47 protein-coding genes and 1 tRNA gene (1 of these 48 running past the window's edge) are annotated in these 57,671 nt (G+C 40.9%); 30 read left to right on the top strand and 18 right to left on the bottom strand.

The features are described from left to right. On the bottom strand, positions 1-272 hold a 272-nt coding region (locus tag Q0058_RS11005), incomplete at its 3' end, for a hypothetical protein (RefSeq protein ID WP_298223868.1). A gap of 59 nt (positions 273-331) precedes the next feature. Then, complete coding sequence (locus Q0058_RS11010) at positions 332-5,320, bottom strand: PKD domain-containing protein (protein ID WP_298223869.1); 4,989 nt, start codon at positions 5,318-5,320, stop codon at positions 332-334. 408 nt (positions 5,321-5,728) lie between these two features. Between Q0058_RS11010 and Q0058_RS11015 the strand changes: the two genes are divergently transcribed. The 6 genes from Q0058_RS11015 to Q0058_RS11040 all read left to right on the top strand — a co-directional run bounded on the left by Q0058_RS11015 (position 5,729) and on the right by Q0058_RS11040 (position 11,316). After that, on the top strand, positions 5,729-6,001 hold the full coding sequence (locus Q0058_RS11015) for a hypothetical protein (protein WP_298223872.1): 273 nt from the start codon (positions 5,729-5,731) through the stop codon (positions 5,999-6,001). A gap of 88 nt (positions 6,002-6,089) precedes the next feature. Beyond that, positions 6,090-7,280 (top strand): serine hydrolase domain-containing protein, encoded by a 1,191-nt coding sequence (locus tag Q0058_RS11020; protein WP_298223874.1) that lies wholly within the window; start codon positions 6,090-6,092, stop codon positions 7,278-7,280. Positions 7,281-7,444: 164 nt separating this feature from the next. After that, entirely contained in the window at positions 7,445-7,957 is a 513-nt protein-coding gene (locus Q0058_RS11025; protein ID WP_298223876.1) for a GNAT family N-acetyltransferase, read from the top strand. Positions 7,958-8,047: 90 nt separating this feature from the next. Continuing rightward, entirely contained in the window at positions 8,048-9,163 is a 1,116-nt protein-coding gene (locus Q0058_RS11030) for a serine hydrolase (RefSeq protein WP_298223878.1), read from the top strand. A 161-nt stretch (positions 9,164-9,324) separates the two neighbouring features. Then, positions 9,325-9,744, top strand: a complete 420-nt coding sequence (locus Q0058_RS11035; protein WP_298223880.1) for a hypothetical protein — start codon at positions 9,325-9,327, stop codon at positions 9,742-9,744. Positions 9,745-9,786: 42 nt separating this feature from the next. Beyond that, on the top strand, positions 9,787-11,316 hold the full coding sequence (locus Q0058_RS11040) for a T9SS type A sorting domain-containing protein (protein ID WP_298223882.1): 1,530 nt from the start codon (positions 9,787-9,789) through the stop codon (positions 11,314-11,316). Positions 11,317-11,504: 188 nt separating this feature from the next. On the opposite strand, the gene Q0058_RS11045 is transcribed toward Q0058_RS11040, so the two are convergent. From Q0058_RS11045 to Q0058_RS11055, 3 genes are all read right to left on the bottom strand, one after another. Further along, the gene (locus tag Q0058_RS11045; protein ID WP_298223884.1) at positions 11,505-14,315 is read right to left on the bottom strand and encodes a T9SS type A sorting domain-containing protein; all 2,811 of its coding nucleotides are present in this window, start codon (positions 14,313-14,315) and stop codon (positions 11,505-11,507) included. An 88-nt stretch (positions 14,316-14,403) separates the two neighbouring features. Continuing rightward, positions 14,404-16,716 (bottom strand): T9SS type A sorting domain-containing protein, encoded by a 2,313-nt coding sequence (locus tag Q0058_RS11050; protein ID WP_298223887.1) that lies wholly within the window; start codon positions 16,714-16,716, stop codon positions 14,404-14,406. Positions 16,717-16,866: 150 nt separating this feature from the next. After that, entirely contained in the window at positions 16,867-17,055 is a 189-nt protein-coding gene (locus Q0058_RS11055) for a hypothetical protein (RefSeq protein ID WP_298223889.1), read from the bottom strand. 93 nt (positions 17,056-17,148) lie between these two features. On the opposite strand from Q0058_RS11055, the gene Q0058_RS11060 reads away from it, so the two are divergent. Together Q0058_RS11060 and Q0058_RS11065 are read left to right on the top strand one after the other, a co-directional pair. Beyond that, the gene (locus Q0058_RS11060; protein WP_298224111.1) at positions 17,149-19,071 is read left to right on the top strand and encodes an ATP-binding protein; all 1,923 of its coding nucleotides are present in this window, start codon (positions 17,149-17,151) and stop codon (positions 19,069-19,071) included. Beyond that, entirely contained in the window at positions 19,068-19,667 is a 600-nt protein-coding gene (locus tag Q0058_RS11065; protein ID WP_298223891.1) for a response regulator transcription factor, read from the top strand. Before Q0058_RS11060 ends, Q0058_RS11065 begins: the two co-directional genes overlap by 4 nt. Before the next feature lie 236 nt (positions 19,668-19,903). On the opposite strand, the gene Q0058_RS11070 is transcribed toward Q0058_RS11065, so the two are convergent. The 3 genes from Q0058_RS11070 to Q0058_RS11080 all read right to left on the bottom strand — a co-directional run bounded on the left by Q0058_RS11070 (position 19,904) and on the right by Q0058_RS11080 (position 23,760). Continuing rightward, positions 19,904-22,282, bottom strand: a complete 2,379-nt coding sequence (locus Q0058_RS11070) for a TonB-dependent receptor (RefSeq protein ID WP_298223893.1) — start codon at positions 22,280-22,282, stop codon at positions 19,904-19,906. A gap of 18 nt (positions 22,283-22,300) precedes the next feature. After that, entirely contained in the window at positions 22,301-23,068 is a 768-nt protein-coding gene (locus Q0058_RS11075) for a hypothetical protein (RefSeq protein ID WP_298223895.1), read from the bottom strand. Between the two features lie 74 nt (positions 23,069-23,142). Continuing rightward, positions 23,143-23,760 carry a TetR/AcrR family transcriptional regulator gene (locus tag Q0058_RS11080; RefSeq protein WP_298223896.1) on the bottom strand — a complete coding sequence of 206 codons (618 nt, stop codon included), beginning with the start codon at positions 23,758-23,760 and terminating at the stop codon, positions 23,143-23,145. A 251-nt stretch (positions 23,761-24,011) separates the two neighbouring features. Between Q0058_RS11080 and Q0058_RS11085 the strand changes: the two genes are divergently transcribed. The 4 genes from Q0058_RS11085 to Q0058_RS11100 all read left to right on the top strand — a co-directional run bounded on the left by Q0058_RS11085 (position 24,012) and on the right by Q0058_RS11100 (position 28,271). Beyond that, on the top strand, positions 24,012-25,151 hold the full coding sequence (locus Q0058_RS11085) for an AraC family transcriptional regulator (protein WP_298223898.1): 1,140 nt from the start codon (positions 24,012-24,014) through the stop codon (positions 25,149-25,151). Between the two features lie 92 nt (positions 25,152-25,243). Beyond that, positions 25,244-26,140 carry an alpha/beta fold hydrolase gene (locus tag Q0058_RS11090; protein ID WP_298223900.1) on the top strand — a complete coding sequence of 299 codons (897 nt, stop codon included), beginning with the start codon at positions 25,244-25,246 and terminating at the stop codon, positions 26,138-26,140. 22 nt (positions 26,141-26,162) lie between these two features. Then, positions 26,163-26,771, top strand: coding sequence for an outer membrane beta-barrel protein (locus Q0058_RS11095; RefSeq protein ID WP_298223902.1), 609 nt, complete (start codon positions 26,163-26,165; stop codon positions 26,769-26,771). Between the two features lie 144 nt (positions 26,772-26,915). Beyond that, positions 26,916-28,271 (top strand): T9SS type A sorting domain-containing protein, encoded by a 1,356-nt coding sequence (locus Q0058_RS11100; RefSeq protein WP_298223904.1) that lies wholly within the window; start codon positions 26,916-26,918, stop codon positions 28,269-28,271. Between the two features lie 48 nt (positions 28,272-28,319). On the opposite strand, the gene Q0058_RS11105 is transcribed toward Q0058_RS11100, so the two are convergent. Together Q0058_RS11105 and Q0058_RS11110 are read right to left on the bottom strand one after the other, a co-directional pair. After that, positions 28,320-29,936 (bottom strand): phospholipase D-like domain-containing protein, encoded by a 1,617-nt coding sequence (locus Q0058_RS11105; RefSeq protein ID WP_298223906.1) that lies wholly within the window; start codon positions 29,934-29,936, stop codon positions 28,320-28,322. Between the two features lie 82 nt (positions 29,937-30,018). Beyond that, positions 30,019-31,977, bottom strand: coding sequence for an endonuclease (locus Q0058_RS11110; RefSeq protein WP_298223908.1), 1,959 nt, complete (start codon positions 31,975-31,977; stop codon positions 30,019-30,021). A gap of 211 nt (positions 31,978-32,188) precedes the next feature. Between Q0058_RS11110 and Q0058_RS11115 the strand changes: the two genes are divergently transcribed. Next, positions 32,189-32,629 (top strand): KTSC domain-containing protein, encoded by a 441-nt coding sequence (locus Q0058_RS11115; protein ID WP_298223910.1) that lies wholly within the window; start codon positions 32,189-32,191, stop codon positions 32,627-32,629. A gap of 94 nt (positions 32,630-32,723) precedes the next feature. Here the strand turns inward: Q0058_RS11115 and Q0058_RS11120 are convergent, their stop codons facing one another. Together Q0058_RS11120 and Q0058_RS11125 are read right to left on the bottom strand one after the other, a co-directional pair. Continuing rightward, positions 32,724-34,187, bottom strand: coding sequence for a magnesium chelatase (locus Q0058_RS11120; protein ID WP_298223912.1), 1,464 nt, complete (start codon positions 34,185-34,187; stop codon positions 32,724-32,726). A gap of 10 nt (positions 34,188-34,197) precedes the next feature. Further along, positions 34,198-35,316, bottom strand: a complete 1,119-nt coding sequence (locus tag Q0058_RS11125; protein ID WP_298223915.1) for a VWA domain-containing protein — start codon at positions 35,314-35,316, stop codon at positions 34,198-34,200. Positions 35,317-35,452: 136 nt separating this feature from the next. Here Q0058_RS11125 and Q0058_RS11130 point away from each other — a divergent pair, with 136 nt between their 5' ends. The 10 genes from Q0058_RS11130 (at position 35,453) to Q0058_RS11175 (ending at position 46,194) form a co-directional block, all read left to right on the top strand. Beyond that, positions 35,453-36,238 carry a sulfite exporter TauE/SafE family protein gene (locus tag Q0058_RS11130; RefSeq protein ID WP_298223917.1) on the top strand — a complete coding sequence of 262 codons (786 nt, stop codon included), beginning with the start codon at positions 35,453-35,455 and terminating at the stop codon, positions 36,236-36,238. 74 nt (positions 36,239-36,312) lie between these two features. Further along, positions 36,313-37,728 carry an MBL fold metallo-hydrolase gene (locus Q0058_RS11135; RefSeq protein ID WP_298223919.1) on the top strand — a complete coding sequence of 472 codons (1,416 nt, stop codon included), beginning with the start codon at positions 36,313-36,315 and terminating at the stop codon, positions 37,726-37,728. 18 nt (positions 37,729-37,746) lie between these two features. Continuing rightward, entirely contained in the window at positions 37,747-38,070 is a 324-nt protein-coding gene (locus Q0058_RS11140) for a rhodanese-like domain-containing protein (protein WP_298223921.1), read from the top strand. 5 nt (positions 38,071-38,075) lie between these two features. Then, positions 38,076-38,282 carry a DUF2892 domain-containing protein gene (locus Q0058_RS11145; RefSeq protein WP_298223923.1) on the top strand — a complete coding sequence of 69 codons (207 nt, stop codon included), beginning with the start codon at positions 38,076-38,078 and terminating at the stop codon, positions 38,280-38,282. A gap of 95 nt (positions 38,283-38,377) precedes the next feature. Next, positions 38,378-38,557, top strand: a complete 180-nt coding sequence (locus Q0058_RS11150) for a hypothetical protein (RefSeq protein WP_298223926.1) — start codon at positions 38,378-38,380, stop codon at positions 38,555-38,557. A 102-nt stretch (positions 38,558-38,659) separates the two neighbouring features. Further along, on the top strand, positions 38,660-40,072 hold the full coding sequence (locus tag Q0058_RS11155; RefSeq protein ID WP_298223928.1) for an MBL fold metallo-hydrolase: 1,413 nt from the start codon (positions 38,660-38,662) through the stop codon (positions 40,070-40,072). A gap of 97 nt (positions 40,073-40,169) precedes the next feature. Further along, on the top strand, positions 40,170-41,309 hold the full coding sequence (locus tag Q0058_RS11160) for a TlpA disulfide reductase family protein (RefSeq protein ID WP_298223930.1): 1,140 nt from the start codon (positions 40,170-40,172) through the stop codon (positions 41,307-41,309). A 162-nt stretch (positions 41,310-41,471) separates the two neighbouring features. Next, positions 41,472-41,552, top strand: a tRNA-Tyr gene (locus Q0058_RS11165). Positions 41,553-41,883: 331 nt separating this feature from the next. Further along, complete coding sequence (locus Q0058_RS11170; RefSeq protein WP_298223932.1) at positions 41,884-44,385, top strand: PIG-L family deacetylase; 2,502 nt, start codon at positions 41,884-41,886, stop codon at positions 44,383-44,385. 111 nt (positions 44,386-44,496) lie between these two features. Next, positions 44,497-46,194: a sodium:solute symporter gene (locus Q0058_RS11175; protein ID WP_298223934.1), complete on the top strand. Its 1,698-nt coding sequence runs from the start codon at positions 44,497-44,499 to the stop codon at positions 46,192-46,194. A gap of 34 nt (positions 46,195-46,228) precedes the next feature. Here Q0058_RS11175 and Q0058_RS11180 read toward each other — a convergent pair whose 3' ends face one another. Continuing rightward, positions 46,229-47,074, bottom strand: a complete 846-nt coding sequence (locus Q0058_RS11180) for a DUF2911 domain-containing protein (RefSeq protein ID WP_298223936.1) — start codon at positions 47,072-47,074, stop codon at positions 46,229-46,231. A gap of 142 nt (positions 47,075-47,216) precedes the next feature. Here Q0058_RS11180 and Q0058_RS11185 point away from each other — a divergent pair, with 142 nt between their 5' ends. Genes Q0058_RS11185 through Q0058_RS11195 form a run of 3 tightly spaced genes read left to right on the top strand, consistent with a single transcriptional unit; the run spans position 47,217 to position 49,682 of the window. Beyond that, the gene (locus tag Q0058_RS11185) at positions 47,217-47,681 is read left to right on the top strand and encodes an SRPBCC family protein (RefSeq protein WP_298223939.1); all 465 of its coding nucleotides are present in this window, start codon (positions 47,217-47,219) and stop codon (positions 47,679-47,681) included. Between the two features lies 1 nt (position 47,682). Continuing rightward, complete coding sequence (locus Q0058_RS11190) at positions 47,683-48,381, top strand: SDR family oxidoreductase (protein WP_298223941.1); 699 nt, start codon at positions 47,683-47,685, stop codon at positions 48,379-48,381. Between the two features lie 14 nt (positions 48,382-48,395). Beyond that, positions 48,396-49,682, top strand: a complete 1,287-nt coding sequence (locus tag Q0058_RS11195; RefSeq protein WP_298223943.1) for a deoxyribodipyrimidine photo-lyase — start codon at positions 48,396-48,398, stop codon at positions 49,680-49,682. Here the strand turns inward: Q0058_RS11195 and Q0058_RS11200 are convergent. Genes Q0058_RS11200 through Q0058_RS11215 form a run of 4 tightly spaced genes read right to left on the bottom strand, consistent with a single transcriptional unit; the run spans position 49,679 to position 52,374 of the window. Next, positions 49,679-50,338, bottom strand: coding sequence for an HAD family phosphatase (locus tag Q0058_RS11200; RefSeq protein ID WP_298223945.1), 660 nt, complete (start codon positions 50,336-50,338; stop codon positions 49,679-49,681). The genes Q0058_RS11195 and Q0058_RS11200 overlap by 4 nt on opposite strands. Positions 50,339-50,358: 20 nt before the next feature. After that, positions 50,359-51,075: a tRNA threonylcarbamoyladenosine dehydratase gene (locus Q0058_RS11205; RefSeq protein WP_298223947.1), complete on the bottom strand. Its 717-nt coding sequence runs from the start codon at positions 51,073-51,075 to the stop codon at positions 50,359-50,361. 37 nt (positions 51,076-51,112) lie between these two features. Beyond that, positions 51,113-51,772 (bottom strand): TatD family hydrolase, encoded by a 660-nt coding sequence (locus Q0058_RS11210; protein ID WP_298223949.1) that lies wholly within the window; start codon positions 51,770-51,772, stop codon positions 51,113-51,115. Beyond that, a complete protein-coding gene (locus tag Q0058_RS11215) occupies positions 51,772-52,374 on the bottom strand; it encodes a DUF1684 domain-containing protein (protein ID WP_298223951.1) in 603 nt (200 codons plus the stop codon). The genes Q0058_RS11210 and Q0058_RS11215 overlap by 1 nt, the downstream gene beginning before the upstream one ends. Before the next feature lie 91 nt (positions 52,375-52,465). Here Q0058_RS11215 and Q0058_RS11220 point away from each other — a divergent pair, with 91 nt between their 5' ends. Further along, the gene (locus Q0058_RS11220) at positions 52,466-53,686 is read left to right on the top strand and encodes an MFS transporter (RefSeq protein WP_298223953.1); all 1,221 of its coding nucleotides are present in this window, start codon (positions 52,466-52,468) and stop codon (positions 53,684-53,686) included. Here Q0058_RS11220 and Q0058_RS11225 read toward each other — a convergent pair. Then, positions 53,681-54,232: a hypothetical protein gene (locus Q0058_RS11225; RefSeq protein WP_298223955.1), complete on the bottom strand. Its 552-nt coding sequence runs from the start codon at positions 54,230-54,232 to the stop codon at positions 53,681-53,683. The two genes, Q0058_RS11220 and Q0058_RS11225, sit on opposite strands and share 6 nt — an antisense overlap. Before the next feature lie 39 nt (positions 54,233-54,271). On the opposite strand from Q0058_RS11225, the gene Q0058_RS11230 reads away from it, so the two are divergent. The 3 genes from Q0058_RS11230 to Q0058_RS11240 form a co-directional block, all read left to right on the top strand. After that, positions 54,272-54,493: a hypothetical protein gene (locus tag Q0058_RS11230; RefSeq protein ID WP_298223956.1), complete on the top strand. Its 222-nt coding sequence runs from the start codon at positions 54,272-54,274 to the stop codon at positions 54,491-54,493. A gap of 313 nt (positions 54,494-54,806) precedes the next feature. After that, positions 54,807-56,291, top strand: a complete 1,485-nt coding sequence (locus Q0058_RS11235) for a class A beta-lactamase-related serine hydrolase (RefSeq protein ID WP_298223958.1) — start codon at positions 54,807-54,809, stop codon at positions 56,289-56,291. A 12-nt stretch (positions 56,292-56,303) separates the two neighbouring features. Next, positions 56,304-57,671 carry the 5' portion of a serine hydrolase domain-containing protein gene (locus tag Q0058_RS11240; RefSeq protein WP_298223960.1) on the top strand. 72 nt of this gene lie beyond the right edge of the window, so only the first 1,368 of its 1,440 coding nucleotides appear in the window; its start codon is at positions 56,304-56,306; the stop codon falls past the right edge of the window.

A 57,671-nucleotide genomic window follows, 5' to 3' on the forward strand; every position in this document is an offset into this window, starting at 1 on the left:
AAACCGGCAATAATCCAATCATTAAGCCCAAAAGTACTGTAAGTACCCTTTGGGTTGCCCTCCACCTGAAGGCTGATCCTACCCACTTCGGAGGCTATGTATGAGTCACCTGACGCCGACGTATACATAGAATAAACCTCTTCATATCCGGAACCCAAAGCATCTGTTCCGCCGCCACTGGCGGCCCACTGCCATGACTGCGCGTTGGTTGACAAGCAGAGCATCCCTGCCAAAACCAACCATAGTATCCTTGTGTTTTTATCGGTTCTCATGAGTGTTTGTATTTGGCGCCTGTCAGTACAGGTGCCATTTCTTCTCTCAAATTTAAACTTTAATTCTTAACCACCAATATTTTTTGCTGTACCAATTTCCCGCCGCGTTTCATCACGACGATGTATGTACCGGCACCATAACCGGCCGTAGCTAAACTCCAGACCCCCTGGGATACTGCAGGCATTATAGCCTCCAACTTTCGCCCGTAAAGGTCGTACACCAATAATTCATTGCTTTCGTTCGCGTTTTGCGCACCAAAATCATAAGAAACTTCCGCCGTGGCCGTGGCAGGGTTTGGGTAGAGTCTCAAGTCTGCTCCTGTTTTTTCGTTATGGCCCAATACGGTTTCCCTGCTTTCGCCCAGAAACTGTATCTCTTGATCCCCAATGCATAATTTCCCCTGGTTGGACCTCAGTGTTATCATGGTGGAAGCTCCCGTATAACTTGGATCCGGGATCAGGCTGAAGGTAAAATTACCCCCTGTATCCGGAGGAACTATGACGGTTCCGGGTACGATTACACCCACTGCTGTTGGCGCAGTTACGTTGACGCTCTGCGGCGTTGTGTCTGTATTGTCAATATGCAGCTGGATCGTATAGTGAAAGAAGGGTTCGTTGGAACTGCCTGTCGCCAGAAGTGTATTTCCAATTTTGCAATCTTTACAATCCACTGCCGATACTATCATATCACCACTTGTGAGGTCACAGCGCTGTGTTTTCAGTTGCAGGTTGTAGACATTGCTTGTGTCTGTCAAATGATGGTTATCAACATTTGTGGAAGCTGACTGCGCGACCATATCATTTTCCAGCCAATGCCATTGGTTGAAACTTACTATATCCGGACCAATCAGGTAAGCATCCGTGAGTGGCAAACACCTTTCATAACAACCTGTAGGGAAAACCCACATGAAATTCTCGAGGTTTTTTTCTACATTGACCTGTCCTGAAACCCTGCAACCTCCCGGCGCCGTGTAAGTCATCTCGTAAACCCCGCCCTGATTCTCCATCACCATCGGGCCGTCCTGCCCGTCACTCCAATTGTATACGCCGCCCGAAGGCTCTGCCAACGCCCATAATTTAACCTCAAACGGACTGCAATTCCTGACCGTGCCGTAAAGGTCTGTGATTACAGGCGGGGTGTCCACGATGACATCACGGAAGAACGTAGAACCACAGTTTGTGCCGTCAGGCAAAGTGAAACCTACCACGAGCAGGAACGTATAATGCCCTTCCGCCGTCAGCGTAGCCGTCATTTCATTGGTGTTGCTTAGTTCTGTATTGGTGTCGTTGTAATCGTACCAGCTATAAGTATATCCTGCGCCGGCACCTGCAGGCACGTACAGTTTAAAGGGCTGGTTCAGACACGCGTACGACGGCCCTTCAATGGAAGTGAACGGATCACGCATGATGGCCACCGGCATACTCTGGGGCAATTGGACAGTACATCCGTCAGCATTGCCGACAATTACGGAGTAGCCTCCTGATTCTGTCGCGGTGAAACCATCGTCGGGTCCGGTAATTGCCCCCGGAATTGGCACATTGTCTAATAGCCATTGCACTGATGTAACTCCCGTAAAACCAGCATTTTGACTAAAGTATAATATGTTAGGTCTTCCTGGACACGTTACCAACGGTGGCTCGATGGTGCCTTGCTGATCGTTCCGGTTCACTATAATAGTATGGTTATCATTACGACTGCACCCGTATTGGTCTGTTACTGTCAAAATTGGAACCTTTATTCCATAGGAAAATTCTTTTTCCGGGTTTTGTTGATAATTGTATGAATTATCGCCAAAATTCCATTCAAAAGTGGTATTTGGCTGGTCGACCGCTGTAAAAACCTCAGCGGTATGCTGGCATATCGGTGTTTGTACGCTAAAATTTGGGTTCGGCACGTTCCTCAGGTCGAAGTTCAGCACCTGGGTGCAGTATTCGTATGGGCTGGCACCGATGGTCAGTTCGAAAACATAAGTCTGTCCTGCAGCAAGCAGCAAGGTTCTTTCACTGACGATATCAGTGCTCAATCGGGGTTGTATTACGTTGTTGATTTTGTAGACCCAACTGTTTCCTGATGGCACCTGCCCATTGTAATAGAGGGAGTTGTCGAACAGTCTTACGCTGTATTGGTTGCCAGTAGCCGTACATTGCACGTCTACTCCTACTTTAGGAATGTAAGGGATCAGGATGGAAGCTGATTTTGTGACCTGGCAGTCGGGATATGTGAGCACATAGCTGACGATCTTGTTGCCCGGCGTGGTATATTCGAAGGTTGCGTTCGCGGGTGTTGTTGCGACTGGCGTCTCGGAACTGCTATACCCTGCTGCCATTGGGGTAGTTCCAACATAAGTTCCTGTGGCTACCACCGTTTTGCAATTTCTGGTCAGTGTCAGATTCATAACCGGGTTTTCGGAGCAGGTACCGCAGCCATCAATCGCCATCTGATCTGTGGATGATTGGCAGCTACCATTGGATATGACAGCATAGTAGTGCCCGGAGGTCGTCGCATTGAATACCAAAGGATTGGTGTTTGGATTCGTTACGACGTTCCCGTTGTGGTACCAAGTGACGGAAACTATCGGACCATTATCGACTAAGTTTACCGTGATGGGCACGTTGGGGCTAGACTGACCGCATATATCATAGGAATCCGGTGTAAGGAATGCCTTAGGAAGCGGCAACACCGAAACTGTTGCTGTCGCTGTGATGAATGAATGACAGGCGTTTGGGCTATCGACTTTCACTTTGACCGTGTAAGTTGTCGGTGCGGCAATTTCTGCCGCATAGGCATAATTTACCGAAGCAGTCGTACTTACTGGCCCTGTAATCGTTTGCCCATCGCCAAAATCCCAGGTCACGGTACCGCTGGTCAAGGTTGGTGTGGGGTTGATACTAAAGTTCTGCGATGTGCCCTTACAAAAACCGGTCGACGGCACATTGATTGTAATGGAAGGATCTGCAATCGTAACGTTTAAGGTCTTCTCCTTCGGGATGTTGCATTTTGTCACCGCCACTTTCAGGGTGGCATTTTGAAGGGAAGGGAACTGATTCCAGAGAATTCGTACTGTGCGGCTTCCATTGGCTACAACACTCCCTGCGTTGGCCGGCTCTATCGTCCATTGGTATAGTTCCCCTGCGGCCTCCGCCACTTCATAGTTCTGATAGGTACTGCCGCAGACGTAGTTCAGTCCATCAATCTGAGGCATGTTGAAAGGTACCAATTGCAAAGGTATCTCCAGGTTTTCTGATGGACATGCCGGTCCGGAGTTGCTCTCGCGACGCACTGAAATTGCATAGGTACCAGCAATGGGGTAGTTGAAAATCACCTGCACTTCATTGCCATAATTGTTTCCTACTATCGTACCAACTCCCGGAGCTACCGACCACACCAAAACGGTTCCGGGTATGTCATTGACCATACTAAAAACAGAGGGTCTGCCCGGACAAACCAATCGCGAGTCAAGCATTGCCGCATCGAGCGGGGCGGTGTTGCTGATGACCGTGACGTAATGGTATTCTGAAGAACAGCTACCGGGGGCATCCGCTGAGACTCCATATTGACCCGTAGCTGCAAAGACCGATGCCAGTGGTGAAAAACTCACGCCGGTATAAGAAGTCACAGGTCCGTTGGGCATTTTTCTGACAGTCCAAGTGGCTGACAGGCCGCTTGCCAGCGTGAAGGTACTGGTAGTGCCCATGCAGAGCTTTGTCGGGCCTAAGATTTCGAGGCCGCCCTTGATTTCAATATTCTTTGTAGCCCTGCCGCCACATTTTAGGAAGGTATTTTGGTAGACCACCTCTAAAGTGATGAATCCTGCAGTTCCGTCGGAGTCAATAATAATTTCGTTTCGTTGGTCTGTATAAATAATATTGACCCCAGGGGTGGTACCCACAATCTGCCACTCGAATTCTGTGGTCGGCCACTGGGGCATCGTATAACGCTCCTGAGATTTTCCGCAAATCGTGGTTGCCCCGTCTATTTTAATTGAAGGTCTGATGATAGGGATGCGCAGCGTGGTTGGAGCAAAACAATCCGCACCACATTGGTTTGGTGTTGCTGATATGTAACCGAATCCGTCGTCATTAAGTTCCCCGACGGGCCGGGTCCAATCGACTTTAACATCCGAGTGATTCGCAGCACCCAGAATCGTACCGCCCACGACCGTCCAATCGTATCCGCAACCCGGCTGAGGATCTACTACAGAATAGGTTGACTGTTGCCCGGGACACACGACACCAGGACACGAAATTTTTATTCCTCTTGCGCCTACATTCACATAGCGGGTCGTTGTTTTGGAGCATCCGCAACTATTGGTGACGGTAAGCGACACCGGAAAGCGTCCTGCTTCAAGGTAAGTATGTGTAGGGTTTTGTTCTGTAGAGGTACAGGTTGTGGGATGCAGCACGCCATCGCCAAAATTCCACTGAAAATCAATTATGGGCGTTCCGCCGTTGGTTAAGGAGCCATCTAAAAACTGAATCGGAACGTTTTTGCACACTTCCATATCGGCTTTGAGATCCGTATTATCCCAATTCGAAAAATTAAACGGTGCTTTTGCAAACCTTGCTCTTGGTCCATCTAAAATTTCAACGCAAAGCTCCTGAATAACGATATCACCATTGGTCGTATGTATGATCCCGGAGATTGAGCCTGTTCCAATCGTACCCCTGTTCCAGGATACTTGGCAAGTCTGTGTCCCAGAATTGATTTTTGTACCTCCATTCACCACCCAATCCGTGCTAATCCAGGAGCTGTCATATTGGTTCACCGTATAGGTTACCAGACTGCCTCCGCAAACCCGCAGGCATTCTCCACTTGCAATCAGTTCGAAATAATCTTTCCTGTCGGAATTGCCAGAAACCTGACAGCCTACGTTGTTGTCCCAAGTAAGGTAAACATTGCCTGTTTGCGCCCATACAGGAAGATTAAAAGCACATAATACCAATAGAAGTATGTATATGCGATTTCGTGTCAGCTGCTGATTGCTTTTAGATTGTTCTTTTGCACGAATTTCGTGACGATCAGTTTGTCGGGTGGGATTGTCTCTCATCAGTATGTTTGTTTTGGTTTATAAATGAAATATCTTGTTGGTTAAAGAATCTATTGTGCGGCACATTTTAGGGCTTCCAACTTACCAATCCTTTTCATTCTGACCTCGGCATCACTGAGTTGATATCTGTTCTCGAGGGTTACGCCTTGAGTACTCCCCCCTAATTTATACTGGTCTTCAAAATCATCGGCGCTCTATCGTTGAATTTAATAGTAATTACTGCTAAAAATGCGTAATTATACTACAAGAATATTCTTATAATAAAACAGTTGTTTAAATTTGTACGACCTCTTGATAAGTTAGCGGTCATTCTAGGAAACCTCTGCAGAAAAAGAAAATACCATGAAACTGAAAATTTATATTCCACTAACTAGCATTTTGTTACTATGTTCCTCTTGTAACAAAAAGTTGAAAGTGAAAGTAACTGAAAATAACGATATCAAAATTGAACGATACACAATAAGTACCATTACAAGTGGTCATAGATTTTGTGATATCACTAATAAGCGTTGGAGCAAAACTGACCGAATTTACGAAGCTGATTGGGGAGCAGGAATTGATAGTCTTTATATAAAAAATGATTCCATTATCATCATGGCTGACATTGAAAATGCTGTGATTTACGATTTGGCCGCTAAAAAATTTGGTTACCAAATCGTTTTAATTGACACGCATAAATAAAAACCATATCTTAGTGGAGAAAACCCGTTACGTTTCACCGCAACCGCGTCTGCTACAGCAACGTTAAGCACCATTAAAACCAACCATCATGTCTTTAAAAAACTGCTATTTTACCCTCTTTTCAATATTCTATTTCGCTGCTGTTGGTTTTGGGCAAAATATAGTACGACTTGACAAAACAGAAATTTCAGCAATCAGCTTAGATCAAAAAATTGATGCGTTAATGAAAATTGCCAAGGTACAAGGATTAGCGGTCACCGTTTTCAATAACAACAAACCGGTCTATAAAAAGTCTTTCGGTTATAAAAATCTGCGCACCAAAGAACTTATAAACAATGAAACCAATTTTTATGGTGCTTCATTAAGCAAACCCGTCTTTGCGGTGATGGTCATGCAGCTTGTTGAAAAAGGCATCCTTGATTTAGACAAACCTTTACAAGACTATTTACCAAAGCCTATTTATAGCTATAAACCAACTAAAAAATGGCATGATAACTATCAGGATTTAAAAGAGGATTCAAGCTATGTCAAAATAACGGCAAGAATGTGCTTAGACCATACCTCAGGTTTTCCAAATTGGCGGTGGGACGAACCCGATCAGAAATTAAGGGTTAAAGCAATACCGGGTTCCCGCTACAGCTATTCTGGCGAAGGACTTGTTTATTTGCAAGTGGTATTGGAGCATCTGTTGGATAAACCATTGGAACAAATGATGCAGGAAAATGTTTTCAGACCTTTAAAAATGAATCATTCTTCCTATACATGGCAACCCGAATTTGAAAAAGATTACTGTCTTGGGCATAACACCACCGGAGAACCCTATGAAAAAGATAAAGATAACGATGCGAGAGCCGCAAGCACTTTAGAAACAACCTTGAACGATTATACGCTTTTTACTGAAGCCGTTTTGAAAAATAAGTTATTGAAAAAAGCGACCACCAAAACCATGTTTACCCAACAAATTAAAATCAGATCAATAGCGCAGTTTGGCCCGTTGCGATTGAAAGATTCTAATGCCAATGACAGTATTGATTTGGGCTATGGGCTTGGTTGGGTATTACTGCAATCTCCTTATGGCACTGGCGCCTTTAAAGAAGGGCATGGCGACGGTTTTCAACACTATTCCATTATTTTTCCCCAGACCGGAACAGGCATTATCATCATGAGCAATAGTGATAATGCCGAAAGCATTTTTAAAGCCTTATTAGAAACCGCTATCGGTGATATTTACACGCCTTGGAAATGGGAAAATTATATTCCTTACGACCTAAAAGAATAAATAGTAACGCGGCATAAAAGCTGTCAAGCACTATCGCTAAGCATTCCTTTCTGGACGTTTTCTTCACAAAAACCAATAGCTTAGCGGGAAATATACGGCCGCTTTGGAGCAACTTCGTCTGGTAGCGAAACGTGATGCGATAGCCTTTAAAAATCCTGCAAAAAATGAAACGAATTCTGGAAACCGACCGACTGTTTTTGAGAGAATTTAATCTGGAAGATTCTAAGCATTTTTATGCGTTAAACCTAAATCCAAATGTGATCCGATATACCGGCGATACCGCTTTCAAAAATATTGAGGAAGCAGAAAATTTCCTCAAACAATATAAAGAGTATCAAACCAATGGCTACGGACGTTGGGCTGTAGTTGATAAATTTAATGATGAATTCCTCGGTTGGTGTGGCCTCAAATACGCAGCAGCAATCAACGAAACGGACATTGGGTTCCGGTTTTTTGAACAATACTGGAACAAAGGATTGGCCACTGAAAGTGCAAGGGCATGTTTGAAGTACGGATTTGAAACCCTAAACTTAAAAACTATTGTAGGAAGGGCAATGGCGGAAAATACGGCATCTATTAAAGTGTTGGAAAAAATTGGCCTCCAATACGAGAAGGAATTTGATTTTGAAAAACATAGGGGATTGCTTTACCGAATTGATAGACAGAACTTCCTATAACAGCTTACAGACACAATCGGTAAGCCAATTCAAGATTGTAACATATCACGGAAAGCCACGTCCTACGATTCAATCATCAATCAAAATCAAATGTACAAAGCAACACTTTCTTTCCTATTTCTGGCATTTAGCCTGAATAGCAACGCTCAAATTAAGCCTTTTGAACCCGAACAATCCAAAGATGGATGGCCAACGGAAACCGAATTTTTAGGCAACAAGACCATTCAAAAAATGGACAGTCTTATTGCCGTTAATGAATTTAAAGAAATTTCCAGTGTGGTGATTGCGCATCACGGCAAAGTGATATTCGAGAACTATTACAACAACAACACTAAAGATACCAAACACAATACGCGTTCAGCCACAAAAACCATCACCGGAACGCTCATTGGCACTTTAATCCAGAAGGGCTCGATAAAATCAGTAAGCGAAAATGCTTCAAGATTCTCTAAAGTGAAGCAGCTGGAAAATCCGGATCCCCGAAAAGACAAAATAACGATTGAGGATTTACTCACCATGTCCTCGGTTTTGGAATGTGATGATTGGGAAGAAAGTTCGCGCGGCAAAGAAGACCGCATGTATTTGATTGAAAATTGGGTCAAATTCTATTGGGATTTACCCATCAAAGGTTTTCCCGAATGGAAACCAAAACCTAAAGACTCGAAATATGGCCGGAGTTTCAGTTATTGCACGGCTGGCGTTGTGGTCTTGGGTGACATCATCAACACGGTTTCAGGCTCTTTGGAACAATACGCCGATAAAGCGCTTTTTTCCAAACTAGGTATTACAGATTATCATTGGCAAATGACACCGACCGGACTGCCTATGACTGGCGGCGGGCTTGGGTTGAGAAGTCGGGATTTGCTAAAAATCGGACAGCTTTATTTGAACAAAGGAACATGGAATCACGAGCAAATCATTTCTGAAAAGTATGTGGAAGCATCGACAACGCCGCATGCCGAAGTAGGCATGTTCGATTATGAATATGGGTATTTATGGTGGTTATCATCTTTTGGGAAAGAACAAAAAGTAAAGTCCTATTTTATGTCGGGAACCGGTGGCAGTAAAATAGCCGTTTTCCCCGAATTGGATTTGGTTGTTGTTCTCACGAGTACTTTTTATAATGGAGGCATGAAATCGCACCATCAAACCACAAAACTTTTGGATGACTATATTGTTCCTGAAATCATAAAACTTAAAAAATAGTTGATGGTGCTATCCAAACGCACAAAAAAACTTTACCATACACCACTAATAGTTCCCCAATAATAGTTCAAAATAAACGCACTTGTATAAATTTGTATTACCTATGCAATAAGTTGTGGGTCATTCTTGAAAAGCTCTAACCAAACAAAATTTTATATCCTATGAAAAATTTATTTAAAACTACTTTATATGTATGCGTTTTTGCATTGGCTGGAATTTTATTTCAAATAAGTTGCTCCAATAGTGACAATGCCTCGAAAGCGATAGTACCATCGAGCAAAATATTATATACGCAATATGACTCCGTTAATGGATTCGCCATTTGGTATTGCAACCTTGACGGGACTAACCCCACTCAAATTCCAATTACATTGCCCACCGGCACCACTTATCAAAATGCCAATTCGAATGCCTTTGTCAGATTTTCTCCTGATGGACAGAAAGTTTTATTTGTTGTAAATTATAGTAATGGCTCAACTTATACCAATAAAATATTTTCGTGTAATTTAGATGGAACTGAGCTTCAACCTGTGATTGCACCAACTAATGCACAAGTCATATTACTTGGTGATGTAAAATAGAACCGTAAAATCTAAAGAAGAAAAAGAACAACGGCAAACAACATGAAAAACACATTACTATTATTCGCCATCATTTTCTTGAAAATCAGTTGTTTAGCACAAGCGCCAACACTTTCCATTTCACAACCTACCTGTGCTTCGCCATACGGAACCGTTGAAGTCACCAGTCCATTGAGCAACGCCGGACCTATCGCTTCGAATTTGTATATTTCAGAAGTTACCGATGCGAGTTTGGGCGGACTGTCCTACATCGAAATTTTTAACGGTACAGGAGCTGCGGTCAACCTTTCAAATTACAAACTTAAAATATATCTTAACGGATTCTCTACTGCCAGTTGCGATTTGACCTTATCGGGTTCGGTGAATGCTTACAATACCTTTGTTGTTGCCATCGGAAGTAGTACCAATCAAGGTGGCGTCGCACCCAATCTTACTTTTGCTGCTTGTGCCGGATTTAATACCAATGATGCCGTGATGCTGACCGCCATTGACAATACTGCCATAGACTTGTGGGGCGCTACCGACGGAACGGTATTCACACCGCTTGGCCAGCCCGGATATACTTACAGACGACACACCAACGCGCCTGTCCCGAGTTTTACGTGGAATCCAGCCGACTGGACCACACTCGATCCTGAAGATTATTCTAATGTCGGTGTATATTCAACCGCTGTTGATTACCAGTACAGCCTTGATGGAGGCCCCTTTCAAACGAGTCCGTTTTTTGATCAAATGGCATCCGGATCTCATGTGATTGCAGTTCAAAATAGTGTTAACAGCCTAACTACTCAGACTTCATTTGAAATCACTCAGGCAGTACCAGGCACACCAGTGCTCAATTTCTTTTATACAACGCCAACCTGCCAAAGGAATGGCTTACTTTACCCAATTATACCTTCCGACTTTACTTTTGGCGGTACTTTTTTAGCTACGCAACCTTTAGTCATTGATCCTTCTTCCGGAATCATTAATTTAGATTTAACACCACCCGGAAGTTATTTTGTCAATTATGTGGTCGCTCCCAATATTCCACTTTGTATCGCAGGAGGCGCCAATAGTTTTAACGTTATTGTCCGACCGACTAATCCTATGCCGGAGGGAAATCCGGATCAGACAATACTTACGACGAATCCGACGCTAACGGACTTGTATGTTATTCCGTCCAATGTGTCTTGGTATGGCAGCTATTCAGATTCTATTTATTTAATAAACCAGTTGCCCGCCAATACACCTTTAGTAGATGGGGTTACTTACTTTGCCGTCAATGCTCAAATCCTTTGCCCAAGTATTCCGTTTCCCGTTACCGTTCATTTAAATTTATCCACCGCTGCATTTACAGATTTTTCTTTTGACATTGCGCCCAATCCCGCAAAGACAATACTAACTATTCAAACCAACAACAATTTGACCATTGACAAAATCATCCTCAGCGACATCAGCGGTAAAACAGTGATGACCCAAACCTCAGCCCCCAACAATCAAGTGAATGTAGAGCAACTTGCAGCGGGAATGTACTTGATCAAAGCTTTTTCGGGTGATCAAAAATTTCAAGCCAAGTTTATCAAACAATAAGCGTTTCAAAACCCATTTAAATTGATATACAAAATACTGCTGAGTATCGATTGATTAAGCTTCGACTTGTAAACCTTTTAAAATCGCCTAACAAAAGTTCAGGTTTTTGATTGTCTGTACTTTTAAAAATTAATGAAACTTTCTTTATTAAAAGAACCACGCGAAGGCATTCGCGCGCGCGGGGGAAACTATTCCTTCACAAACTTCCCATTCCAAACACCATGATTAGTTTGTAGTAAAACGATATAAATCCCTTTTTGTAAATAAGTTACGTCTATACTTTTAATGCCATTATCATTGCTGTTACTTTTATTATTTTGCGCTATAATGATCTGACCCAGTGAATCCATTATGGCAATCTTATTGGCCTCTACATTTTCTGGAAATTTTATATTTAAGGTGTTTTGCGTTGGGTTGGGATAGAGAATAGTATTAAAACTAGTATCAATAGTAAAATTTTCATTACTTAAAATGTTATTAGTGAATCTCATTAAACCAAAATCTCTATTCATTCCTGTATCTGTAGTACAAGCTAAAACAATTTTATTGTCAGATTGCAATGCCACGTCAAAAGCTTCGTCATAACCGTCAAAAAAAGAGGTTTCAATCACACCATTGGTGCCAAAATCTGCATCATGACCACCTTCAAAATTAAAACGAGTGACCACTACATTATAGGTTTCAGGTGTCGGGTTTGCTGGATTTTGCTCAGGTTTAGTGAGTGCCACAATAAATTTACCATCTGCTTGCATGGCTACTGACTGAATAATATTATATACGTTACCCATTAACGATGTAGCAACTCCATCTGCACTATAATTGGAGTCCAAATTACCATTTGCATCAAAACAAGCTACCAGAAATTGAGAAGAATAAACCTGATTTATTGGGTCATAACCATTACTTTTACCCGTAACATAAATTTTTCCATCGCTTCTTAAAAAAATCCCATTTGCAGCACAACTGTATTCAAAAACATTCAAACCATTCGCATAAGAACTATCAATAGTTCCATCGCTATGGTATCGCATTTTATAAAAACCAACTTTACCATCTTGATTGGGAATAGAAGTAACTACTACAATTTTACCATCTAATTGCAAAGTTGAATATATAGATGCCGGTGTTCCATTAATATTTACCAACAAGTCATTTTCGAAAGTCGAATCTAAGGAGCCATCATTATTTAAGCTTTTTAAATTAAGGAACAGATTATTTTGTGCGTCATAAACTTCTGAAGCAATAATAATTTTTCCATTTGGTAAGGGAAGTATTGCAGTTACATAGCCCAGTGTTGTCTTACCATTGTTCCCGAAGGTCGTATCAAGACTACCGTTGTTATTATATCGAATTAAAAAATATTCGTTAGGATTACCGAAAGTTGCTGTTTCACATGAAACTAATATTTTGCCATCGGGTTGCAATACAGCATTTTTAATTTTAGAATAATCTTGTCCTAAATCACTAACCACTTTACCATCAGTGCCAAATGTAGAATCTAAGCTGCCATCAGTATGGGTTCTGGAAATCGAAATTAATTCTTTTCCTGCAGTACCAAACGGATACGTTTTTTTAACGCCTACAGTTATAATCTTATCATTGGGTTGGATTAGCAGTTTAGTGGATAAATCATTAGAAGAGTCAAATTTTGTGGCAATGATCCCATCATTGTTGAAGGATACATCAGGAACACCGTTAGTTGAATAACGCACAACATTAAACTCATATACATCTTCAATAGATGCTAATGAACGAGAAGTTCCGGCTACAACGATTTTTTGATCTTGTTGCAAGGCAATACCCAAAGCTTTATTGTCATCTTGAATAAATAATGCTGATTTCCCGTTATTGCCAAATGAGGTATCATCACTACCAGAAGCATTGTATCTTCTTATTACAAATTCAAAATTATTTCCAGTTTCAGTAGTGACTAAGAATTTACCATCGGGTTGTTCTACAATGGTGTTGAGATTAATATATGTTCCAGCAGCATCATCAAATGTGTTGTTTACTATTCCATCACTATCAAAGCTGGTATCTAAGCTGCCGTTAGGGTTGTATTTGGCAATGGAGAAACTAAATTCTTGAGGAGGAATTGAAGGATATGAGAGGCCAGCCACTATAATTTTTCCATCAGCTTGCACGCTAACATATTGTGTATAACTTTTTAACCCGCTTCCCAGTGAAGTAATCACTTTTCCATCACCATCAAAAGTGGTGTCTAAATACCCACTGCTGGTGTATCTGGCTATTGCAAATTGATTGTTGTAACTAGTTCCTGCAACAATAACTTTTCCATCGGGCTGCAACGCAATTGCTGTGACATAATTATAACCAAAACCAAAATCGGTAATCACGGTACCGTCAGTACCAAAGGTTGTGTCAAGTGTCCCATCAGTATTGTAACGGTCGGTCCTGAAATAAGAAGAATCAACTTGCCCAAAGGAATTGTAATGATCCTGTTTAGACGCTGTAATTATTTTAGCATCAGGTTGAATTACAAATAATCCAAACTGTAATATAAAAATGTGTGTTTCATTATTTCCAAAACTGGTGTCGATACTTCCATTGGTATTAAATCTAATAAGAAAAAGTGTTGGAGATCCTCCAATTACAGCCAAGATCTTTCCATCTGGTTGTAATATAAGTTTACCAACACCGGTGTTGATCTCATTTGAGTTATAGATTATATTGTAGTTGTAAGTAACTATGCCTTCGTTTCCAAAAGTAGGATCAATAGTGCCATCACTATTGTATCTTACTAATACAGCATTATTAGTATCTGTTGCATAAAAGTTTTTGGGGTTTGCGCTATATGCACTTCCTCCCACTATGATTTTACCATCAGGTTGCGTGACTACTACATATGCTTTTGCATCACTAATACCAAAACCGGTGTGCGTTTTACCGTTGTTGCCAAAAGTAGGATCAAAAGCTACAGTTTGCGACAGTATAAAAGTGGACTTTAAGAATAGTAATAGTAACACAATTTTTTTCATAAAAATGGATATAAGATGTATTCGTATAATTGTTAAATAAGAAAGTTTTGGGACAATGTCCCAAAACTTTCAATAGTTTAAAATTAAATTACTCAACAATAAGTTGTTTGTTTTCTGTTTTACCATCTATTTGTAAAATAACAATATAACTACCTTTTGGAAGGTTTGTTGTTTTTATATTGTTCTCGCCTTTTACAAGATTATAATTACCAACTTTTTTTCCGGTCATGTCAGTTACTATGGCAGTAGCATTTTCCCTAAAATCAATTATTTTTATTGTAAAATTCCCATCATTTGGGTTAGGATAAATAATTGCATTATCTATTTTTGTTCCTTGTGTAGAGGGTGATGCCTGTCTAAGCCCATGTGTTCCTAATGAAGGTGCAACCAGTACAGCAGTAGTACCATTAACTGTTACATTAGCTGAAACTGAAGTAACTGCACCACTATTCCCGCAAATACTTAAATTATTTCCGCTAATGGTGAAATTAGTACCACTGACAGTATAGGTTGTACCATTGATTATCCATGAATTAACGGTACCACAAGTCACTGCATATTGATCACAAAAAGAGGTACTGCTATTAGGTGCGGTTAAAATCGTACTATAGGTGATGGTTCTTGATGCTTGAGCACTATTACAAGGACTTACGCCATTGGATACTTTTATAATTACTGGACCAGCACCTGTTCCCGCTGTAAATGTTGGTGTTGAAGAAGTTTGCTGTGCTACAGTTCCAACATTTGACCATCCAGGGGCACCAGTTAAATCCCAAACATAACCTGTAGTTGGGGTTCCAGGAGCTGTTGTATCTACTTGAATAGTTGTTATTCCTGTTGCTCCTTTTAGCATACACGTAGGAGATGTAGTGGTAAAGACTGGGAGGCTTGGTTTTACAGTTATTGGAAGTGTAATGCTTCCGGAACAAAAACTTGATGTGGCTACAAGATCAAAAGTACCAGCGGCAGTACCCGCAGTGTTAACCGTAACTGTTGGAGTATTTGCATTGCCTAACGTAATTCCAGTCAAGCCAGATGGATTATTGATCGTCCATGTAATAGTATTTCCAGTTGAATTAGGTACAGTATAGGTATTACCACTAGAGGTGCTATTAAGACAAGTGTTTAAAGCAACTGTAGGCGCGATGACTAGAGGTGCTGCTAAGCTACGGTTAATTTTATAGGTAAAAACCGCTGGATCACAACTGTTACCGGTAATGGTAAGTGTAATGGTTTGCGGGCTATTGTCACCTGCTTGTGGTGTAACTGTTGTTGTTGTAGTTGCTGTGGTATTGTTTGAAAAAGTCCAGTTAGGATTACTAGATGTCCAAACATAGCTTTGACCAGGTCCTGAATTAGGGTAAGTTAAAGTAAAGTTAGCTGCTCCGGTAGGCAAACAAGCCGATGGGTTAACTGCAAGATTCATGGTAGATAGCGATGTTAAATTAGCAGATACCGCACTAAAGACAGGTTGTAATGGTGCTGCAACAATTGATTTAGTAACACAAGTAGTATGAGTACCTACAGGAGTGTTAAGAAAAAAAGAAGGTCCACCATCTACATTGATTGTTGTTGGGTTTACCCTACCGTAACAACATTGTAAAGTGATAGGGGAAACTGTTGCTCCTGTTTTAAAAGTGATCGAGCTACCGTCAGCAGAAGTATAAAAATCAGGATTATTATTTTGATAATATGCTGCAGGAATTCCGCTCCAATAGTAACTATCAAATCCAATGGCATCATTCGCATTATCACTTACTATTTTATCAACTGAGTAAGTGTAAACCGTGTTGGGTTTTAAACAATTAGGACCTACAATAGCTGGAACAGTAGAACCTGTTGAATTTGTGAACCTTTTACAGACATCAAAATACATTGATTTACCGCAAAGTCCTTCATCCCAACTCACAGTAACCCTGCCATTACTTCTTGCCCAATCTTTATTTGAAGGCGCGAGGTATTCCGAAGGTCTAAAAGCTTTATTATAACTAAAAATATCAACAATTAAACCAGTAGTTGTTTGTACTGCAGCGTTAAAATTTCCAGTTACAGTAATTGATGTAGTACTCGGAGGTATAATTATATTTACGGATGATGAGAATACTTTGTGAGTAAGATCACCTTTTAATAGCCAGGAAGCAGTTGTTACTCCTGATGGTTGATTAAATGTAAAGGATCCACCTTGGTTGGGTGCATAAGGTGCTATTGCTTGTTGGTCTGGCATAGAAACCAAACCGCCATAACCTACTTTTCCACCTGCACCCACTGTGCCACCAGTGCCTGGTAATACTACTGTACAATTAGATGGTACCGTTACCGTTTGCGCAAAACCAAAGTTTGCACTCAATAACACAAAGGCCAGTGCTAGTTGTGTTTTAAAGATATGCTTAAAATTTTTCATCTTATAATTATTTAAATTAATTTTATTGGGTTTTAATACTACTCTTTGAGATTAACGTGGATGAGGAGTAGCACATCCCACGGAAGACTTTTTTGAGCGTTCTTGCTTTTATGGTTAACGCATAGCTTTTACTTGTTTGCATTTGTTATTTTAATGTCGTGTTACGTCCGTTAGATTGTTTTCCGAGCTACAAAATAAACTCCGGGTTGATTCATCTGCTTTATATGCTGGTCCTGAGGTTGGTTTTGGCGGCAAGGTTGGTCCGCCGATATCGGAACCAAAGTTGAGGGTAAGCATCAATGCAGTTGTAAAAAAGAGCTGGGCGATTTTTGTTTTCATGATTCTAATTTTTAGATTGTTAAATGAAGAAAGAGAAATATTTCTATCAAATTTGACCTATATTTGTTCGCCAAACCATACCATAAAACCGTGATGTTTTTAACTTGTATTTTAAAATATATCATTGCTTTTTTTGTCCTTTTTCCGCTTATGCTACTGGGTCAAAATGGGTTGCAACGCATAGAAAAGGAGATCGATTCATTCACTATTTATATTGATCATAACCCTGAGGCAGCACATCATCACATCAAGAATGCATACCTGCAAAGTGTCGCTATAGGCAACGATTCGTTGATTGCAAGGTCTTTGTGCAATATGGCCTATTACGCTTATTTGAAAAGAGATTACGCTGCAGCAAGGGCACATTATAGTAAGGCTATCACCTATTCACGCCAAATCAAATACTTTAAAATTCTTGCTTACAGTTACAGCCAACTAGGGATGATAGCGTCCGACGAAGATCACTTCGATCAAGCGCTTCGCTATTATTTGGCATCTTTGAAGTATGCTGACGCCTGTAACTTGCCCGACATCAAATCGAAGACATTGATTAATCTAGGCAACCTTTACTTACTTCAAAAAGACACTTTGAAAAGCCTTGAGTATTATGAACAAAATATTGTCAATGCGAAAGAGCACGGACTAAAAGAATTGCTGGGCCAAGGTTATATTACGCTCGCCATGATGTATGTGTCATCTAAAAAATCAAAAAGTCTGGGGTATTTTGCCGAGGCATTGCGGATTGTTAAGGAAAATCATGATTTGGCGACGGAGTTTATTATTCACACCAACCTGGGTAGTTTTTATCTAGATTATCCTATAAAAGGTAATTTAAAAAAAGCATTTCGACACATACAAGAATCCGCCAAAATTCAGAACATATTGCACGATGAATCAATGCTTTTCTTTGTATATTTTAATTATGGTGGCTATTTTTTAACGCAAAAAAAATATCAAGCTGCGATTGCTTACTATCAGAAAGCACTTGTTTTATCCTCTAAAAGCATTACTTCTGACCAAAAACTAAACTTATACAAATTTATCGCAAAATCATATGCGTTAAATGATGATTACAAAAACGCTTATAAGTTTCAAGAAAGGCTTAAATCCCTTAATGACAGCATTTTCAATATTAATAAAAATATTGCTTTTAGTGAAATCCAGACAAAGTACGAAGTCGAAAAAAAGAATTTAAAGATCGATTTGCTATCAAAAGAAAAAACCATCGAACAATCTCGAAGACAAGTCGTGTTTGTATTGGCTATTGCTGTGGCGATACCTTTGCTGGTACTTACCCTGTTTTACAGGAAGAAAAATAAGCTGCAAAAAGTCATCAATTCCAAAGAACATAAGTTGTTTTTGCAGGAAAAATTAAACTTAGAAACGCAAAACGAAGTCGAAAGAATGTCGGGTATTTTAGAAGGTCAGACTGCGGAAAGAGACAGAATCGCGAGCGAAATACACGACGGTATCGGTGGTGAGTTGGCCGGCATCAAATTACATTTGCACAGGATTAACGAGTCACTCGAAGATGACAAAATCGCGCTCGTCATCAATCGCCTTTCAGGGTTGTTTCAGGAATTAAGGAATATTTCCCATAATTTGAGTAGCAATTTTTTAAAAGGCAAGGATTTCCAAACGGCTTTGTTGGAATTGAAAAAGGGATTGGAGGAAAGGAATGAATTTAAGTTAGAAATTGTAATTTATCCGGAAGATACATTTGCGGCGCTTTCGGAATCATTTACCCACGAAATTTATCGGATCATCCAAGAGTTGCTGGCTAACGTTTCGAAACATGCCGAAGCTGAGGAAGTCAGTCTGACGATAACGCGCCACGACAATTTCCTCAATATCATTGTGGAAGATGACGGCGTCGGTTTCAAATCCGATGGTGTTTCCGGAATTGGTTTAAAGAATATTGCTAACCGCTTAAAATCATTGCAAGGTACTTTAAATATTGAATCAATTGTTGGAAACGGTAGTTCTATAATAGTTGATATCCCCTATAAGCCATGATAACAATCGGAATAGTTGATGACCATAAAATGTTTTTAGACGGCTTAATTTCCGTGTTTTCCAGTGAACCAGAATTTGAAATAGCATTCGCTGAAAATACGGCCAAAGACGCGCTTTCAAAAATTAAGGCAGCGTTACCCGATATCATTATTACGGACATTTCGATGCCTCAAATGAATGGTCTCGAATTTATAAAAATTCTCAAAAAAGATTATCCTGAAGTTAAAATTCTGGTGGTAAGTATGTTCGATAACATGCAATCCATCAAGCACATCGATGGCTTCTTATTGAAAGAAACCGATAAGCAACAACTCATTAATGCTGTGAGAGGCATTGTGTTGAGAAACGAAAAACATTTTAACGGCACCACTACAGATCATAGTTCATTTGAATTCAGTAAAACGATATTAAGTCAGAGGGAAAAAGAAATCATCGGGCTTATTGCCAAGGAATTTACTACGGATGAGATTGCTGTGAAATTAAATATCAGTAAAAATACCATTGAAACACACCGAAAGAATATCTTTTTTAAATTACAGGTTAAAAATATTGCAGGGCTTATTTATAAAGCCGTATACCTCGGTGTCATTAAATAACATATTTAAAATCTTGCAGGGAGCGCTCTTGCAGCTTTTATTTTAATGGGGGACTTCTCTAATCTCACGAAACTGTTGTGCTGGTAAGGAAAATGAGGACAATACTGAAGATGACGATGATTCGAATTAATGGCAGGATGATGGATCGGTCAAGTAAAAAGAACAAACGCCAATAATAGAAAAATGGGTTGCCTTACCTTAAACAACCCACCTCGCAACTATTCTTCTACTCAGCATTAAAACTGAAACTTATACCCAAAATCCGGGAAAAACCCAATTTGATCAATCCTGTTGACCTGATTGGTGAGTCGGTTATAACGGTTGATAAAAATGTTCTTATTGTCGGTCACATTCTGCAATTCCAGATACAAAAGATGCGATTGTTTCTTTTTGCTGCTGTTGAATTTAAATCCCGTTCTCAAATCCAGTCTGAAATACGCATCATATTGAAGGCTATAGGCTTTATCATTTTGTTTGATTTCGTAGCCCGCAGCCTGAGAAGCGGTAAGATCAACCGGAGTATAAAAGCGGCCTCCGGCAGTAGTCACCTTGCCATCAAAGGATATCGTATTTTTCTTGAGTTTACCGACTTTAAATTCTTTGCCACCCAACGCGTTAAAAACATAGCGGTTGTTGAAAGGCGAATTTCTCTCGATGCCGTCGCTGCCTTCGTATTTGCTTTCGAATACTGAACCTGTAAAAAGGGCGTGATAGCCTTTGTTGAAGAACTTTTCAATGGTCAATTCAATGCCCTGGTTGTGCCCTTTTCCTTGGCTGACCAAAGAAGTTTTATCGGTGGAATACCCAAAATCAGCGCCTTCAGTCAGCGAAGAATAACTGCTTGAAAAGGATTCGATAGCGGCTTTGTCAATCGCTTGGTAATATACTTCTAATTTTCCGCGCCATTTGTCGGCCAACTTCACATCATAGCCAACCACAAAATGCTGGCTTCTGACGAGGTCTAAATTTCTGTTGGTTTGAACTAATTGCCCGCCTACATTTTCGTTTTGAAATAAGATCGGCGCCGGTACATTTTGATGGTGCATGCCATAGCCGAGACTGATGCTGTTTTTCGAATTGATGGCATACGTGAGCGAAGTGCGCGGCTCCAATACAAATTCGTTTGAAATAGAGAACAATTGACCGTGCAAACCCGCATGAAAGGTTACTCGATCTGAAAGCCTGAATTGCCCTTGAGCATAAGGTTGAAAAACGCTGTAATTGCCTTTGGTATTGTAGATGGAATTAAAATCCGGATAGCCATCAGCGTTGGCATCCGCTTGTCGGTCGCGGTCGTTTAGACTATAATCGATATGGAAACTTTCGAACAACAAACCACTTCTGATCGTCACTTTTTTATTGACTTTAGAATTGATGTAGGAACTGAAGGTTATCCGGTTTTCAGCATTATTACTCGCGGTAAAAGGAATGGTAGTTTCGGTAGCCGTTCCTAAATTATAAATCCTTTCTTCGTCATATTTGTTGGCATTGGTCGTGGTGGAAATGTTGGTTTTCAGATAAGTCTTTTGGTTCAGAAACAACTTGTGGGAAACACCGATAACACCAAAGTTGGAACGCAACTCCTGATTGGCATCTTTGGCGGAAAACAAATCATCTGGCTCGGCATCTTTTCCGAGGAATTCAATGTTCGAAAGACCGCCAATCCCATAAATCGAAATCGTTCCCCACGAGGTTTTTCCGAAGTCCATGTTAAAAGCAAGGTCGTTATAATTGGGTATGGCTGCACCGGTTCCCGCACCACCGAGGTAACCCGCAATACCATATCGGCCTGCGACCACAAAAGAACCGCCTTGCCTGCCTATAGGGCCTTCGGCCATGAATTCCGCACCCGGATAAGCACCTACTCCGACCATGAATTCATTTTTTTCTGTATTGCCTTTGCGCAGGTTCAAATCAAAAACACCGCTGATGGCGTTTCCGTACTCCGCTGGAAAAGCCGAAGTAAGGAAGTCTGAATTGGCTAATAAATTCGGATTTAAAGCAGAAACCGGGCTTCCCGTAGTGCCTAAAGTTGAAAAGTGATTCGGGCTCGGCACCGGAATGCCTTCGATGCGCCACAACATTCCCGAAGGCGAATTTCCTCTGACGACAATGTCATTGCGGCTGTCATTGGCTGCGGACACACCTGCAAAATTAGACACCAACCGCGCTACGTCACTTCGTCCGCCGGCATATCGGTTGACTTCTTCCAAGCTGAATTGTCTGGTGGACACTGCCGCCATTTTATTGATGGCTTTGGCTTTGCTGTTTTCCGCTTTGACCACGACTTCGCTTAAAGTGTTGTAATTCTCAGTCAGGGCAATCGATAAAAAAACATCCTTACCTGAAGTGACCTCAATATTAGGAACAGAAGCTGTCGTATAACTAAGATATACAGCGGCAATCATTTGTCTTCCAAGCGGTACATTCAAGATTTGAAAACTCCCTGTTTCGTCGGTAATCGTACTCAAATTTGGGGCGGAGACCACCGTAACGGTTACACCGGCTAGAGGCATTTCGGATTGCTTATCGGTCACTTTCCCTTTGATGACACCGTTTTGTCCGTAAGCGCAAAAGGCCATCAATACTACTAATATTCTGATTGCATTTCTCATTTTTTTTAATGTATGGGTTTATAATTTAATGAATGGTTTTCCTTGTAAAGCTTGGAGTAAAGTATAGGTGACAAAGGCAAGATATAGAGCGGCAATCATGACGACTTCGCGTTTGGTTTTTGCTACGAGATAAGCTAGCAGAGGAATGATCTGCAAAGCGTGCATGCCGAAAAAGTGGGCTACGCGCAAGTCTCCGTAGTGCTTGCTCCAATTCGTAACAGGCAATCCCGGCGATCCGTCGGTACTGCCTACCGTATGTTTCAATAGCGCTCCCATAGCAAAACCTTCAAAAGCAAAAACTACGGTAACGAGCAAACTTAATTTGATTGCAAGCACTAATGTTTCCGGCGCATCAAATTGTGTTTGATTGAAAAATAAAAGCGCCACGTATAAAGTATGCAACATCAAAATGGTAATGGCCACCGCCATGAGGTTGAAAATCAATTGGTCAATAGCTGTTGCGACATTAAAGTGCGACATTTTGCCCTGCGCCGCTTGGTAAGTAATGAGGATTAACTCGATCGAAAACAGCACAATCATGGACCAGGTATAGATTTCAACCTGCCTTTGATTGTCAAGATAGCTCGTATAGAACCCCATCGTCAAAACAAAAATTGCGGTGCTCAAAAAGAACTTAAAAGGTTTGATCCAGGCACTAATCCCTAAAACAGTAGTGACACTGTAGTTTACCATAACCCAACAGCTCAAGGCACCGACCAAACAAATGGCGCTGTATACTAATAGCTCCGGATTCTTATCCCGCAATAATTCAAATAGATACTTCATAATATACACAAAGGTTATTAAAAATAAACAATGTTTTTTAAGTGAACATTGTTCATAAAATTGAACAAAAAAAACTACAACTTTTCAATAATTTTTAAAAATGCCTGATAACCATCAACTAATATGGTGTCGGGTTTTTCAAATTTTACGCCTTTGGTTCGATTTCTCATCTCAAGACAACACATGCCATGCACGACGCTCCAGATCATAAACGAAAGCGGCTCCAGCGAATGTCCTGCAAAGTGCCCCTGCGCCATGCATTGCGCCACGGTATTTTTGAGCGCATCAAAAGTGCCTACCCCTTCATTCCAACATTCGTCCTCAGAGCTTTCTATATACTCCATGGGCGCCTTTACGTTAAACATCAAATCGTACATCTCAGCATTCTCTAACGCAAATTTGATGTACAGTACACCCATTTTTTTGAGTCGCTCCATCGGATCTTCAATCGTAAAAAGCGGAGCAAAACTGTTTCCCAATTCCTGAAAACCTATGGTGTGCAAATCGTGTAAAATGGCATTCTTATCTTTAAAATAAACGTAGACTGTACCGACGCTATAATCAATTTCATCGGCAATGTTTCTGATGGTCGTCTGATCGATACCTTTTTCTAAAAAGAGCTTCTTAGCCCCTTGAAGAATTAAAGTTTTGAGATTTTCCTTTTCTCTAGCTTTTCGGTCTGCTATAGTCATGGGACAAATGTATTATTATTTTTTGAACAGTGTTCATTTTTTGAAATTTTAACATTATAAAAGCATAGTATCATCATTAATAAATCATTAAACGCGTTATTGCCGTCTTGGTTTTTCACCAAACGCAATTGTGCATGAGAAGAAAGTAGACAGCCTAGTACCAGAACAAGTAACATTTTTATTAAAACGTAACAGAAAACCCAAAATCCCGACTCAATAGTTTTTAATAACCTTAAAACTTGCTACAAGAGATGAACCCCACGCTTGAAGCTTTATTTGTTGGCCCTACGCTACTGCTCGCTTTTTTAATTTTAGCAAATCTTAATCAAGTGAACATTCAGGCCAATCGTTGGTTCGGAGCATTTATTTTATGCTTGTTCTTGATTCAAATTGGCGCACCGCTGGAACACTTGCAACTGGCGCCGGAATCTTCTGTTATTTCAGAGCTTGTTTTCCTAAGCAATTGCATCATAGCTCCTGTCTTTTATTTTAGCATCCTGTATTACGTCAGGCCAAAACGCCGTTGGAAAGCAACTGATAATCTGCATTTCTTATTTCCGTTTTTGATGCTTTTATTAATGATTTTAAGTCATTTTGTTGCTGTCGAACCGGCAAAATCCGAAGCCGACAAAGATCTGGAACATCGTGCATTAGTCATTTTCAGTGTTGTTTTTTGTGCTTTGATTGCTTTCTATTGCATTAAAGCCATGCTATTACTGAACCATTACCAAAAAAACCTATACCTCTATGCTTCGTCTGTTCAACATGTTGATTTAAAATGGTTGCAGCTCGTAGGCTATTGCGTACTTCTTTTGGCGCTTGTATGGGTTTTGGATATTATTTTTGAGTTGTCTGAACATTTTGTTTATTATGATATTTTTTCGAGCACCATCACTTTTGTTGGCGTATACTTTATTGCCTTCCACGCCTTGAAACAAAAAGAAGTTTTCCCGTTCCAGAAAAAAGATCAGGACGCTATCGATCATCTCATCATCGAAAATTCGGGGAACGATAACCCTAAGAAAAAATTAGTGCCCGAGGATAAACTTGAAGCATTAAAAGCGGCTTTATTGCAAGTCATGGAACAACAAAAACCTTTTCTGGAGTATGATTTGAGTTTAATCAAATTGGCGGCGCTGCTCGAAACCACACCTCACCTACTTTCTTATACCATCAACAACGGGTTTCATGAAAATTTTTACCAATTCGTCAACCGCTACCGAATTGAAGAAGCCCAAAAATTGATTCTCGACCCCAACATGAATCATCTCAATTTGCTGGGCATTGGCTATGAAGTGGGGTTCAATTCTAAAACCGCTTTCTTCAGTACCTTTAAGAAAATTACTAATCAAACACCAACGGCTTTCAAACGTCAACATCAAACGGAATAAATGCTCTTTTAAGAAGTACTGATTCATAAGTTAGGACTTTCGGCCCGCAAATTCTATTCAATTTTGCGCCGTTAATCATCAAAAAATGAATCATGTTAAACCAATCAGTTAGGAGTAACTTTAACCACTCAAAACCTTATTTCCTTTTTTTAGTTTTTTTTGTTGCGTTGGCTGCATCTTGTTCTGACAATGAATCCAGTATAGGAGAAATTCCTTCAGGCTACGCAGAAGTGGATGTTGTTGCCGACGCGCACCATCTGAAAGCCTACAGCGTCAATCGAAATTCAGCTTATCTGGTCGTTTGCGAATCCGGTCTAGGCAATGGTCATGAATCCTGGAATCCTTCCCAAACCCCAAAAGAGTTAAATGAGCTTGCAACTGCGATAAACGCCGATATCGTATTGTATGATCGCGCCGGTTACGGTAAATCGGGTTCGGCCACTAACGCCCGTGACGTCAGCCAATTGAGTCATGAACTCGAGGCTGTGATCAACAAATTTACCCACGGACGAAAAGTGGTGTTGGTCGGGCATTCGCTGGGCGGTATGATTATAAGAGATTATGCCATTAAAAACCCAAACCAAGTGGCAGCCTTGCTATTTGTTGACAGCATGCACGAACACTACAACAATCCGGCATTGGAAAATTTCATATATCAAACGATGCTGAATGCTTATGGCCCTACTTTTGGCGGTACGCTGGAAGCCCGTGAATTGGCGGAAGATATCGCTTACGGAGCGACATTGAGTCATTTGCCCGATGTTCCGGTAGTAGCACTCACGAGTATGAAACAGGACCAGAACAATGACCAATCCGACCTGATGAATCAAGCCACAAGACAGCAATGGTATGAGGCTCACGAACAATTAGGCATTGGCATCACTGACTTTACGCATGTGGCGACCGTGCAATCGGGGCATTATATTCAATTAGAAGAGCCCGAACTTGTGATTTCCAATATCCAATTGCTTTTATCGAAATTACATTAAGATTTTAAAATCCATGACAACCATGAAAAAAATAATTGTGGCAGTCTTTGCCTTACTATGCCTGACGTATAGCAACGCACAACAAAAAGGCAAATTCAGAGCCGGATTAGAACTTGGTCTGATGATTCCGTCTCATGGAGGCTTTGGATCTGTAATGATTATCGAACCCAAATATAACCTTACCGATCAAATGCAGTTGGGATTGCTAATGGGTATGGGAACGTCCATCAAAACCATCGTGCATCAAAACCAAAAAGACGAAGCGTTAACCACCGTACATCTGACATTTCTAGGAACTTACGATTACTACTGCAATAAAATAAGTGACGGGTTTGTTCCTTATATCGGGCTCGGACTTGGCGCTTATAAAATGGCCAATGTTCAATTGACAGAAAAACAAACAATCGACGATGCAACAAATACAGACGCTGCAACCCAGTTCGGAGGCATGATTCGGGCTGGTTTTGAAAGCGGCAAATTTCGTTTGGGAGCAGCCTATCATTACATTCCTTCTTCAAAAATACAAGATATCAATGGCGCAACACTCGACAACAAACAGAATTCCTATTTTGCTATAACGGTTGGATTTTATTTGGGTGGCGGCAAGTGGAAAAAAGCATCAAGTGATTAGACGAACATTTTGATTAATTCTTGAGATTGCTCGTAAATCTTCCTCGAGGTGATAACCTTTTTACTAATAACCACATTTACAAGCTTTCAATCGTTATTTTCTTATATTTGTTTGTATTGATTCCTTCCATCAACAAACAACGCCATGAAAAAACTACTACTTTTTTGTTGTCTGACCACAACCTTCTTGCAAGCACAGGATTTTTGGGTAGAATATTCCACATCACAGCCTTTAGCCAATACCGGAATCAGCAGCATCTCAATTGTTGATGACAATGTGACTTGGCTCAATATGGCATGTGGCACTACTGGCTGTACGCCTATCAGACGCTATTCCCGAACCATCGATAGTGGAATCACGTGGGCAACCGGCACGATAGATCTTGGAGCCGATAGTGAGCACCTTCGAATAACCAACATCAGTGGGGTATCTGCTGAAGTTGCCTATGCAGCAGCTTATCCTGACGCCGCGGGAGTTCTTGGAGGTGTTTGGAAAACTGCCGACGGTGGAAGTAGCTGGGCAAGAGAGGCCTCTGCGGTTTTTTCAGATCCTGCATCTCATCCTGGATTGGTGCATTTCTGGAATGACAATGACGGAATTGTTATGGGAAATCCAACCAATGGTTATTTTGAAATTTATGTTACGACTAACAACGGTAATTTGTGGACGCGTGTTCCTTCTTCTACTGCTTTGATCCCTATCAATCCCGAAGAATCTCTTTTCACTAATAATTTTACGGTAACCGATAACATGCTCTGGGCCATGACCACCTTTGGCAGAATCTTAAGATCAGCCGACAAAGGCATGAATTGGACGGTGTCACAATCACCGATTACGGATTTTTCGGTTGAACCTAATGCTTTAATCACAGTAGACCTTGCTTTTACTGACCCGAATAACGGATTGCTTCAAACCAGTGATTTAAGACTATTCAGAAGCAGTGATGGCGGCGCCACCTGGAATACTTTAGAATATGTCGGGGTTGCCAGATCTTTAGGCATCGCCGCGATTCCGGGGCTGCCTGACACCTATATTTCGATCGGTGAAGATTTGAATGGGGTGAGAGGGTCATCTTATACCACTGATGCCGGGCTCAACTGGGTTGATATCAATGATAATCCCGATACTAATTATGTGAATGGAAGTGTTATTGAGATGCACAGTTCATATATTGGTTTTGCCGGAGGATTTAGTGTGGCTCCGACGGTTGGTGGTATTTTCCGATGGGATAATATGGGTTGCAGCTGCAGTACTACGGGTTTTTCGGGTGGCAAATGTATGGTTACGACGCCAAAGCAGACTTCAGGGGTTTTGAATATCTCAGGAAATAACATTACTCAGGTAGACATTGCTGATCTTTCGGGCAAACAAATTTTATCCGCGCAATACCAGCAATTGAATGAGGTAAATGTTGATATCAGTGACTTCACAAATGGCGTTTACGTTGTCAGGGTTACCAACGACAAAGGCATCAGTGTAGTAAAAGTTATGAAACAATAACAGAGAATAAACCTTTATTACAGGATATATTTCCGACTTACTTTAGTTTCAACGTACCATCAATTTCTTCACTGTGGTATTGTTTTCTGAAGTAATTTTCAACAAATAAATACCCGACGACAAATCCAATGGAATTTGGGTGTCGCTTGTAAAAATGCTATCGAATAATCGCACACCCGACATCGAATAAATGGCTACAGCTCCAGTTTCCAAACCCGTAATTTCGATATAATTTGTAGCAGGATTCGGATATACAGCAACATCCAACTTGTTCGCTACTTGCTGCGCTACCGGTAAAGTGCCACCTGCGTAGGCATACAAATAAGCAAAAGCCTGATAGTATTGGTTGGCGATGTTGGCGTTATGCACAATAAGTGTATTCTCATCATTTTTGGTTTCTGCGGCTGTACTCCAATTGTGCGAGCCGACCACAACCTGAGGATCGGAAGCGCTGTTGAAATTATCAATCACCATAAATTTGTGGTGCATGATGCCACTCGCGGAATACTCTACAGCTTGGCCTGCAGGCAATCCGGCTTGTAAATTTGCAATCTGATTTCCTGTAACCACCTCTAAATCAACAACTACATTCACATTCGTAACGCCACTGTTGTAGCGCGATAAGATAGCGTTGCTGAGACTGCTTCGGGTAATCAGCATCGTGGCAATGTCGATATCAGTATTGGCGCTGTAAATTGCGGTCACAATTTTAGCATTGGTGCCATCGCTAGGGCTGAAATAACTGTTGACGGTTTTCCCTCCGATATTGTAAGTATGTGGCGTATTATCCGTTTTATAAGGGCCGAATTTAGAAAGTGCAGTATTGGGTGTCATCGTATTGGAGCCCCACATTTCCTCAAACTCCATCGTATAGCCTAAAGCCAATGCCTGATCCTGAATCATAATCACGCTATTTCTGTCGGGGCCATCGAGTTGTGAAGTAGTCCAATTCGTGGAGCCTGTCCAGACAAACGGTAGGTTCGCATCGCTGCTACGGGCGTCAAAAATGACAAACTTGTTGTGCATGATTCCGTATTCAACAGCAGTCGGACTGGTCAATCTTGGTATTCCCGCGTTCAATAAAGGAATCATGACGCTGCTCGTGCTGCCATCATAAATGACACGCACCTGAACGCCGCGGTTATAAGCCGCATTAATCGCGCCGGCAATTCCGGAGGCTGCGCTCTGGGAATAGGAATTATAAATCGCAATGTCAAGCGTGCTCTGGCAAGTATTGATATAACTGATCAGCTTGTTATCGAGGGTATTGCCCAAATTGACCGCATTTTGAGTTTGGGCATAACTGACATCCACCGGATGGTTAAAATAAACATCGATGGTGCCGCTCGATAAGGATGGAGTCGCAACATAACTGTTTTTTGCAGTTGAAACAGCACTATCAAGTTCTTTGTATTCGAGCCTTAAAATGGTTGCAGGCTGCGTATTGATTGCAAAAGTATTTGGTTTTAAAGCGGCTACTGCAATTTCAGAACCATCCGAATTGTTGAACGCTTTAAGGCTGACAGCATGGTCGAATTGCAATTCGATAGCATTGCGTTCGTACGTTAGCGTGTAATCCTGTTCTTTTACCGATTGCTGGCCAAAAGAAGTAATAGTCACAAGCAATAGGGTACACCATAGCGCTAGAGATTTAGCATGTTGCATAAATGATTTGATGTTAGGGCTTGTAGTGTAATTTCCGCTTGCAAATTTTGGAAACTTGGAATGGCTTGCAGGGTTTTTATTGTTATTTTACCGTCAATTTTTTGACTATGGAATTATTTTCTGAAGTGATTTTCATCATATAAATGCCACTCGACAAATCCAATGGAATGCGCGTGTCGCTGTTGAAATCAGCGGCATATAACTTCGCACCAGACATCGAATAGATTTCCACTTTTCCCGAATTGACTCCTGAAATTAGCACATAATCTTTTGCAGGATTCGGATATAAAACGACTTTATTTCCTGAGAATTTTTGTGTTGACAACGCCGAAAACCATTGTTCGCCTGCATGCGTTCCCCAGATGTAATCCGCCAATAACGGATAATCGATGAACGGGTTGCGGTTCACTTGCCAAGTGTAGATATAATTGTTGCGGTTCATTTCAAAGTCATCGCGCGGATCCGAATGGTTCCAGGTAAGTAAAGTAGCCAAATCGCCAATCTGGCCGAAAGTGCCGTCAATAGGATTTCCGTTGACTACATTCAAACCATTGTAACGCACCGCCATATAAAACAAAGCCCGCGATACATCGCCTTTCCATGTTGAAGTTGCTGAAGCCGGACCGTTATAATCAACGCCGTAATTTCGGTTGTTTCTTGAAGAATTTTCCTGTCCGTCAACGGCTCTCAAATGATGCGCATCAGACAATCCGGCACCGATATCATCCGGACCACTCGCAGCCCAAACATTGATTCCATCGGGATTGGTGTTGTATAAATCGCCGTAATTTCCACGCGACTGACAATAGATGTGCTCACGGTTCCATTTGCCTACGATACTGCTACCGGTTTGATAATCAATCTTAGAACGCGGTTGTTCAGTATAAATTAACCAAACCTCACTGCTGTTCTGCGGATTCTGATCGGCTGTTTTTAGAATATTGATAATGTCGCCATAACTGTGTGCGCGCACCACCGCAGGATTGGCGATAATATCCTGAATGCCTTGTTTCAAGGCGGCTCCTGAAAGCCCTTCCAGCGAACTATAATAACCAACGGGTGCCGTACTCGATACATTTCCGTAAGTTGGGTTGGCAGGCGTTCCAAAAGGTAAAACGGTAAAATTCAGATCACGTACTCTAATAATCACGTTGTTGTTTTGCAGACTGTAACCGGTAGCAAGGTTGTTGACGGTAATTTTCATTTCTTCGTCGCCTTCATTGTTTCCATCATTTAAAATCTGGATGACTCGGATTGCTGAAGTTGATCCGGCCAAAATGGTTACTGAATTGACTCCGCTGTAATCGTTAGAATTGAAACTCCCATTATTGAGCGTAAATCCGATGTTGAGATTGGAAGTTACGGGTTGCGAAGTCGTAAAAGTGATGTCTATCGCTTGCCCTTCATTCACAGCAGTGGTATGCGCATTAATATTGAGATAGGTTAAAGCCGTTCCCGATCCGTCGTTGTTCATTCCCGGCGTGGGTGCTTTCACTTCGAACGTGCCATCAGTTTTTCTTTGCATCGATTCTATGGCCGCCGCGGAATTTACATTTTCATTGATGCAAGTCGTAAGTCCGAAAATCGTCATCAAGGCTGTTGGTTGCACCGTCGCCCCGTTGGAATAAGCTACAGCATCGATTAATGAAGTGTTCGTTGCTGTGGTATTGTTAGGAAAATCCGTTGCGTTTCCGAGATATAAGGCTACCGCATCCGGGCCGTTTTGAAGCACCGCATTGGTCATTAAAATAGCTGGTGTGGGCGAAACCAAAGAATTACCAAAGTGAATAATGCCATTCACGTCCGTAACATAAGTATCCAAATCGAGTGCCAAATAACTTGTAGCGGCAGTTCCGGCAGCAGTTCCGTTGAAGAACACCAAAACATAACCATCAAGCGAAAAATTAGGTGTCGCGGATTTCAGCTCTATGAATTCAGCAGCGTCAGCACCTGGTGTATCGGCATCAATTTCATTAATCACCACTTGGCTGTAGGAAACCATAGTGAAAATCAGGGCTATTATAAGGTATATTCTTTTCATGAGGCCGTTTTAAATTTAACCCGACAAATATAAACATTAATTGATGCCATTAATCCACGGATTTCGTTAAAGTCCTGCACATTGCACAATAAAGCCAAAATAATGCTTTGAACTCCTATGAAAAGGTTTACTTTTGCAAAAAATTTGAAAACGCTATCGTTCCTCCGATGAGAACGCCTAAGCAATATAAATCAACACGTTACCTTTACCTATGAAAAAGATTGTCGAATACAGAAAGCTTTTGAATGTTGAAAAAACAGTGTCTTTGAAAGAGCTGAAAACCATTTACCGCAATGCGATGAAAGAAAGCCATCCTGATAAATTTCAAGGCGATGACGCCGGCCTGAAACTCGCAGAAGAAAACAGCAAAAGCATTATCGAAGCTTATCATTTTCTGGTGAGCATCAATGCCGAAACCATCCAACAAGGTTTACCGGAATATCAGGAAACCATCGCCAACGCTACAATCATCGATTATAAATATGAGAATATCCGCTTGACCGTTAACTTCTCTAACGGCAGCGTGTACGAATACATCAGCGTTCCGAAAGCGACTTACATCAAAATGGTCAACGCCGATTCTCCGGGAAGGTTTGCGAAAAGACATATATTGAATGCTTTTCCTTATAGAAAAGTGAGCAACCAAGAATAAAATACATAAAGTGATTCTAACTTTTTGAGGTTTTCTCAACTTCATTAAATTCGGAAAAGAAAAAGGGTTTATCAAAACGATAAACCCTTTTTTATTATAGTTGGCTGAAATAACTGCCAAACTTATCCTTAAACTGATAGCCGCTGACGAAACGATCTTTGCTGAGTTTGTCGTATTCCACCAAGCTCCACAAAATGAATTCTTTCATGAAATAGCGGTCTTCTTTAGGCAATTCGGGTTGGTATTTTTTGATTAAAATATCCAATGGAATGATTGAATCAAGTATCTTTTTATAGTCTTCATCGGTACTATCGTCTAGCAATTCAAAACCCGATTCATTAAAAAACCAATCGATGATATCGCTGTAAGCCGTTTTCTCACCGCTTTTCTCCAACTTCTCAATTTTCGGGAAATACGCCGGTAAAAACGTATGAATAGCATCTCCAATCAAATGCTGAGCGACTTCCGCGGCGCCTTCCTGTTCGCCTTCGTAGACCAACTCGACTTTTCCGGTAATGGCAGGAATAATGCCCATGAAATCAGACAAACGCACCGTAGTTTTGTCCTCGCTGTTTTTGAGTGCGCGACGTTCAGCGGTACTTAACAAATTTTCATAAGCGGTAATGCTCATACGCGCAGAAACACCACTTTTATTGTCGATGAATTCACTTTCTCGCGCTTCAAAACTGATCTGCTCCAATAAATCTTTTGCGAGTGCGGGCACATGAACCATGTCGTTTTGCAAAGCATCTAATTTGGCTTCCTGTTCCGTAATTGTTCTGGCAATCGCAATCGATTCGGGATAATGCGTCAGAATTTGGGAACCTATTCGGTCTTTCAATGGCGTGACGATGCTACCACGATTCGTGTAATCTTCAGGATTCGCAGTGAATACGAACTGCATATCCAACGGCAATCTCAATTTGAAGCCACGGATTTGAATGTCGCCTTCCTGCAAAATATTAAACAACGCCACTTGAATTCTGGCTTGTAAATCTGGCAATTCGTTAATCACGAAAATGCAACGGTTCGCTCTTGGAATCATCCCAAAGTGAATCACGCGATCATCGGCATAAGACAATTTGAGATTCGCAGCTTTGATCGGATCGACATCGCCAATTAAATCGGCAACGGTAACATCAGGCGTGGCGAGTTTTTCGGAGAAACGTTCAGATCGGTGCAACCAAGAAATCGGAGTATTGTCGCCATGTTCTGCGATCAAATCTTTAGCAAATCGCGACATCGGTTTGAGCGGATCGTCATTGATTTCAGAACCTGTGACAAACGGAATGTATTCGTCGAGCAGTTCGATCATCTTGCGCGCCAATCTGGTTTTGGCCTGGCCGCGAAGCCCGAGTAAATTGATGTTGTGACGTGAAAGAATCGCGCGTTCGAGTTCGGGAATTACGGAATTCTCAAAGCCGTGGACGCCTTCAAAAACAGGTTTCCCCGATTGGATTTTGTGTCTGAGGTTTTCACGCAATTCATCTTTAATCGATTTGCTTTGATATCCGGATTTTATTAAATCGCCTAACGTATTGATTTGGTCTATTTTCATTTTTAATTTTCTATTTGATTCTTTTTTTGCGGTTGGTTTCATAATCCTCGAAAATCATTTCGCCCAAACCTTTGAGTCCGGTATAAAAGGCTTTCCCTTGGTTGGCTTCCGTAAAATGATTCACAAACCGCTGCAAATACGGATCTTGTGCAATCATAAACGTTGTGATTGGAATGTGTAATTTTCTCGCCTGTTGGGCCTGATTGTAACATTTATCGACAATGTATTCATCTAATCCGTTGCTGTTCATATAATAAGAACCATCGCGTTCGCGCACACAACTTGGCTTGCCGTCAGTAATCATAAAAATCTGTTTGTTGGTGTTGCGTTTGCGTCGCAATAAATCCATGGCGAGTTGTAAACCGGCGACCGTATTGGTGTGATAAGGGCCAACTTTGAGATAAGGCAAATCGCGAATTGCTATCGTCCAGGCATCGTTTCCGAAGACCAAAATATCTAAAGTATCTTTCGGGTAACGCGTCGTAATAAGCTCAGCCAGAGCCATCGCTACTTTTTTTGCGGGTGTAATTCTATCTTCGCCGTACAAAATCATACTGTGGCTGATGTCGATCATCAAAACGGTGCTCATTTGCGCTTTGAACTGCGTTTCCTCAACAATCAAATCGTTTTCCGTCAGCATAAAATCTTCCGCGCCGTTGTTGATCTGCGCATTGCGAAGGCTTTCCGTGAGTGCGATGCGTTCGAGTCCGTCGCCAAAATGGAATTCACGGAACTCGCCCGTATGTTCATCGCCATTTCCGGAATGCTTGGTTTTATGATTGCCGTTGCCCGAGCGTTTTAGATTGCCGAAAATCTGGTCGAGCGCCTGCTGGCGGATGGCGCGTTCGGTCTTGGCTGTAATGCCTGTATTAGAGGAACCGTCGTCCTGAATTTCTTCACGGATGTAACCTTTCTTTTTGAGATCTTCCACGAAATCATCGAGCGTATAACTCGGATCCGTGAGTTTATATTCCTTGTCGAGGGCGCCCAACCAATCCATCGCTTCGTCAAAATCGCCTGAAGTGTGCGTGATGAGTTCCTTGAAGATTTCAAACAATTTATCGAAAGGCGTTTGAAACGGCGCCTCGTACGATTTGAAGAAAAATCCTTTTCTATCCGTTTTTTCCATAGCGTATAAAATTACTGTATTGAAAATGTAACGGCAATAAACGTCTACTAATTTTTAGTTAAAAGAATTTGGACGACAGAGCGCTGCTGTTTGATTGGTTTTCATTTATCTTTACGCAGCTGAAATTTGAAGCCTTATGGAATATTTTGGATACCTCGCTTCCATCTTAATCGGAATCACTTTAGGCCTCATCGGCGGCGGCGGAAGCATTCTGACCGTTCCGATTTTGGTTTACCTTTTCAGAATCGAGCCCGAAAGCGCTACGAGTTATTCCTTATTTATTGTTGGCATTACGGCGATGGTCGGAAGTTATAGGCATTATGCTTTGGGAAATCTGAAAGTGAAATCGGCTTTGTACTTTGCATTACCTTCAATCCTTTCGTTGCTGATTGTCCGCAAAATCCTGTTGCCAAAAATCCCGCACACTTTATTTTTCATTGATGGTTTTGAAGTGACAAAAGACCTGCTGATCATGATCGTTTTCGCGTTATTGATGATGGCTGCTTCGCTGTCAATGATTCGTAAAACCAAAACCGTTGAAACTGCTGTCGTCCACTTTCCGAGACTTGCGTTGATTGGTTTGCTCGTTGGGTTCATCACAGGATTTTTAGGCGCTGGCGGTGGATTTTTAATTATTCCGGCGTTGTTATTTTTTGCCAACCTTCCGATGAAACAAGCTGTCGGAACTTCATTATTCATCATTTTCATCAATTCACTCATTGGTTTTGCCGGTGATATGATTGGCGGTATTTCAATCGATTTCAGACTGCTTTTTACGGTTACTGCCATTGCCATTTTGGGCATGCTCATCGGCACCCAACTTTCTAAAAAAATCGACGGCGCCAAACTCAAACCTGTTTTCGGTTGGTTCGTGCTGCTTATGGGAATTTACATCATCGCCAAAGAAATTTTCCTCAAATAACGTTATGTGACAAAAGTCATAGTTTGTTCCCTATCGGGCTTTTAATTTTGCGATACAATCCAAATTGAATCCAGATGAAAATTGAACAAATCTATACCGGATGCATTGCCCACGCGGCTTATTATATTGAGAATAAAGGCGAGGCGGCGATTTTCGACCCGTTGCGTGAAGTGCAACCTTACATCGACCGCGCTGATAAAGACCACGCTAAAATAAAGTACGTTTTCGAGACGCATTTCCATGCTGATTTCGTTTCGGGGCATCTCGATTTGGCTAAAAAAACAAACGCCACGATTGTGTACGGCCCAAGCGCAAAACCCAACTTTGAGGCTTTAATCGCGGAAGACAACCAATTGTTCAAAGTCGGCGATTATACGATCAAAGTATTGCACACGCCAGGCCACACGATGGAAAGCACTTCTTACCTATTGATTGATGAACACGGAAAACAACACGGCATCATTACCGGCGACACCTTATTCATTGGTGATGTCGGACGACCGGATTTGGCACAACATGTCATCGCTGAACTGACGCAGGATAAACTCGCGCGTCTTTTATACCATTCACTGCGCGATAAAATCATGCCTTTGGCGGACGACCTGATTGTTTATCCGAACCACGGTGCCGGAAGCGCCTGCGGCAAAATGATGAGCAAGGAAACCACCGATACTTTAGGCAATCAGAAACGCACCAATTATGCCTTGAATCCAAACTTGAGTGAAGATGCATTCGTCAAAGCTTTGCTCAACGGGCTCACCAATCCGCCGGGATATTTCCCTAAAAATGTGTTGATGAACATCAACGGTTATGAAAGCCTCGACCATGTCATGGAAAGAGCAAGACAACCGCTAACGCCCATAGAATTTGAAGCCATAGCCAACGAAAGCGACATCTTGATTTTAGACACCAGACCCGCAGCTGAATTTGCCAAGGGTTTCATTCCGAACAGCATCAACATCGGGCTCAATGGTAATTTTGCGATGTGGGTTGGCGAAATGATTCACGACATCAAGCAAAGAATACTTCTGGTTACTGAACCCGGCAAAGAGGAAGAAAGCATGATTCGTTTATCTCGCGTGGGTTACGACTATACGATTGGTTACCTCAAAGGCGGTTTCGAATCATGGGAAAAATCAGGATGTGAAACCGATTCCATCGGCAGAATCACTCCGGAAATTCTCGAAGAACAACTGGCGCATCAGAAAATTCTTGTCGTGGATGTCAGAAAAAAATCAGAATTCGAATCGGAACATCTGGTGGATGCCATCAATATTCCGATGCATGAAATCAACCAGCATTTGGCGGAATTCCCAAAGGACAAACCTTTCATCCTGCATTGCGCGGGCGGTTATCGCAGTATCATTGCCGGATCGGTTTTGAAACAACGCGGCTGGGATAATTTCGTGGATGTCATCGGCGGTTATGATGCGATCAAAAAAACGGCGCTGCCAAGAACTGAATATGTATGTCCGACAACACTTTTATAACTTTAAAATTCCAAAATCATGTTTGAAGTTTTAAAATACCTGTTCTCGACCCAACGATCTTCTAGGTTAAGCCAACTGATTAAAGAGGATGCGTTTTTGGTTGATGTTCGTTCTCCTGAAGAATTTGCTTCGGGTCATGCGCGCAGTTCGGTCAATATACCGCTCGACAAAATCCCGGAACAGTTGCACCGCTTCAAAGACAAACAAAACATCATCGTTTTTTGCAAAAGTGGCATGCGAAGCCGACAAGCGAAAGCGCTACTAGAACAAAACGGAATTGTAAACGTGACCAATGCCGGTAGTTGGGAAAATATCAATCGCATCATTAATTCTAATACATAAAACTTATGAAAAAAAATATAGGAAAAGCGGACAAAATGCTTCGGATGATTGTAGCGTTGGTTGTAGCGATGCTCTATTTCAACAACACCATCAACGGTTTTCTCGCATCGATACTGATTGTTTTGGCTGTTGTCTTCAGCATTACGAGCCTTATAGGATTTTGCCCTTTGTATCTTCCGTTCGGCATCAACACCAATGAGAATAAGGAATGATAGCGAATCTCAAATTCGTGTTAAAATGAAACGATGGCTCAAATTAATGGCTACATTTGAGTCAATAAGTAGTAATCAAAAATAAACAAATCAAGATGAAAAAATTAGTTTCGATGATGGCGCTTGCCGCGTTTTTAGTTTCTATGAATACCAACGCGCAGGAAAAACCGAAAGAAGCAGCCAAAAAAGAATGTTCGATGAAAGAAAAAAATTCTTGCAGCAAGGACAAAAAACCTGGTTGTTGCGCAGCTAAAAAAGCGGAAAAGAAAGCGTAATCATTCTAAAAGTATTTAAAAAAATGTCTGAGTTTTCTCGGGCATTTTTTTTATACATTGCATACTAAGTTTCCTTAATTTTGCTGTCTAAATTTTTTCCAGATGAAAATCGAACAAATCTATACCGGATGTATCGCCCAAGCGGCTTACTATCTTGAGAGCAACGGCGAAGCGGCCATTTTTGACCCTTTGCGCGAAGTGCAGCCTTATTTAGACCGTGCCAGCAAAGACAAAGCTGTGATTCAATATATTTTCGAGACGCATTTCCATGCTGATTTCGTTTCCGGGCATTTGGATCTTGCCAAAAAATCTGGCGGAAAAATTGTCTACGGTCCGACAGCCAAACCTGAATTTGAAGCGATTATAGCCGAAGACAACCAAGAGTTTAAAGTTGGGAATTATACCGTCAAAGCTATTCATACTCCGGGCCATACGCTCGAAAGCACTTGCTATTTACTCATCGATGAAAACGGAAAACAACACGGCATCATCACCGGAGATACATTGTTCATTGGTGATGTAGGCCGTCCTGATTTGGCCCAAGCACTGGTGGACGATCTGACACAGGAAAAATTAGCTTCGTATCTGTTTGATTCGTTACGCAATAAGATTATGCCTTTGCCTGATGATTTAATTGTATATCCGAGCCACGGCGCCGGAAGTGCCTGCGGAAAAAACATGAGCAAGGAAACCACCGATACTTTAGGCAACCAGAAAAAAACGAATTACGCGCTCAGAGCAGACATGACCAAAGAAGAATTCACCAAAGAATTGCTCGATGGTTTGGGTTTGCCTCCCGCCTATTTCCCACAAAATGTGATGTTGAACATACAAGGTTATGAAAGCCTTGACACGATTATGCAAAAATCAAACAAAGCATTGACACCTCAGGAATTTGAAATGCTCGCGAACCAAACTGAAGCCATTGTTTTAGATGTGCGCCATGAAGATGATTTCGTAAAAAGCCATATCCCCAATTCTATTTTTATCGGAATCCAAGGGAATTTTGCGCCTTGGGTTGGGGCTTTGTTGGGCAATGTCAATCAGAAAATCTTAATCGTTACGCCGGAAAATAAAGAAGAAGAAACCATCACAAGATTGTCAAGAGTTGGTTTTGACCACGTTTTGGGTTATCTGAAAGGCGGGATTTCGGCCTGGCAAGAAGCCGGTTTTGAAACGGATTCGATTGCTTCGATATTACCCGAACAATTTGCTGCTGAAATGACTGCCGACAGCGTGATTGTGGATGCCAGAAAACCCGGCGAGTTTGAAGCCGAGCATGTCGAATACGCTTTGAATATTCCGTTGGATACAATCAATGCGAATTTTTCGATGGTTCCTAAAAATGAGGATTTCTACCTGCATTGCGCGGGCGGTTATCGTTCGGTGATTATGGCTTCGATATTGAAATCACGCGGGTTCCACAATTTCATCAATGTTGAGAAAGGCATCGCTGGCATTCGAAAAACCGATGTGAAGCTGACGCATTTCGTTTGTCCGTCAACGCTTAAATAATTCACTTTCAATTATAACAAAAAAATATGACCGATAAATAGTCGTTGATTATAATTTTAAATACTTTTGCACACTTAATTTCAAAACTCAAACAAACGTGAAAAAAATTCTTTTACTGATTGCAGCCGTTACCACAATGATTTCTTGTAATAAAGCGGGAGAAAATGAATATATCGTTACAGGAACCATCAATGGCATCGCTGACGGGAAATCGGTTACTTTAGAAGTTCAGGACGAAACCGGCGGATTGAAACCCGTAGATACCGTGAAGATTGAAAAAGGGAAATTCACTTTCAAAGGCAATGCGAAAGAACCGGAAATGTATTTGGTAAGCGTTGAAACCGTGGAAGGTAAAGTGCCTTTCATTTTGGAAAATGGCGATATCGAAATGAAAATCAACAAAGACAGCCTCAGCATTACTAAAGTGACTGGTACTTATAACAATGAAGAATTAAACAGTTATAAAGAAAAAGGACTTGCCATTCAGAAAAAAATGATGAAGTTCCAAAAAGACAACACGGCCAAAATGAACCAGGCGCAACAGACCAAAGATACGGTCGTAATGAACAGCCTCAGAAAGGAATACAGCAAATTTCAGGAGGAATTCGTAAAACAATCTGATGCGTATGTGGCATCGCACCCGAAAGCATTCATCTCGATTTTGATTATTGAAGGCATGTTCAACCAAATGACGCCGGATATCGCTAAAATCAAAAAATACTATGATGGTCTCGACAAAGAAGTGAAAGATACCAAACACGGTAAAAAAGTTAAAAAACAACTCGACGAAATCTCAAAACCTGTAGCTGCCGCTGCAAAAGTTGATGTTGGAACGGTTGCTCCTGATTTTACCGCCAACAATCCGGAAGGAAATGCAGTTTCGTTAAAGCAAAGTATGGGTAAAGTAACCGTAATTGATTTTTGGGCTTCATGGTGCAATCCTTGTCGTGCGGAAAACCCTAATATGGTGGCGCTTTACAGTGAATTCCATGCGAAAGGTCTGAACATCATCAGTATTTCTCTTGATGATGACGCAGCGAAATGGAAAGCCGCGATTGCCAAAGACAAACTGACCTGGACACAAATCTCGAACCTAAAAGAAATGGAAGACCCGATTGCTATAGCTTATGGTGTGAAACTGATTCCTTCAACATTCATCTTAGATGCTTCCGGAAAAGTCGTAGCGAAAGATTTGAGAGGCGATGCACTGAAAGCTAAAATCGCGGAACTTTTATAATACAATCTCATTTTGTATTTCAAAATAAAGAATCTCCTTCGTGGGGATTTTTTTATTGCATTCAATGTCAATTCCTTAAAAATAAGTTTCAATTTAAGTCTGCTATAAATTTGCAAACACCAAAACTGTTTCTATATTTGCATGCGTTTGTAAAAAACCACTGGGGAGATACTCAAGCGGCCAACGAGGGCAGACTGTAAATCTGCTGTGTGAACTTCGCAGGTTCGAATCCTGCTCTCCCCACAAAAAATAAAGAATCCAAAACAACAAGCTCGCTTGATTGTTTTGGATTCTGTTTTTTTGTACAAGGTTTCCCCCTAACGGATCATTTGAAAAATGAATCCTGCAATGCTCCATAATCATCATTATCAAAGTAAAAGAAAACCTTGTCTCAAGTTCTAATATTCTATAACCCGCTTAATTGTTTTTGGGTTTGTTTTCATGAAAGCAATCCAAACTAGATTAAGAAAACAATCAGTTCCGATTCCCAAATTATGTTAAAGTCCATTTAAATAAAATCCCCAGTTTTATTTAATTACTACATTTGAAGCTATTGCCCACTAAACGATATGCTATGCAAAAAATTTACTTTTTGATTGTTTTTTTATTCTTGTTTTTCATTCCCAAAAGTTTTGCACAGCAACCTTCCAAACCCGATGCGGTGGCGATTTACCATCAAATCCAAAAGCTCAATTTCCTCGGTTCGGTGCTTTATATCGCCGCGCATCCCGATGATGAAAATACCCGATTGATTTCCTATCTGTCGAACGAAAAAAATGCTCGAACCGGTTATTTATCGTTAACCAGAGGCGATGGCGGACAAAATCTGATTGGTCCGGAATTGCGAGAATTGCTGGGCGTTATTCGTACACAAGAACTCATAGAAGCCCGTAAAATCGACGGTGGCGAACAATTTTTTTCACGAGCAAACGATTTCGGATATTCCAAAAATCCTGATGAAACGCTGGCAATTTGGAACAAAGACCAAGTGCTCAGCGATATCGTTTATGTCATACGAAAATTCCAGCCCGACGTCATCATCAACCGTTTTGACGCGCGTTCTCCGGGAACCACGCACGGCCATCACACTTCATCCGCGATGTTGAGCCTCGAAGCTTTCGACCAAACGAACAATCCAAACGCATATCCGAACCAATTGAGTTCCGTCGGTGTCTGGCAGCCCAAACGCGTGTTTTTCAATACTTCGTGGTGGTTTTATGGCAGCAAGGAGAAATTTGAAAAAGCCGACAAAACCAACTTAACGGCATTGAGCATCGGTGTATACTATCCGTCGTTCGGAAAATCAAATCAGGAAATCGCAGCCTTAAGCCGCAGCCGCCACCAATCGCAAGGATTCGGAAGCACCGGAACACGTGGCGAGGAACAGGAATATCTCGAATTCCTAAAAGGCGATGCTTTGCAAGATAAAACGAACCTTTTTGAAGGTATCGATACAAGCTGGAACCGCGTTAAAGGTGGAAAAGCAGTCGGTGATTTGCTATCGAATGTAGAGAAAAATTTCGATTTCAAAAATCCGTCGGCCAGCATTCCCGATTTGGTCAAAGCGTATTCGTTGGTTTTAAAATTAGACGATACGCATTGGAAAACCATCAAAGCCGAAGAAATCAAAAAGATTATCGCAGCCTGCTCCGGATTGTATCTTGAAGCGGTGGCGAAAAACCAAGAAGCTACACTAGGAAGCAATTTGACCGTAAACCTCGAGGCCATCAACAGAAGTTCCGTACCAATGCAATTGATGACAATCAATACTTTTCCGGCCACCAAAGATGAGGAAAAAGCCAGACCGATTGATTTAAAACCAAACGTTTTGCAAAATATAGGCGTTGAAATTCCATTGACCGAAAACCTGTCTTACACCCAACCCTACTGGCTCGCCGAAAAAGGAACGGTCGGTATGTACCGCGTGGACGACCAAACTAAAATTGGCATTCCCGATGTGATTCGTCAAGTTAAAGTCATTTTCAATGTTCTGATTGACGGTGTTTCGATTCCGTTCGAACGCGAAGTGGTTTACAAAATGAATGACGATGTGAAAGGCGAAGTCTACAAACCGCTGGATATTGTGCCCGATGTGACGACATCGATTAAGAATAAAGTCGTGTTGTTCAATGACGGAAAAACCAAAACTATCGAAGTCAAAATCAAAGCCGGAAAAGACAACATCAAAGGCGATTTGCAACTCGAATTACCTGAAAACTGGAAACATTCCCCACAATCGATTCCATTCACATTAAGCAAAAAAGGAGAAGAGCAAACGGTTTCATTTCAGGTTTCGCCTGGAAAAAATGCAGAAGAAATTACCGCGAAATGTATCGCTACTGTTGACGGCAAACGTTTTGACAAAGAACAATTCAATATCAATTACGAACATATTTGCAAACAACAAGTGCTCAAACCTTCGGAAGCGAAACTGATCAAACTTGACATTAAAACCGGAAAGGAAAAAATCGCTTACATCATGGGCGCGGGCGACGAAGTTCCGAAATGTCTGGCGCAAATGGGTTACGAGGTTTCAATCATCAAACCGGAAGAAATCATGGCTGAAAAACTGCAGAACTTCAATGTGGTGATGACAGGAATCCGCGCCTACAATACCGTTCAGGCTTTGGCTTTCAAACAAGACATCCTGTTTGATTTTGTGAAAGCAGGGCATACGATGATCGCACAATACAACACACTTGATGATTTTGTGACGCCGAATATTGCGCCGTTTCCGATGAAAGTGTCGCGCGACCGTGTCACCGAAGAAAACGCAACGGTTACCTTTTTGGCACCAGAGCATCCAATTTTAAATACTCCAAATACCATCACGTCGAAAGATTTTGAAGGCTGGAAACAAGAACAAGGTTTGTATTATCCAAGCGAATGGGACGCAGCGTTCACGCCAATCATAGCCGCAAACGACAAAGGCGAAACACCCAAAAAAGGCGCTATTTTGGTCGTTAAATATGGTAAAGGAAATTACATCTACACCGGACTGAGCTTTTTCAGGGAATTGCCCGAAGGTGTTTCAGGAGCCTACCGTTTGATGGCCAATATGATATCCTTAAAATAAACGCTATGAGCCAAAAACGCACAAGCTGGAAAAGAAGTTATACTTGGGTGCTGATCGCCAACGCGGTCTACATCCTGCTGTTTTGTTTAATGATGCTTATCTTCTCTTAGTATGCAACAGTTAGATTGGATCGTACTTTCGGTAACCCTGCTTTTCATAGTATTCTACGGCGTGTGGAAAACCCGCGGGAGCCAGAATGTTGAGGATTATATTCTCGGCAATAACGAAACGCCCTGGTATGTGGTCGGCCTTTCGGTCATGGCCACACAAGCGAGCGCAATCACTTTCCTTTCAACTCCGGGCCAGGCTTATCACGACGGGATGGGCTTCGTGCAGTTTTATTTCGGTTTGCCTTTGGCGATGGTCGTGATCTGTTTCACTTTCATCCCGATCTATCACAGGCTTAAAGTGTTTACGGCTTATGAATATTTAGAACAGCGTTTCGATTTGAAGACGCGTTCGTTGGCAGCAATTTTATTCTTGATCCAAAGAGGCTTGGGAACCGGTTTGACCATTTATGCACCGGCGATTATCTTATCCGCTTTGTTGGGTTGGAACCTTACTTTAATGAATGTTGTTATTGGTGTCATGGTCATCATTTACACGTTCGCCGGTGGAACCAAAGCCGTAAACGTGACGCAAAAGCAACAGATGTTTGTGATCATGACGGGAATGTTCATTACGTTTTTTCTGATTTTACACTTGTTACCCAACGACATGACATTCAGCAATGCCTTGCATATCGCGGGCGCCAACCATAAAATGGACATCGTCGATTTTTCGCTGGATCCCGAAACGCGTTATACTTTCTGGAGCGGCATCACCGGTGGATTTTTCCTGGCACTCTCCTATTTCGGGACCGATCAGTCTCAAGTCGGACGCTATTTATCAGGAAAATCAATTCGTGAAAGCCAGATGGGATTGATTATGAATGGCTTTTTGAAAGTGCCGATGCAGTTCTTCATTCTATTAATCGGCGTGATGGTTTTTGTGTTTTTCCAGTTCAATCCGGTGCCGCTGAATTTCAATCCGAACAACAAGATCATCATTGAAAACTCAAAATACAAGGACGAATACCGTGGCCTCGAAGCTAAACTCAGCAAACTGTCTGAGGAGAAGAAAGAAATCAACCTGATCTACATTGACCACTTAAACCAAAATTACGACAATCCGATTTTAAGGAAAGAACTTGTCGCGATTTCCAGCAAGGAAAACGATTTGCGTGACCAAGCTCGTGAAGTGATTTCAAAAGCCGACAATAAAGCGGAAACCAACGATAAAGATTATGTTTTCATTCATTTTATCCTGAATTACCTTCCGAAAGGTTTGATTGGTTTGTTGCTCGCGGTAATACTTTCTGCGGCCATGTCGTCAACGGCTTCGGGCCTCAACGCTTTGGCATCGACGACTGCGATTGATATATACAAACGTAATGTAAGTGGCGGAAAATCTGAAAAGCACTTCGTGAATGCGACTAAATTCTTCACTTTGCTTTGGGGAATCATTGCCATTTTGTTCGCGTGTGTAGGAACTTTGTTCGAAAATTTGATACAATTGGTGAACATTGTCGGTTCGATTTTTTACGGCACCGTTTTGGGGATTTTCCTTGTTGGATTCTATATCAAATTCGTACAGGCCAAAGCAATTTTTTGGGGCGCGTGTATCAGCCAGTTGTTGATATTTTACATTTACTATCTCGACGTTGTAAGTTTCCTTTGGCTGAATTTCATTGGTGCGATGCTGACTTTGTTCCTTTCGATCATCCTTCAGACCATCATCGGTCAAGGCATAAAAAAATCCGCTTCTTGATAGGAAACGGATTTTTTATAAATGTAATTAAAGTTTATTTCTTACTCCACTCTGTAATACTGTCGTTGTTCATTTTGACGTAATCATCATTTTTGGCAGCTGTAGCAGCAGCTAACGATATTTTTGCGGTTTCAATGGCGCCTTTTTTGTCGCCTAGTTTTGCCTGAATTAATGATTTTTGTCTGGTGTACCAGAACGGTTTGTCTTTGTTCATGTCAATTGCTTTGTTGACATATTCCAAAGCTTTGTTCAGGTCGCCGTTTGATTGGTAGAAATATTGTGCCGATGAAAAATAATCGCCAGAAGTCGGGCCGGCTAATGCTTTCTCTATACTGGCCATAGCTGTTTTTTGAGTAGGTACTTCAAATTTCAAAGCCACCATTGTTTTTTCCCAGGACAATTCCAAATAACCGAAATTGTTGTCTAAACCATTGATTCCAATAGTAAAACTTTCTACGTTATTGTTTAGCATTTGCGTGTCTACATTCGTGGATAGCGCCACTTTTTTCGCGTCCCAGTTTTCAGGTGTTCCCCAATTGTCGGTATCCGAATAGAAAATGATTTCCCACATATCAGCTTTAGGAGTCGTATACAAAGCATATTTTCCTTTTTTGAGGCTCTGACCGTTGATGACGACATCATCAGAAAACGTGATCATTGTGTTTTGGTTCGCACCGGTTCTCCATAGTTTGCCATAAGGAACCAAATCTCCGAACACGGTTCTACCCTTTTTACTCGGGCGTGAATACTCGACAGTAACTTCGGTTAAACCCACCATTTGCTCTAACGTAGATTTCGGACTCGGCGCAGGAGTCTTCACTTGGGCGGTCAAATTCAAGGTGCTGAACACAACGGCCATGGCTAAAATAATTTTTTTCATAGGATTGTTTTGTTTTTATTTTCTTCAAAAATAGTGATTCGGGTATTAAATTCTGTTAAGAAATACTTAATTGAATCTATTTTTTGTTTAATTATTTAATTAAAAGTATAAACAAAAATTTAATACCTTTACCAAAAAAAAAATGAAAATCTACACTAAATCAAGCATACAAAATTTACCCATATCGAGGCAGGAAGCCTGGGAATTCCTTTCCAATCCGAAAAATCTTAAAATCATCACACCCGATTATATGGGATTTTCGATTGAGTCGGGAGCTGATAAATCAATATTCGCAGGTCAAATCATCCAATATATCGTCACACCGGTTTTGGGCATCAAAGCCAAATGGGTTACGGAAATCACGCATGTGGAGCACGGCCATTTTTTTGTCGATGAACAGCGCTACGGCCCTTATTCATTTTGGCATCACAAACATTTTATAAAGGAAATTCCGGGCGGTGTCGAAATGGAAGACATCATCGATTATAAGATTCCGTTGGGTATTTTGGGGCAATGGATGCATCCGATTCTGGTAAAACCAAAACTCGACGAAATCTTTGAATACCGACGTAAAAAATTAATGGAACTTTTTGGTGAATTTAAATAATATGAAAAACATACTTCTCATCGGCGGTTCCTACGGCATCGGGCTCGCCATCGCAAAAGAACTAGAAAAAGACCACAATGTTTTTGTAGCTTCAAGAACTGCAGAAAATCTGAACGGTCTCAATGTAACCCACATTCCGTTTGATGCGGGTTCAGACACTTTAGATGTTTCAAAACTACCGCAAGTCATCGACGGATTGGTCTATTGTCCGGGCAGCATCAACCTTCGTCCGTTCAAAGGATTGAAGGCAGAAACATTCGAAAGCGACTTAAAAATCAATTTTCTCGATATGGTGAAAGTGGTCCAAACCATTTTACCGCAACTTACCGCTTCGGAACAATCGAGTATTGTTTTGTTCAGCAGTGTCGCCGCAACCATGGGAATGCCTTTCCACACGAGTGTTGCCGCAGCAAAAGGTGCCGTGGAAGGTTTTGCCAAAGCGCTTGCTGCAGAATACGCTCCTAAAATTCGTGTGAATGTGATTGCACCTTCGCTAACCGATACGCCACTCGCCGACAAATTTCTGAACAACGAAACCAAACAGGAAAAATCAGCCGAAAGGCATCCGCTCAAAAGATTCGGACAACCTGAAGATTTAGCGCAAATGGCCGTATTTTTACTCAGTGAAAAAGCCAGCTGGATTTCCGGTCAGGTAATGCACGTTGATGGCGGAATGTCCACCTTACTCGTAAATTCGTAATTTAAATTTCAAAAATGACTTTATTTTGGTTCCGCCGCGATTTGCGCATTGAAGACAACAAAGGTTTTTTCGAAGCCTTGTCTCATGGTGTGCCTGTTTTACCGATTTTCATTTTCGATGACAGCATTTTAGAGCAACTTGTTAAAGATGACGCGCGCGTGACTTTCATTCATGATTTACTTTCTAAAACCAATGCACAGCTTCAAATTCATGGGAAATCATTGGCTGTGTTTTATGGCGAACCTTTGACGATTATTGAAAAACTGGTTGTCGAAAATTCGATTGATGCGCTGTATGCCAATCGCGATTACGAGCCTTATGCCAGAAAACGCGACAAAGCCGTTTATGAATTTTTGCAATCAAAAAATATTGAATTTAGAAGTTTTAAGGATCAGGTGATTTTCGAAAAAAGCGAAGTTACCAAAGACGACGGTTTGCCTTATGTGGTTTACACGCCGTATTCCAAAAAATGGAAAGAGCATTTCAAAACAACCAACATGGAATTTTATCGTTCAGAAAACTTATTGGATAAAGTCACCGAACATTCCTATCCGTTTTTGAGTTTAAGCGATATCGGTTTTGAACGTTCCGCAATCAAAGTTCCCGATTTTGACACTTCAGAAAATTTGATCCATAATTATGAAGCAACCCGAAATTTCCCTTCGCTTGATAAAACTTCACACTTAGGCCCACATCTTCGTTTCGGCTCAGTCAGCATCCGGAAAATATTAAAGAAAGCGATTCAGGACAAAAACGAAACCTTCTGGAATGAACTGATCTGGCGCGAATTCTTCATGCAGATTCTGTGGCACTTTCCGCATACCGCCCACCAGAGTTTCAGACCGAAATACGATGCCATCCGCTGGAACAATGACGAAGCCGAATTCCAGCAATGGTGCGAAGGAAAAACCGGTTATCCGTTTGTAGATGCAGGCATGCGCGAACTCAATGCAACAGGACACATGCACAACCGCGTGCGCATGATTGTCGCTAGTTTTCTATGCAAACACTTATTAATTGATTGGCGTTGGGGCGAAACTTACTTTGCTCAGAAACTACTCGATTATGAACAATCGAGCAATGTAGGAAACTGGCAATGGGCTGCCGGAAGCGGTGTCGATGCAGCGCCTTATTTCAGGATTTTCAATCCTACAGAACAAATCAAAAAGTTCGACAAGGATTTGAAATACATTCAAAAATGGGTTCCCGAACTGAATGAACTGACTTATCCGCAACCGATTGTCGATCATAAAATGGCGCGCGAACGGTGTTTGAAAGTTTTTAAGGAAGCGGTCGGTTAAGCATTGATATTGCGAATCACTTCATAATCCAATTCATCAAAACGCTGAATTACCTGATCAGCCAACGACAAATCCTGCAATTTGGAATTCACGCTATTGTAAGCAATACAATAAATCCCAGCAGCTTTGGAAGCCTTGATTCCATTGGTGCTGTCTTCAATCACGATACAATTTTCCGTTGGCGTCTGTGCCAAAAAAGCCGCCTGTTCAAAAATTGCCGGATTCGGTTTGGATTGTGGAAATTCTTCGCCAGAAACAATATGTGAGAAATATTGATGCAAATGAAAACGCTTGAAAATACGTTCAATCGTTACCCGCGCCGATGAAGAAGCCAACACGAGCTGCATGCCGTTTTGATGCAAATCCTTGATTAAAGTTTCGACACCTTCGAGCAAGTATAAATCTTCTTTGGCATCAAAAGCGTCATTGAAAAGATTGCGCTTGGTTTCGACCAATTTCGGAACTTCGTCCTGAAGGTTGTAAATCCCTTTAAGACGTTCATAAATGTTCTTGGTAGAATTGCCTGTAAAAGACGCATACATTTCTGGGCTGACGTCAATGTTGAGCTGACGGAAATGCTGTACATACGCGTAATGGTGCACAGGTTCTGTATCGACGATGACGCCATCCATATCGAAAATTACGGTTTGAATCATTTTTTGAGGCGCTAAGTTTTTTATTCCGATTTTAAAAGGTGGCGGATGACGGTTTCGGCTGCGTATAATCCGAACAAGGCGGGCATGTAGCTGTTGGTGCCGTAAAACGATTTTTTGAAATTGGAGCCATCGGTCATTTTCATGCTCGATTCATCCTGGATTTCAGACGAAAAAACCACTTTCAGCTTGTCGATTTTGACGGCTTTGAGCTTCTTTTTCATCGCTTTGGCCATAAAACAATTAACAGTATTGCCGATATCGGAAACTTTCACTTTACTCGCTTCCATCTTTCCTCCGGCGCCCATGCTGCTGATGATTTTCACCCTTTTGCGTTTGGCGGCTGTAATCAGATTGAGTTTCGGCGTCAGGCTGTCGATGCAATCCAAGACGTAATCGTATTCTGGCGTGACGATGTCGAAAGCGCGTTCTGGCGAGAGAAATTCTTTGATTCTGGTAAGCTGCAATTCAGGATTGATATCCATCAGACGGTCTCCGACAATATCAATTTTTGGTTTCCCAACCGTGGAATGCAACGCGGGCAATTGTCTATTGATGTTCGTAATATCAACCACATCACCATCCACGATGGTTATTTTTCCGACGCCTGCACGTGCGATGAATTCGGCAGCAAACGAGCCTACACCGCCTACTCCAACGATCAATACATTTGAATTTTTTAATTTATCGAGGCCTTCTTTTTTAAATAAAAGTTCGGCTCTTTCAGTCCATGCTGCCATTTTTTTTAGATTGTAAGATTGTAAGACTATTAGATTGTTAGATGATTGGATGATTCATGAATACTTCATTAAAGGTTTTATGAACCATTTCCTGCAAGGATTCAACATCAATGTTTTTGTATTGCGCGGCCAGTTTGTAGACCTCGCGGATGCTTTCCTCAACAGTATCAGTTTCGAGGAAAAAGCGGTCATCAGGAACAGATTTGAATACAGATTCCAGTTCAGGATTTCTGAGCAAATATTTTCCAAATGACAAATAAAATCCGTTGTCGAGCAATTGTTTTGCTGTTTCAATATTTTTGGAAAAGCCGTGAATGAGCATCGGAACGGTAATCTTCAATCGATTTTTGGCTTCGATGATTTCCTGAAAAGCCGCGACGCAATGCAGTATTACAGGTTTTTGATATTGTTGGGCCAGTAGCAATTGCTTTTCGAAAACCAGCATTTGCAATTCTAATGGTATTTCGATGCGCTTGTCTAAACCACATTCTCCGACGGCAAGGCAATTCTCGAATCCTAGTTTGCTTTCAAGGATTTCAAAATCTTCAGCCAGCCTGCTTTCCACAATATGCCAAGGATGAATTCCTATAGAATAGTGCGGAATCGCCACATCAAATTCGTTCGGATATTGATTGACAACTTCAAAAATATCATGCCTGTCAGAGAAATGATGTGTATGCAAATTAATATATTTCATTAGTTATGAAACTTCTTAACGCCAGCCGTTATCGCAATATCAAGATCATTTTCTAGGGGAACAATTGGACAAGAATACTTGTGATTGTATGCGCAATAAGGATTATAAGCCGTATTGAAGTCAAGGAGAACATCGTCATATTTCGGAATCTTCATATCGATATACCTTCCGCCGATATAGCTTCCTTTTCCGCAGGTTTTGTCAGAAAAAGGCAGGAACAGGTCATCTTCATGCCCGGGCTTTTTGCTCAATTCGATGTTTTGGTAGACATTGAGTTTGAGTTTTTTGCCATCAATCTGGAAATGCAGTTCCCCATACTTCACATATTCAGGAAGCCTTTTGGTAGAAGTCTTCATTTGAAAAGCCTTCTCATTTTCTGTCCTGATGAAATGTGCTTCCACCGCGAACTTTTCTAATATAGGATAGAAATCGAGGCCTTGAAAATATTTCAGATTGTTTTCATCCAAAGGCGTTTCCGCAGGATTTGAAAATTCCGCATTGAGTTTCTGTTGGCTGGCTGCGGCTTGTGCGACCGACCATTTTTCCTGAGCGTTTCCAAAAAGTGAAACACAAGCTAAACATACTATGAGATATTTCTTCATTGTTATTTTTTATGCAAAAATAGTGTAAAAGTTGATTCGCAAACCACAAAGGTCATCACAAAGTTTTACCTTTGGCGCAGTAAAAAAAATCATGGTCAAAGCAGCTTTCCAAAGGTATATCGATAATTTTAAAGGCTTTCGCCGCGAAGTCTGGATTCTGGCCATCATTACTTTTATCAACCGCGCCGGCACGATGGTTTTGCCTTTTTTGTCGAAATACCTCAAGGAAGATTTGAACTTTTCTTACAGCGAAGTCGGCTGGATTATGGTCTGTTTCGGTTTGGGTTCGATGTTGGGCTCATGGCTCGGCGGTAAACTGACCGATAAGATCGGGTTCTATAAAATCATGGTGTTCAGTTTGTTTTCAAGCGGGGTTTGTTTCTTCATCCTGCAATTCATAACATCCTTTTGGGGTTTATGTCTTGGCATGTTTCTGATTATGTGTATTGCTGATATGTTTCGCCCAGCCATGTTCGTCTCGCTGAGTGCTTATGCGAAACCTGAAAACCGTACACGCGCTCTGACATTGGTAAGATTGGCTGTAAATTTAGGTTTTGCTGCTGGTCCGGCATTGGGCGGATTAATTATTATGGGAATTGGTTATAAAGGTTTGTTTTGGGCCGATGGTGCGACCTGCATCATTTCAATTTTGATTTTTGCGTTGTTGGTCAAAGAAATCAAAAAACCAAAAGATCTTGTACAGGAAAACGCTGAAAAAGTAGTTGTGGCTTCGGTTTTCAAAGACAAAATTTTCTGGATTTTCCTTTTCGTGAGTTTTGCCACAGCGATGATTTTCTTTCAGATTTTCACCACTTTACCGTTATACCATCACGAACAATTTGGACTGACGGAGTTTCAAACCGGACTCATCATGACGCTCAACGGTTTATTGATTTTCTTTCTGGAAATGCCGATTGTTACGATATTCGAGCGCAAACAAATCCACAAATTGCAGATTATGCTTTGGGGTTCTGTGTTCATGGCTTTAGGATTCTTTTCGTTGTTGTTCAATATGTGGGCGGGCATTTTACTTGTGAGCATCGTCTTCATTACTTTTGGTGAAATGTTTATTTTCCCGTTTTCAAATTCGTTTGCGATGGGCCGCGCGCCGAAAGGCCATGAAGGAAGATATATGGCTTTATTCACGATGAGTTTCAGCCTCGCGCATATTGCAAGTTCCAAAACCGGTATGGAAATCATCAGTCATTTTGGTTACCAAACCAATTGGTTATTTATGGGATTGCTCGGATTGGTGGCTGTGGTTTGCTGCGTCTGGCTTAGAAATCTCGTCAATAGGGAACAAGGTTTATAAAGAGTTCCGCAGTTTTCTTTTGATTTCGATTAAGGGTTCGTTGCCCGTCGTCAGCTTCTCTATGATGTTACTTCTTAAGGTTCCGATTGGCATATCGAAATGTTTAGCCCAACTGTCGCTCGATAACAAGTTCCTGATTTCCTTGATAATTTTAGTGGTTTCGGAAGCGGTTCTGAGGATGAACGTTTCTTTAAATTCCGTGCTGTTTTTATGTTGATAGTTTACGGTTTGTGTTTCAGCATCGAATTGAATGAAGTAAAGTTTTTCGGTATCGTTGTCGCTGTGGAAAGCGCTCCACAAAGCGAATCCTAATTTGGTTCTACCAGAATTTGAAGTATTGTTTGTTTGCAACCGCCATTTGCAATTCGCCGCCCGGCCCCAATGGTTCGACAATCGGTAAACACCTTCGTCGGTAAAAAAGTAGCTGCTGCCCGACTTGCTTTGGTAATCGGGTTTTCGGTTTTCTACTAGTTTCAAATCCGCCTCGGTGAAAACGCAAAAAGTGTGGCGGTGAAAATTGAAGCGGTTATAGGTTTTGGATGCCATGAATTGCGTAGTTTTGCAGCAACGAAAAACAAAAATACAATGTCGAAAGGAATTTATACCGGAATTATAGAAAAAGATGAGAACGGCAATTACTTCTGCGGGGAATATTTGCTCGATTACCAGATGGTTTTGAAAGGTTTTCTGCTTGGCGATAAAATTACGGTCAAGTCATTTATCACGAATCCGAGCGACAAATCGTATGCGACTTATCCTAAAAAATCGCGGAACTTTGCGATTGCGAACGACAAACCCGATAATTAATTGATAATTAACACCCGAGGCTTTGCCGAACTGAGCGAAGCTAATTGATAATTATCTCATTGTTAATTGACTGGCTCTCGTACTTAAGAGAGCAATCTTAAAAAAATAAAACCACCTTTTTTAGCACGAACTAATTATCAATTGTTAATTATCAATTATCAATTGCTCTTAAATTTTAGTTAAATAACTGTTTTTATAGTTGTATAACTAAAAATATAGTTGTACGTTTGGTTTGCGTTAGATATCAATATTGTGCAGCTATCCCGCACATGTCCGATAGCGAAACCCTACAAGCATTAATAGAAAAAGAAGAATGAAAAAAATACTTATATTAATTTGCTTTTTTGCGACAACTTATTGCACTCTTGGACAGGTAACCCAAAACACAGAGTTATACAAAACGATACTTTCAAAAGACAGCTTACTTTTCAATGTTGGTTTCAATACTTGCGACATCAAGCAATTTGAAAATTTATTAAGTGATAAATTTGAATTTTTCCACGACAAAGACAGCATTTCAAACAAAACCACTTTCATTTATAATTTAAAAAACGGACTTTGTATTTCGCCAACTACATACCAATCAAGAAGGGAACTTTTAAATGGCAGTACAGAAATTTATCCTTTATGCAAAGGCAAAGAATTGTATGGAGCTATTCAAGTTGGTATTCACAAATTCTATGAAACTATTAGTGGTAAAGCAGAACGCTTTGCAAGTTCAGCAAAGTTTACACACGTTTGGATTTTAGAAAATGGACAATGGAAACTTACCAAAAGTTTCAGCTACGACCACCAAACTGAAATTAAAAACGAAAAACAAATTTCAATTTTTGACAATGACGAAGCAATTGAAAAATGGTTAAAAGAAAACAAAGTGCCTACTCTTGGGCTTGGCATTATTAAAAATGGAAAGCTCAAACAAGTAAAAGTTTTTGGTGAAATATCAAAAGGCGTTTCAGCACCCTACAACACTATTTTTAATGTAGCTTCTTTGACCAAACCTGTTACAGCAATGGTTGCCTTAAAATTGGCAAGTTTAGGCAAATGGAATATTGATGAGCCTGTTTATAAATATTTTACAGACCCAGATATTGCTAACGACCCAAGAAACAAAAAGATAACTACAAGAATAATTTTAAGCCATCAAACAGGTTTCCCTAATTGGCGTTGGATGAATGAAAACAAAAAACTGAATTTCTTATTTGACCCAGGCAAAGGCTACCAATATTCAGGTGAAGGACTTGAATATTTGCGAAAAGCATTAGAAAATAAGTTTAAAAAATCATTACAGCAATTAGCCAATGAACTCATTTTTCAACCCTTAAAAATGAATGACACAAGGTATATTTGGGATAAAAATGTAGATACAACAAGACTTGCATTGGGTTATGACAGAGAAGGCAATGCTTATAGAACTGTAAAAAATACAACGCCCAATGCTGCCGATGATTTACTAACGACAATTGAAGATTATGGTAAGTTTTTAGTTAGTATAATGAATGGAGATGGGCTTACCAAACAAGTTTTTGAAGATATGACTACTAACCAAGTCGCTACAAAAAATGGAAAACACTTTGGGCTTGGTTTTGAAATGTATCATTTTGCGGATGGAAATACTGCACTTACACACGGTGGAGCAGACAAAGGCGCACAAACCATTGTATTTATTTTCCCAAAAACAAAACAAGGGCTTTTAATTTTCACAAATGTAGATGATGGTTACAAAGTTTATGAGAAACTTTTATTACATTACTTAGGCGATTATGGCAAACAAATTTTTGAAATTGAAACAAAATAAAACACTATAAAAATGAAAAATCTATTAACTCTTTTTTTAGTATTCTTATTGAATACTTTATCTGCACAGAACAAAGCGTATGAGTTTAACCAACTCAACGACACTATTGTAGCACGATATAATCGAGTAGATTACAACGGTATTTATGCGTTGGGCAACGAAAATTTCAGAATGGCACAAGGAAAAGAAGATTTGAATTATCTGCTTTCCTCGCTTTACAAACAAACAGGGAAAATTAAAGGAACGGTTTTAATAAACACTTATGAAAAAGGTAGGAGTTTTAAATGGATTGGTGAAAAGAAAAATCTACGATTTGATTTTACCACAAAAACAGGCAGTGACATTAACGAATTTAATATTAGTGATTTTGTAGAGCAACCTTATGCACCATCCAAAAAAGTCTTATCTGACAATAAACTCAAAACTAAAATGGACAGCATAGTAAATAGTAATGCCTTAATTTATATGCTTGACCCAAAGTCAGTAGGATTGTCTATTGGCATATATAAAGATGGAAAAACGTACACTTACAATTATGGCGAAGTTAAAAAAGGCTCAAATCAATTGCCAAATTCAAAAACATTTTATGGTTTAGGTTCAATTACTAAATCATTTGTAGGCATTTTATTAGCGAAAGCTGTAATTGATAAAAAAGTAAACTTGACAGACGATATACGAAAGTATTTAAAAGGTAACTACCCAAATTTAGAGTATAATGGTAACCCTATTCAATTACAACATTTGGCAAATCATTCTTCGGGCTTTCCTTATTGGACAATTACAAGACCCGACAGCCTTGATAATCTAAAGCCATATGAGCAACATCTTTTTTATGAAAAATTTACCTTGAAAGACCTTGAAAATGATTTGCATAAAATCAAACTTGATACACTTTCAGGCATTAGGTACAATTATTCAGGGGCTGGTATCAACACCTTAATTATTATTTTACAAAATGTTTATTCAAAAAGTTTTGAGCAATTAGTAAAAGAATATTTTGGTAAGCAGTTTGGGATGACAGACACAAAGAAAACATTATCACAAGCAGAGATTAAAAGATTTGTTACAGGCTATGACGAAAGAGATTTTGTTGTTCCCTTTTTTGTGCAAAATACATCAGCATTAGGTCCTGAACTAACCTCAACCATAGATGATATGCTTAAATACATTTCATACAATGTAAAAGAACAAAATATAGTATTGAAACTCTCTCATCAAAAAACACTTTCACTTATCAATGATTATGGCGTTGGTTTGTGTTGGATGTTGAACAAAAATTGGCAAGGCGACAATTATATTTTTCATAATGGACAGGCGTGGGGTTGTATTACAACTTGTACATTATATCCTAAATATCAGACAGGATTTGTGATTTTTGTA

The organism is Flavobacterium sp. (assembly GCF_027484705.1).
In the GTDB taxonomy this organism is placed as follows: Bacteria; Bacteroidota; Bacteroidia; order Flavobacteriales; family Flavobacteriaceae; genus Flavobacterium.

Excerpts from the sequence above, each read along its gene's own strand:
- Q0058_RS11010 (WP_298223869.1), bottom strand. The coding sequence starts at position 5,320 with ATGAGAGACAATCCCACCCGACAAACTGATCGTCACGAAATTCGTGCA.
- Q0058_RS11020 (WP_298223874.1), top strand. The coding sequence starts at position 6,090 with ATGTCTTTAAAAAACTGCTATTTTACCCTCTTTTCAATATTCTATTTC.
- Q0058_RS11025 (WP_298223876.1), top strand. The coding sequence starts at position 7,445 with ATGAAACGAATTCTGGAAACCGACCGACTGTTTTTGAGAGAATTTAAT.
- Q0058_RS11030 (WP_298223878.1), top strand. The coding sequence starts at position 8,048 with ATGTACAAAGCAACACTTTCTTTCCTATTTCTGGCATTTAGCCTGAAT.
- Q0058_RS11035 (WP_298223880.1), top strand. The coding sequence starts at position 9,325 with ATGAAAAATTTATTTAAAACTACTTTATATGTATGCGTTTTTGCATTG.
- Q0058_RS11040 (WP_298223882.1), top strand. The coding sequence starts at position 9,787 with ATGAAAAACACATTACTATTATTCGCCATCATTTTCTTGAAAATCAGT.
- Q0058_RS11045 (WP_298223884.1), bottom strand. The coding sequence starts at position 14,315 with ATGAAAAAAATTGTGTTACTATTACTATTCTTAAAGTCCACTTTTATA.
- Q0058_RS11050 (WP_298223887.1), bottom strand. The coding sequence starts at position 16,716 with ATGAAAAATTTTAAGCATATCTTTAAAACACAACTAGCACTGGCCTTT.
- Q0058_RS11055 (WP_298223889.1), bottom strand. The coding sequence starts at position 17,055 with ATGAAAACAAAAATCGCCCAGCTCTTTTTTACAACTGCATTGATGCTT.
- Q0058_RS11060 (WP_298224111.1), top strand. The coding sequence starts at position 17,149 with ATGTTTTTAACTTGTATTTTAAAATATATCATTGCTTTTTTTGTCCTT.
- Q0058_RS11065 (WP_298223891.1), top strand. The coding sequence starts at position 19,068 with ATGATAACAATCGGAATAGTTGATGACCATAAAATGTTTTTAGACGGC.
- Q0058_RS11070 (WP_298223893.1), bottom strand. The coding sequence starts at position 22,282 with ATGAGAAATGCAATCAGAATATTAGTAGTATTGATGGCCTTTTGCGCT.
- Q0058_RS11075 (WP_298223895.1), bottom strand. The coding sequence starts at position 23,068 with ATGAAGTATCTATTTGAATTATTGCGGGATAAGAATCCGGAGCTATTA.
- Q0058_RS11080 (WP_298223896.1), bottom strand. The coding sequence starts at position 23,760 with ATGACTATAGCAGACCGAAAAGCTAGAGAAAAGGAAAATCTCAAAACT.
- Q0058_RS11085 (WP_298223898.1), top strand. The coding sequence starts at position 24,012 with ATGAACCCCACGCTTGAAGCTTTATTTGTTGGCCCTACGCTACTGCTC.
- Q0058_RS11090 (WP_298223900.1), top strand. The coding sequence starts at position 25,244 with ATGTTAAACCAATCAGTTAGGAGTAACTTTAACCACTCAAAACCTTAT.
- Q0058_RS11095 (WP_298223902.1), top strand. The coding sequence starts at position 26,163 with ATGAAAAAAATAATTGTGGCAGTCTTTGCCTTACTATGCCTGACGTAT.
- Q0058_RS11100 (WP_298223904.1), top strand. The coding sequence starts at position 26,916 with ATGAAAAAACTACTACTTTTTTGTTGTCTGACCACAACCTTCTTGCAA.
- Q0058_RS11105 (WP_298223906.1), bottom strand. The coding sequence starts at position 29,936 with ATGCAACATGCTAAATCTCTAGCGCTATGGTGTACCCTATTGCTTGTG.
- Q0058_RS11110 (WP_298223908.1), bottom strand. The coding sequence starts at position 31,977 with ATGAAAAGAATATACCTTATAATAGCCCTGATTTTCACTATGGTTTCC.
- Q0058_RS11115 (WP_298223910.1), top strand. The coding sequence starts at position 32,189 with ATGAAAAAGATTGTCGAATACAGAAAGCTTTTGAATGTTGAAAAAACA.
- Q0058_RS11120 (WP_298223912.1), bottom strand. The coding sequence starts at position 34,187 with ATGAAAATAGACCAAATCAATACGTTAGGCGATTTAATAAAATCCGGA.
- Q0058_RS11125 (WP_298223915.1), bottom strand. The coding sequence starts at position 35,316 with ATGGAAAAAACGGATAGAAAAGGATTTTTCTTCAAATCGTACGAGGCG.
- Q0058_RS11130 (WP_298223917.1), top strand. The coding sequence starts at position 35,453 with ATGGAATATTTTGGATACCTCGCTTCCATCTTAATCGGAATCACTTTA.
- Q0058_RS11135 (WP_298223919.1), top strand. The coding sequence starts at position 36,313 with ATGAAAATTGAACAAATCTATACCGGATGCATTGCCCACGCGGCTTAT.
- Q0058_RS11140 (WP_298223921.1), top strand. The coding sequence starts at position 37,747 with ATGTTTGAAGTTTTAAAATACCTGTTCTCGACCCAACGATCTTCTAGG.
- Q0058_RS11145 (WP_298223923.1), top strand. The coding sequence starts at position 38,076 with ATGAAAAAAAATATAGGAAAAGCGGACAAAATGCTTCGGATGATTGTA.
- Q0058_RS11150 (WP_298223926.1), top strand. The coding sequence starts at position 38,378 with ATGAAAAAATTAGTTTCGATGATGGCGCTTGCCGCGTTTTTAGTTTCT.
- Q0058_RS11155 (WP_298223928.1), top strand. The coding sequence starts at position 38,660 with ATGAAAATCGAACAAATCTATACCGGATGTATCGCCCAAGCGGCTTAC.
- Q0058_RS11170 (WP_298223932.1), top strand. The coding sequence starts at position 41,884 with ATGCAAAAAATTTACTTTTTGATTGTTTTTTTATTCTTGTTTTTCATT.
- Q0058_RS11175 (WP_298223934.1), top strand. The coding sequence starts at position 44,497 with ATGCAACAGTTAGATTGGATCGTACTTTCGGTAACCCTGCTTTTCATA.
- Q0058_RS11180 (WP_298223936.1), bottom strand. The coding sequence starts at position 47,074 with ATGAAAAAAATTATTTTAGCCATGGCCGTTGTGTTCAGCACCTTGAAT.
- Q0058_RS11185 (WP_298223939.1), top strand. The coding sequence starts at position 47,217 with ATGAAAATCTACACTAAATCAAGCATACAAAATTTACCCATATCGAGG.
- Q0058_RS11190 (WP_298223941.1), top strand. The coding sequence starts at position 47,683 with ATGAAAAACATACTTCTCATCGGCGGTTCCTACGGCATCGGGCTCGCC.
- Q0058_RS11195 (WP_298223943.1), top strand. The coding sequence starts at position 48,396 with ATGACTTTATTTTGGTTCCGCCGCGATTTGCGCATTGAAGACAACAAA.
- Q0058_RS11200 (WP_298223945.1), bottom strand. The coding sequence starts at position 50,338 with ATGATTCAAACCGTAATTTTCGATATGGATGGCGTCATCGTCGATACA.
- Q0058_RS11205 (WP_298223947.1), bottom strand. The coding sequence starts at position 51,075 with ATGGCAGCATGGACTGAAAGAGCCGAACTTTTATTTAAAAAAGAAGGC.
- Q0058_RS11210 (WP_298223949.1), bottom strand. The coding sequence starts at position 51,772 with ATGAAATATATTAATTTGCATACACATCATTTCTCTGACAGGCATGAT.
- Q0058_RS11215 (WP_298223951.1), bottom strand. The coding sequence starts at position 52,374 with ATGAAGAAATATCTCATAGTATGTTTAGCTTGTGTTTCACTTTTTGGA.
- Q0058_RS11220 (WP_298223953.1), top strand. The coding sequence starts at position 52,466 with ATGGTCAAAGCAGCTTTCCAAAGGTATATCGATAATTTTAAAGGCTTT.
- Q0058_RS11225 (WP_298223955.1), bottom strand. The coding sequence starts at position 54,232 with ATGGCATCCAAAACCTATAACCGCTTCAATTTTCACCGCCACACTTTT.
- Q0058_RS11230 (WP_298223956.1), top strand. The coding sequence starts at position 54,272 with ATGTCGAAAGGAATTTATACCGGAATTATAGAAAAAGATGAGAACGGC.
- Q0058_RS11235 (WP_298223958.1), top strand. The coding sequence starts at position 54,807 with ATGAAAAAAATACTTATATTAATTTGCTTTTTTGCGACAACTTATTGC.